The sequence below is a fragment of the Jejubacter calystegiae genome, assembly GCF_005671395.1.
Lineage (GTDB): Bacteria > Pseudomonadota > Gammaproteobacteria > Enterobacterales > Enterobacteriaceae > Jejubacter > Jejubacter calystegiae.
Genome location: NZ_CP040428.1, coordinates 4,586,201 through 4,643,871 on the forward strand (window position 1 = coordinate 4,586,201; position 57,671 = coordinate 4,643,871).

A 57,671-nucleotide genomic window follows, 5' to 3' on the forward strand; every position below is an offset into this window, starting at 1 on the left:
CCAGCCGCGCGACCTTGCCGCCCTTCTCTTTGCCCGCCATACCCAGACCCAGCATGGCGTCCACTTCATAATCCTGAATATGCAGCACCGTACGGGCACCGGTAAGTGCAGCCAGCAGCCGCATCCCCGGGGTGCAGAACAGGGTCGGCACCACGCCGATGATCCGGTCCGGCTTCCAGCGCCGCTGGGCCAGCAGCGGAAACAGGGAGCTCAGGGCAAAACTGCCCAGGTGAACCAGCCGCTTCAGGGTCGAAGGCTGCTTCGGCACATACATCGGGCAGCGCCAGACAGTGGCCGTCCCCTGCTCTTTTCGATATTTCCAGCCCGAGTAGTCAGTACGCACCTGCCACTCCGGGTAATAAGGCGGTGCGGTAATCACCCGCACCTCGTGGCCCTGGTCAGCCATCCACGCCACCATCTCACCGGTGTATTTGCCAGTACCGGTCAGCTCCGGGGAGTAGTTAATGCCGTAGACCAGAATCTTCATAGACCGGGAACCTCGCGCTTGCGCTCTTCCAGGAAGTAAGCGCGACTGTTGTCATGGACCTTATCGTTCTCAACCAGCGCGTCCGGTAACAGCCAGCGATAGTCGTTATGCTGTTCGGTGGGCAGTTGCAGCTCGCCCTCCTTCACCGTCAGCCGGAAACCCAGCACGATGTAGTGGGTCGAAAAGTCACTTCCCGAAAAGTTGTCGTCGTAGAAGTGCTGCCAGACCCCATAAAAGCGTCCCTCATCCAGGGTAAAGGCTTTGCCCAGCTCATTCAGGGTCAGACGCCCGAAGGCGGAACTCAGCGTTTCGTCCTTCTGTACGCGGCCGCCCGGTACAAACCAGTAACCCTGTGCCGGGCGGTTGTTACGCCGCCCAACCAGGAACTCCCCGCGTTCATTCTCCACGATCAAATCGATGGAGATTAACGGCGTGCTACGCACCACTGTGGCGAAATCCGCCTCGCTCAGGAACATCCTTACCCCCGGAACCGCTGCTGGTTTTCGAGGAACCACTGATAGGTGCTGGCCAGTCCCGGCTCCAGACCAATTTCATGGAACCAGCCCAGGCTGTGCAGGCGGCTGACGTCCGACAGCTTGCGCGGCGTGCCGTCCGGCTTCGAGGCATCGAACACGATGCGGCCGCGATAGCCCACCACTTTGGCCACGGTCTGGGCCAGCTCGCGAATGGTGCAGTCCACCCCGGTGCCGACGTTGATATGCGACAGCATCGGCTCGGTGTTCTCCTGCCACACTTCGCGATCCAGCTCCATCACGTGGATGCTGGCTGCCGCCATATCGTCCACGTGCAGGAATTCGCGCATCGGCGTACCGCTGCCCCACACCACCACGTCCGGCGCATTCTCCCGGGTCGCCTCGTGAAAGCGACGCAGCAGCGCCGGGATCACGTGGGAGTTGCTCGGGTGGAAGTTGTCGTTCGGTCCGTACAGGTTGGTCGGCATTACCGAGCGATAGTCCCGGTCATACTGACGGTTGTAGGATTCGCACAGCTTAATACCCGCGATCTTGGCGATAGCGTAGGGCTCGTTGGTCGGCTCAAGCGTGCCCTGCAGCAGTTCGCTCTCCTTGATCGGCTGATTGGCCATCTTCGGATAGATACAGGACGATCCCAGGAACAGCAGCTTATTCACGTTGTGGCTGTGGGCCGCGTGAATGATGTTGCTCTCGATCATCATGTTCTGGTAGATGAAGTCCGCCGGAAAGCTATTGTTGGCGACAATTCCCCCCACTTTGGCCGCCGCCAGGTAAACCTGGTCGATGGCCTCGCGGGCAAAGAAAGCGTCCACGGCGGCGCCGTCCAGCAGATTCAGCTCGTCGCGACCGCGCAGCACCAGCTCAACGTCCCCGCGCTGCTCCAGCTGGCGGACGATGGCCGACCCCACCATTCCACGGTGGCCGGCCACAAAGATCCGTTGTTTCGTCATGCTCAGGACTCCAGCGCGATGGCCACCTCATAGCCGTGAGACTTCAGCAGCGAGTGCTTCTTCGCGGCTTCGAGATCTTTAGCGACCATTTCGGAGACCATCTCCTGCAGGGTGGTTTCCGGTTTCCAGCCCAGTTTTTCGTGCGCAAGGGTCGGATCGCCCAGCAGGGTTTCCACTTCCGCCGGACGGAAGTAACGCGGATCGACAGAGACAATCACATCGCCCGGCGCCACGCCCGGTGCGTCATGACCGGTGACCGATTCAACGATGCCTTTTTCATCCACGCCTTCACCTTCAAAGCGCAGTTTGATGCCCAGCTTCGCCGCCGCCATTTCCACGAACTGACGTACCGAATACTGAACGCCCGTTGCGATAACGAAGTCTTCCGGCTGCTCCTGCTGCAGCATCATCCACTGCATTTTCACGTAATCTTTGGCATGGCCCCAGTCACGCAGGGAGTCCATGTTGCCAAGGTACAGGCACTTCTCCAGACCCTGAGCGATGTTGGCGATAGCGCGGGTGATCTTACGGGTCACGAAGGTTTCGCCACGGCGCGGAGATTCATGGTTGAACAGAATGCCGTTACAGGCGTACATGCCGTAGGATTCACGGTAGTTGACGGTGATCCAGTAGGCGTACAGTTTGGCGACCGCATACGGAGAACGCGGGTAGAACGGCGTGGTCTCTTTCTGGGGGATTTCCTGCACCAGACCATAGAGTTCAGAAGTGGAAGCCTGATAGAAACGGGTTTTCTTCTCCAGACCCAGGAAGCGGATGGCTTCCAGCAGGCGCAGGGTGCCGATGGCATCCACGTCCGCGGTGTATTCCGGCGATTCGAAAGAAACCGCGACGTGACTCATAGCGCCAAGGTTATAGACCTCGTCCGGCTGCACCTCTTTCAGAATGCGGGTCAGGTTAGAGGAGTCGGTCAGATCGCCATAGTGCAGGTGGAACTTCGGGTTGCTGGCATGGGGATCCTGATAAATGTGGTCGACGCGCTCGGTATTAAAGGAGGACGCGCGGCGTTTGATACCGTGCACTTCATACCCCTTCTCAAGCAGTAATTCAGCCAGATAAGAGCCATCCTGCCCGGTTACGCCGGTAATGAGAGCCACTTTACTCATAAAATTTTATCCTCTGTATTATGTCGGGCTATGTCTTAGCGCCAGGCTCGACATTGAGCCGTGAGTGTGCAAAAACCCTGGTTTTTTCTACGCCGTTTATTTATTCCGGCGTTCGATTGCGTACTACCTGCGCCGGGTTGCCCCGACAAATGGCGTTGGCCGGCAGCGACTTAAATACGCTGCTACGGGCCCCCACCACGGTGCCGGCGCCAATTTCAACGCCGGGCGCGACGAAGACATCCGTCGCCAGCCAACATTTCTCGCCAATCACAATTGGGGTGGCGTTAATATCGAAATGCTCGCTCATATAATCGTGACTGCCGGTGCACAGATAACATTTCTGTGAAACCACGGCGTTAGCGCCGATGGAAATATCGCCCAGGTTGTATAACACCGCGTCGTCGCCTACCCAGACATAATCGCCAAGGGTTAATTTCCACGGGTAGGTAATTTTCACCGATGGGCGAATAACCACATTTTTTCCAATTCGTGCGCCGAACAGCCGTAATAAAAAAGCGCGCCACCGATAGAGTATTTGTGGGGACCATGCAAATAGCGTTGCCTGTACCGCCCACCACAGTTGAACCTTAATAGGGTGCCCTCCCCGGAAGCCTTTCGGCACCGAGAATCCGCTTAACTCCTGCATATTATTTCCTTATGCTGTGCGGTTATGCCTTGTTATACAGCGCCTTAGCTTTACCGGTGGTCCGTAACCGAAATTGATATGAAATTTCAGCCAGAAAACCAGGTACCCGCAATATCCGACGCTGTACTTTTTTAGCATCGCGGCATAATTCAAGATTATTCGAGGTCGAGACGCCGCCCATAGAAAATTCAGATACCAGCCCTTTGAGGCGTTTAAAGGGGTAGCCCTCTTTATACATTCTGGCGGCCAGCGCGTAATCGGAAGAGACTTTATATTGCAGATCGTAGGGATATTGCTTAAGCCCATTCACCGGGAAAAAAATCGCCTGATGGCTGGCGGGCAGGCTGTGGTATATGTACCAGCCGCTTTTAGCGCTACGACGCACTTTATTACCATCGCCGAAATCCAACAGCGCATCGCCAAGATACATGGCGCGATCCTGTTTTTGCTGCGCCAGCTGCTGCGCCACTTCGCCGACGTTCTGGTGGAAGACATCGCCGGAGTTCAGGAAGATGGCGTAACGCCCACGAGACATCGCAATGCCCTTGTTCATGGCGTCATAGATGCCGTTATCTTTCTCGCTGAGGTAGCGTAACTGGTACTGTCCGTTCAGGTTTTCCAGAAATTCGCGGGTACCGTCCTGCGAGTCGCCATCTACCACGATCCACTCGAACTCGATCCCCGGGGTATCTGCCAGATGAGCCAGCGACTGCCAGGTTTTCACCACCCCTTCATAATTTTTCCAGGCGACAGTAATCACGCTTAACAGAATCATATCTGACCTCATAAGGAGTCTGTGTTGTTTAACGCTTTACGCAGAATAAACGGACAGACGATTAAGAACGCATATTCCGGACTAAATATTGAGCCGGTAAAAAACAACGACAATGGCATAAACAGCCAAAGCTGTACGCGGAAGTTCTGGTTATTGCCAAAGGCTCCGCGGAACATTTTTACAATCCGTGCCATATACCAGGCAGTAAGAATAATCGCAAACCATGAAAAATAGATGATTAGCAGATACAGCCCATTGTCTATGGTTTTACCGACGTCCGCACCGTTAAAAATTCCGAATGATGCGACATATTCGTAAAGAGAACCAAATCGCACTACACCATCAATATTGGTCAGGGAGTATCCGACCATCACCAGCGGCCCGACAATACGATAGTAAGATGACGATCCTTCGGTCCCTAAATCACCAATACGGTCAGCAATATACGGGAAACCAAATACCAGCCCGACCATAAAGGCCCCTAGCGAAATAATCGCCAGCGGTAACTTCTTCCTTATTGCGTTGGCATTCAGGTACTTAAAGCCCCACTCCAGCAGATAGAACATAATAAAGGTCATCACCCCGGAGAAAGACCCTGAAAGAACTATGCCTAACAAAATCATAGCATCAGTCTTGGGGGTTTTGATACCGAACTGCTTTACGCAAAGCCAAATTGAGATTAATGCCAATGCAAAGAATGCGGGTTCAAAATAGAGCGCCGTAGTACGTTTCCCGCCGAATTTAATAAAATTCAGAACATAGCTATTACTGTATATCAAATAACCAGAGATTGTTTTAAGCAGGCTACTTCCACCAGTAAGGATAATCTCAATCATCTCTACCGCAGCGATACTCACCACAATGCCGATAACGATATAGAACATTCTCAACAATTTGCGATGGTTACGCTGTGAAACCGTCTTAAAGCGAATGCTCCAGGTCATCCCGATAATGATGACGATATAGACGAACAGCATTGTCGAGGTGACATACTTACTGGCATCCAGCGACTGGCCGAAGATGTAGTTGAACAACGTCAGCCCGGCGCCGATACCCAGTGCTATCATCAGCTTTTTCAGGCTGATGCGTTCCATAAACAGCAGCAAAATAACCGGCAGAAAGGTCACGATGGTGACAGGGAAGCTTTCACCCAGGTTAACCAGCTTAACGTTAACCAGCAGATAGATAATGGGTAACAGCAGGTAGCTACAGACTCTGATAGAACGAGACATACTCCTCCAGCATCTGTTTTCCGCTATAGGCCTTGCGCGATTCGGCCATAAACGCCGCAAGGTCGCAGTCAAAGACTGCCTGGGCCAGCTGCGCCTTCGGCAACTGGGCCAGCGCCGCCACCTCTTGCGCGCTAAAGGTGCGCCCGCCGGTTCTGGCCAGCACTTCACGGGCGGCGTCGCTGTGGGTGGCGATAACAGGTACCCCAATCGACAGCGCTTCACACAGAATCAGCGGATAGTTGTCCACCCGCGAGCTGAACACCAGAGAATCCATCTGGTTCAGCTCGCTCATCAGAGCGCGCTTATCGGTCATAAAACCGTGGTTGATCACGTTCGGTCCTTCAAAGGGCGAGAACTTGCCAAAGGTGTGCAGCTCGATTTTATCGCCCAGCGCCATCAGCTCGCGCACCAGCTTCTGATCGGTTTTCCCGTCGTAGCGCAAATCGTGCGCCACCACGGCGACTTTCGGCGCCCCCTGCCCCGGAGCCACGGCGGGTAGATCCGCCAGAATCGCCTCGGTGGCCACGTCGATACCGTTGTTAATCACCTTACAGCGCCCGGCGCCATACAGGCTGTTAAAGGCCTCCGCCACGTGGTTACTTGGCGAAATAAAGCGGCAGCCCAGACCCAGCATGCTGCGAAACAGGTCGCGCTTTTCGCCCACCAGACTGGCGGCGCGATCCACCTTTACCGGCGGATAGTTGGTCAGGGTTGGACAGGCGCTACAGCCGCTTTTCCAGCCTTCGCAGCCATCGGTAAAAGCGCAGCGACCGGTAACGCTCCAGTGATCGTGCAGCGTCCAGACCAGGGTCACGTCAGGCTTATGGCTCTTCACCTTCTGGCAGAACGCCACCACCTCTTTCAGGTTGAGCCAGTAGCTGTGCAGCACGTGGAAATGCAGCACCACCGGCCCTTCGCTGCGCGTCACCGTGCGATAAAGGTTATTCAGATTGCCGAACGGGTCGCGGTTAAGGAAACGAAACAGCACAATATTGGCGACAGAGACCAGACGCGGCGTGTGTTTGACTACGTCCGGGTAGTTGTCATGGCTGACGCTGTTTTTGCCGCCTTTGCCGTAGCCGTATATAAAGCGTGAAGAAAGACCCGCTGCCCGTGCCCGCTGATGAAGGTCAAGCGCCACACCGGCCGCGCCGCCTTCTGCAAGGCGCACATTAAATTGTAAGATATTCACTTCACTACCTTTACTCTGGCCTTATCGCCCATCACCACCGCATTGTCCGGCACGCTGTCCAGCACCAGGCTGCCCGCGCCGATAACCACGTTATCGCCGATAGTAATAGGACCGATAAGCATCACGTTGGCGCCCACTTCGACATGGTTACCGATCACCGGTCGCGACTGACTTTTATCACGACCGCCAATACCGCCGCGCCCGCCAATGGTCACGCCATGGCGAATGGCGAAGTCATCGCCAATAACGGCAAACTTACTGATGACCACGCCGTAGCCGTGATGAATGGTAAAGCGACGACCGATAACTGCCGCGGCCTGAATTTCGTAACCAAACAGGCATTCGGTCAGTAAGCGGTACATAATCAGCACCGGCGCGGCCCACAGGTTGTTCAGGACGTTTTTCTTACGCCAGACCGAGCAAAAATGGGCGATACGGTAAGAAACCACCATGAAGCACGGGCGCGGATTCCAGGAGTTAGCGCGTAAATCTTCCAGTAAATGCATCATTATTTCCCTATAAAGCCCTGAGCCATGCGCTTGGTGTTACGCAGCGACAGCAGCGCCATGCAGGTACGCAGGGACATCCGCTTGTTGCGAATCGTATACAGCGTATACAGCTGATACTTACGACTGCCGCGGTCGAATTTGTCTTTATGCTTGCGATAGAAATTAAAGTAGCCGGCAAATTTCTTGCGCGAGGTGCCGATCTTTAAACCACCGTGGTTAACGTGCAGTACCTGGGTGGCTTCTTCCACTTTCCAGGGGGCGCCATTGTCCACCACCAGGCGCAGGAAGGCGTCGTAATCCTGGGCTGCAGGCAGCGTGACATCGAACAGACTGGCCTGAAAGCGTTTGGTATAGGTAAAGATCTGGTTGCCGATAATATTGCGCTTAAAGAACTGCTTTAGGGTAAACGGCGTTTTGGGGTATAGCGGCAGGCTGGCCGGCTGAGAATAGACCTCGCCTCTGCACACATAGTCGTTGGCATACAAAAAGGCGTGGGTCACCAGCTGATGCCGGTGTTCCAGGAACACCGAGAGCCGGTTCGGCGTCCATTCGTCGTCGTCGTCAATTCCGGTAATAAATTCGCCTTTCGCCTGCAGAATCGCCTGGTTGCGCACCGCACAGGCGCCGGAGTTAATCTCGTTGTGAACGTAGGTCACCCGGGAGTCGTTCAGCTCGCTCACAAACTGCTGCAACTGCTCATAAGAGGAGGAGCAGTCATCGACAATGATCATCTCCCAGTTATCGTAATCCTGGCGCAGCACCGATTTAATGGCGCGAATGGCCAGTTGCTGACGATTCCAGGTAGGCATATAGATTGAAACCAGAGGACGCGTTTGATTGACCATTTTTTATCTTTTCCTCAAATCATATTTGCCGTCAGGGCCGCCCCAAAGCGCGGCCCCACTGATGCCCTGGCGTTCGGGCAGAAACTCAGCGGCTCTCTGACTTGTACTCATACTCGTAATAGCCATAGTCCTGGTAGCCGGAAGCCCGACGGAAGACGGAGTTCAGAATCACGCCGCGAACCTTGATGCCGTTCTGTTCGAAGCGACCGACGCTGGTTTCCACCTCTTTCAGGGTGTTCATGGCATAACGCGCTACCACAAGCGTCGTGCCCGCCAGACGACCCACTACGGCGGCATCGGTCACCGCCAGGATCGGCGGGGTATCGATAACCACCATGTCGTAGTGCTGACTGGCCCACTTCACCAGCGCTTCAAAACGCTCGCTCATCAGCAGCTCGGAAGGGTTCGGCGGCACCTGGCCGCGCGGTACCAGGTCAAAGCCCGGAATGGAAGTTTTCTGAACCGCGCTGGCAATGTCCCCCTGCCCGACCAGCAGGTCAGACAGGCCATGGGCATTGGTGGTGCCCAGCAGTTCATGGGTATAGCCTTTACGCATATCACAGTCGATCAGCAACACCCGCTTATTGGTCTGGCTGATCACCGCCGCCAGGTTGGCCGCCACAAAGGTTTTACCGATGGAGGGGCTGACCCCGGAAAGCATCAGCACATTATTGCTGGACTGCATCATGGCGAAGTGTAGGCTGGTACGCAGGCTGCGGATCGCCTCGATGGCGAGGTCGGTCGGATTGCCCACCGCCAGAAGCTGGCTCTGCTTGTAGCGCTTCTCGCCCTTGATGGTCTTAACGGTATCGCGCTCTTTCTGCCAGTCGGAAAGCGGGATGCTGGCATAAACGTTGAGGCCCGCATCTTCCAGCGCCTGCGGACTTTCGATACCGCGGTTCAGGATGGCGCGCAGCAGTACGCCGATAATCGACAGCATCAGGCCCAGAATAATGCTGCCCAGAATCACCAGCGCCGACTTCGGCTTCACCGCGCCCGGCTGGGTAATAGCCGGATCGACGATACGCACGTTACCCACGGTGCTGGCTTCGGTGATCTTCAGCTCCTGCTGTTTATTCAGCAGTTGCATATAGACCTGCTGACCGGACTCCACGTCGCGGGTCAGACGCACGATCTCCTGCTGGGTCTGCGGCATATCGCTGATACGCGAATTCAGCTTCGCTTTCTCATCTTCCAGCACCCGACGTTTTTCCAGCAGAGTGCGGTAGGCCGGGTGGCGTTTGGTATACAGCTTGGAGATTTCGGCTTCTTTAAAGGTCAGTTCGTTAAGCTGGGCATCGATATTCACCACCGAATCAAGTACCGATTTGGCCTCCAGCGGCAGATCCACGGAATCTTTGTTCTGACGGTAGGCGTTAAGCTTGTTTTCCGCCTCGTCCAGATGGCCGCGCACCTCCGGCAGCTGTTTATCGAGAAATTTCAGGCTGTGTGAGGCTTCAGCCGATTTACGCTCGATGTTCTGCGCCTGGTAGTTACGGGTGATGGCATTCAGAATGTCACGAATCTGATCGCGATCCTCACCGGTGAAGGTCAGGGTCATCACGCCGGTATCCTTACCGCTTTCAGTCACGCTCAGGTTACCCTGCAGCGATTTAATCATGCCCAGCGTGGAGTATTTGGTCACGGTGAAATCGCTGCCTGGCGAGGCGTGAATGGCGTCTATCTTCATGGTCACGCCATCTTTGTTCAGCGGTTTGCCGACTTCGCCGCGGGCGCTGAAGCCGTCGTCGTTGCTCAGCAGATAGTGGGTGTCATCCACCACTTCCACGGTCCAGGTCTGCTTTGCTCCGCCTGCAGGCAGATTAAAAGTGGTGACCTTTACAGTGTCATCCTGACGGCCCATCAGACGGTCCCAACCGGCGCCGAACAGCGGAAAGTGGTTCTTCTCAACCGCGATATCCAGGTCGAGATCGTCTACGGTCTTGCCCAGCACCAGACGCGACTGAATCAGCTGCATTTCCGCCTCGGAGGCGGGGGGCTTGCTGTTCAGGGCGCTGTTGATATCCTGGACCAGCGAGCTGGTGGAGTTTTGCTCTATCTGTACCATCGCATCCGCGCTGTAGATAGGCGTAGCGAACATGACGTAAACGATAGCGATGGTCGCGAAGACCGCGGTGGTCCCCAGCACCCACCAGCGGGCCTCAATGACCGTACCAATCAGGCGGCCGATATCGATTTCATCATTGCCCTCAGTCGAGGCGGCAGAATGTTTTACTTGTTCTGTCATTGTTATCCCTGCTGAGCTGTCAGTGCTTGCGCCCACTTACGGGCAGAAAGGTCGAGAAGGTCGTATACCGCTTCAAAGGCCTCGCGGCTTTTGCGGAAGGGGTCAGGGATCTCACGCTCGTTATCCCAGTGCCCAAACAGCATCACCTTGCCGCGCATTTCCGGGGCAAGTTCGCACAGCGAGTGGATATGACGCTTTTCCATGGCGAGGATCAGATCGTAGCCACGGCACATTTTGCCGGTGACCTGGCGGGCGCAGTGGCCCTCCAGCGACAGGTCGTGCGCGCGGGCGATCTCCAGAGCGCTGGCATCCGCCTCCCGGCCAACCAGCGCGCCAAGTCCCGCCGACTCCACCGTGAGTCCGGGCTGATAGTTCTTGAGCAGACGCTCTGCCGTGGGGGAACGGCAGACGTTCCCCACACAAACCACAAGTATTTTGTTAAACATAAGGCGTTACCAGTTATGAATATCGCTAGCCGTATCGGTCATATAGCGGACACCGCTGATGGTCGGCAGCAGCTGACTGACCAGACGGTTCCAGCGAGCCACCGGTGCAGTGGTGACATAAACCACGTCATAAGGCTGCAGACGGAAGTTGGTCGCCATAATCAACGACGTGGCGTCGGACATATCCAGCTGGTAGACGCTGGCGATCTTGCCGTTGCGGTCGTTGTTCAACGGACGGATAACGAAGATGCCGGTGGCGTCGGAGGTGGTCATATCGATACCTTCCGCCGAGCCCAGCGCTTCGGTCAGGGTCATACCGCTGAAGTCCATCTTCAGGGTGCTCTGTTTCTTCACTTCGCCCATAACGAAGACTTTCAGATCGTCATTACGCGGTACGTAGAGAATATCGCCCGGATACAGCAAGTGGTTCTGGCTGAGGTCGCCATTCTGCATCAGCGCCTGCAGAGAGATGCGCTGCTCTTTACCGTTGTGGGTTAGTACCACATTGCGCCAGTCGGCGTTTTCGGTCAGGCCGCCCGCGGCGTTAATGGCGTCCAGTATCGTCAGCGGCACGTTGGTGATCGCCTGCTGGCCAGACTTCTGAACCTGGCCGGAAATATAGGCTTTCTGGGAACGGAAGGCCGCGACGTTCACGTCAACCTGGGGATCGGCGATATAGGAGGCAAGGCGACCAGTAATCTGATCGCGAATCTCCGCCAGGGTTTTGCCTGCGACGTGGACCTTACCGATATAGGGATAGAACACCGAACCATCGGCCTGGACCCAGTTACCGGTATCGCTTGAACTACGATACTGACCCGCCGGGGTGGTCAGTTCCGGGTGGTCCCAGACGGTGACGTTCAGCACGTCCCCAGGACCGACACGATATTGATAACCCGCGATTTCCTGTTCCAGTCCCGCATTCGGCTGCGCGACATTAGGACGCGGACGCAGCTGCTCCACCAGCCTTGGCGTTAACGGATAAACATTTACCATCCGGTCAACATCAAAATCTGAATCCTGCTGTTTGACAACATCTTTGCCGAACGTCGACATATTGCTCCCGGGCAATATGGTACAGCCGCTCATCAGGGTCACAGACACCAATAATGGCATCAATTTTAGTTTGGATTTCATCATTGAATATTTATCACTATGGCAGAGTCATTATCCTGAAAATAATAATCGTCGCTACGCTAAAGTTCCGATAAAGAATGCGGATTTTGGCACTGGAATATAAATGGAATCATTCCTAAAATTGGCCTTATCAAGCGTAAGTTATTGACAGAATAAGTGGGCTAATTGACCGGTTAAGGGACATGCTACCGCCCCTGGCTTTACAGCTACCAATCAACTGAGAGTCAGTAAGTTGTTGTTTATACCGCGTTAGCTGCCAGTCTCCAGGACAAGTCCCAGGTTGGCAAAATAATGAACATAATTTACTCAATAGAGAAATAACCGAGCAAACTTAATCCATGCCATAACGTTAATCGCCAAACGCTGAAATCGATTGTTGCAGCTAACTTATTACCAGGCAAGTTAACAGGTCGCGGTTATCACGTTTTTAAGAATAATATTAACTGCGCAATTTTTTGGTTTTAGGATTTTCTTTATATTGACATTAAGCAGCGCCATATACATCAACCATAATTAACAGATATTTCCCAGTAAATTCTCACTGGTATTAAGACAGTTACCTATAGCAGCCCCCTTGTTCACTTAATAATTCCTCATGGTAATTATCTGGTTATCGGGTGATTATGAAATGACCGCCCTTCTCCGTTTAAGATTAATCGCAGTATATAATTGCATTTGGCATCATCGCTCACCAGGATTACGATGTGACATTCGTCATACGTTATGAAGGTAGCCAACGCCCTATGGAATGGATCGCCGATCCCTCAATCTGGGCAGGGTTAGTCACCCTGATCGTTATCGAACTGGTGCTCGGTATCGATAACCTGGTGTTTATCGCCATCCTTGCTGAAAAGCTTCCTCCCCGCCAGCGCGACCGGGCCAGAATTACCGGCCTGATGCTGGCCATGCTGATGCGCCTGGTGCTGCTGGCCTCTATCTCCTGGCTGGTCACCCTGACCCAACCGCTGTTCCATATCAGGACGCTGAGCTTCAGCGCCCGGGACCTGATTATGCTGTTCGGCGGGCTGTTCCTGCTGTTCAAGGCCACCATGGAGCTGAATGAACGGCTGGAGGGCAAAGACCAGGAAGCGCCCAGCCAGCGACGCGGCGCTAAATTCTGGAGCGTGGTCGCCCAGATTGTGGTGCTGGATGCCATCTTTTCGCTGGATTCGGTCATTACCGCCGTCGGAATGGTGGACCACCTTGGGGTGATGATGGCGGCGGTGATCATCGCCATCAGCCTGATGATGCTGGCAAGCAAGGCCCTGACCAGCTTCGTTAACAACCATCCGACCATCGTGATCCTGTGCCTGAGCTTCCTGCTGATGATTGGCTTTAGCCTGGTGGCGGAAGGTTTTGGCTTCCATATTCCCAAAGGCTACCTCTATGCCGCCATCGGCTTCTCGGTGGTGATTGAGGCGCTTAATCAGCTGGCGAATTTTAACCGCCGCCGCTTTCTGTCGGCCAACTATTCGCTACGCCAGCGCACCGCCGAAGCGGTCATGCGCATGTTGAGCGGTAATAAGGAAGAGAGAGAACTCGACGGCGACGCGCTGGTGGCCGCCCAGGAAAACACAGAAGAGATTTTCGATCCTCAGGAGCGCATGATGATAGGCCGGGTGCTGAATCTGAATCAGCGCACCGTCAGCAGCATTATGACCTCGCGCCACGATATCGAATATATCGATCTGGGCGACCCGATGGATAAAATCCGTGCCCTGCTGGAAAAAAACCAGCACACCCGGGTGGTGGTCACCGGCGGTGAGGATAATCTGCTGGGCGTGGTCCACGTTATCGACCTGCTGGGGCAGGCGCTGCGTGGGGAGGCGCTGGACCTGCGGGCGCTGGTGCGCCAGCCGCTGGTGTTCCCGGAAACCCTGACGCTGCTTCCGGCGCTGGAGCAGTTCCGTAACGCTCACACCCATTTCGCCTTCGTGGTGGATGAGTTTGGTTCGGTAGAGGGGCTGGTGACCCTAAGCGATATTACCGAGACCATTGCCGGTAATCTACCTAATGAGGCCGAAGAGATCGACGCCCGTCACGATATTACCGCTAACCCGGACGGCAGTTGGACGGTGAACGGTCATATGCCGCTGGACGATCTGGTGCTTTATGTACCTCTGCCGCTCAGCGATAAGCGCGACTATAACACCGTGGCGGGTCTGCTGATGGAGCTGCTACAGCACGTTCCCTCGTCTGGTGAAGAGGTTCAGGTTGGTGACTATCTGTTACGCACCCTGGAAGTGGAAAGTCATCGGGTGCAGAAGGTGTTGATTGTGCCCCCTCACCCCGGCCCTCTCCCGGAGGGAGAGGGAGAAAACCCGCAATAACCCGGATCCTCTCCCTTTTGTGTGCGAGAGGGGCTCCAGCCAGTCCCCTCTCCCTTTTGTGTGCGAGAGGGTCTCCAGCCAGTCCCCTCTCCCCTTTGTGTGCGAGAGGGTCTCCAGCCAGTCCCCTCTCCCCTTTGTGTGCGAGAGGGTCTCCAGCCAGTCCCCTCTCCCTTTTGTGTGCGAGGGAGTCTCCAGCCTGTCCCCTCTCCCCTTTGTGTGCGAGGGAGTCTCCAGCCAGTCCCCTCTCCCCTTTGGGGAGAGGGTTAGGGTGAGGGGTGAGGGGTGAGCTACATATCCTTCAACAGCTTCTGCAGATCCTGCCCTTTACGGCTCTCTTTATTACGCTCCGCCCACTCTTTCAGACGCTGCTTCGCTTCATCGCGCAAGTGGTTGCGCAGCCCTCTGTCTACCTGCAGGTTGTAGTTCAACTGGCTCCATGGACCATAGATACGCAGCGGGATCGGCGTCTGTTTCAGGGTTTCCACCAGCGCGCTGTCGCCGCCCCAGCCGTCAATCACCCGTACGTTAAACAGCGCGTCGCACAGCTCTTTGGCGAGATCCAGGGTGCCGCTACCTTCCAGCGCCAGCACCTGTGAGCTGCCCGCCATTTTCTCAAGCGTCAGAATGCCCTTATCCAGCGAGGCGCTGGAGTGAAACTGGTTCATAACCGTCGCGGTTTCATACTCCTGCTGCGCCGAAACATCGTTATTCTCACGGGTCACCGCCTGCTGAACCAGCTGCTGGAAGTTCATGCCCTGCAGCCGGGCATTACGCATATCAATGCTGGCCTTCCCCTGCCAGTTATGGCGGAAGGCTTCGGCATCCAGTTGGCTGCCGGAAAACTCGCCGGACATCGAAAGCTGGCCCGACACCGCCAGCGGATAATCGAAGGCCGTCAGCAGCGGCGCCATCTCGATATTTTCTACCTGAGGCCGAAAGTTGACCAGTGCCTCGTCGCTGCGAACATCCACGCTGCCCGGCAGCGAGATCTTCCCGTTACCCAGCCGTCCTTCCAGCTTATCGATATTCAGCACGCCGCCGTTATTGACCATATGGCTGGCGACATCGCTAAAGTTCAGACCGCGCCAGCGCAGACCGGCAAGCTTCAGATCAATCTCGCCGCTGAAAGCGTGCAGCAAACTGTACTGGGGCTCGTCACCGCTACTGGCAATCACCGGTCGCGGACGCACCCGGCTCTGCCCCTGCTGGTTGGTGACGGGCGTTCCATCTGCGCTGGCGCGGACCATCAGTGCATCCAGATTCAGATTATCCGATGCCAGATCCAGCTTCCAGACCGGCTGCTCGCTCAATACGACGCTCAGCGCGCCGCGCAGCGTGCTATCGTTGGCGGTCATGGAAAAGTCGTTCAGGCTCAGGCGCTTTTCCGGCTCTCGCCACAGCGCCTTAAAGCTCCCCTGCCCGCTGATGCCCTGCTGCGGCAGATCGGCCCCCTGGAGCTGGTACTCCAGGCGGGTGAAATTCGCGCTCAGATTTTCGGGATAGTCGCTGGCATCCAGACTTGCATCCATCGACAGCGTCAGATCGCGCTGATCGCGGTTGATGCGCCCGCTAAAGGAGAGCTGACCGCGGTGATGCTCATCCTGCTCCATCTGCAGATTGATGCCGCGCACCGCCACCTGTTCATCATCGCCGTGCTGGAACACCAGCAGGCTGTCGGCCACCTCAAGGCGACCGATATCAAAAGACCAACCCCGGGTTTCATCCCCCGGCGCCCGGGTGGAGCCTGGAGCCACCGGCGCATCCGCCGGGCGTCGCTCCTCGCTCTGGGGCGTAAGTTGAATCACCGCCCCTTTCAGCATCACCTGACTGACCTGCAGACGATGAGAAATCAGCGGCAGAAGATCGACATCGAGACGCATATTATCCGCGCTGACCAGCGGCTGACTGGCACCCGGCGCGGTTAACGACATCCGCCCCGAGAGAATGCTGAGCTGCGGCCAGACGTGCCAGCGTAACGGGCCGTTAAGCTTCAGCTGATATCCGCTGCGCTGTTCAACCTGCTTTACCATGTAGCTGCGGAAGTCATTAGGATCCACCATCACCACCAGCGCGGTAAGACCGGAAACCAGTACGACCAGCAGTATCATCAGCGTGGTAAGAAATCGTCTCATTACGTCCTCAAATGTGCGTGCGTTCCAACTAATCCTTGTCGATACGGCTGGCAACGGCGCCCTGCTGGTCGCGATATTTCGCGTCCTGGCGTCGGTTATAAGGCCTTGCCGCAGGCCCGGACAGCGGTTCGAAGCTCAGGGCGCCGATAATCATACCGGGGCGCAACGCCAGCGGCAGTTTTCCAGAGTTGTAAAACTCCAGCACGATATGGCCCTGCCAGCCTGGATCGATACGGTGAGCGGTCACGTGCACCATCAGCCCCAGACGCGCCAGCGACGAGCGGCCATCCAGCCAGCCGACCAGGTTGTCCGGCAGGCGCACCGACTCCAGCGTTATCGCCAATGCCAGCTCTCCGGGGTGCAGGTAGAAGGCATCTCCTTCCGGCAGCACAATCTCATCGCTCATGACCCGATCCAGAGCCGCGCTAACTTCGGCCTTCGGACCGCTCAGATCGATAAACGCCGCCGTGTGACCGCTGAAGGTGCGGAATTTATTGCCCAGGCGTACGTCAACGGTCGCGCCGTTAATCCGTTCCACCGGCGGGCGCGGCGTGATGGCTAAACGGCCTTCATCGAGCCAGGCTTCGATATCACGATCGCACAGACGCATCTTTTATTCTCCTTAAGTCGGACGGAAGGGGCGCACAATATGCCGCCCCCTCGGGCGATTTTACTCAAAAAACTGACTGATTTTGGCCTTCAGAATATCGATGGCAATGCGGTTTTTACCCCCGCGTGGCACAATAATATCCGCATACTGCTTGGAAGGATCGATAAACTGCAGGAACATCGGACGCACCGTCTTTTGATATTGTGCCATTACCGAGTCCATAGAGCGACCACGCTCATTCACGTCGCGACGAATACGACGCATCAGACAAATATCCAGCGGTGTGTCGACGAAAATCGAGAAGTTCATTTCCTGGCGCAGGCGCGCATCGGTCAGCAGCAGAATCCCCTCCAGAATAATCACTTTTTTCGGTTCGAAATGGACGGTTTCCTGAGTACGGGTATGCTCCACATAGCTGTAAACCGGCAATTCGATACTTTTCCCCTGCTTGAGCATTTGCAAATGCTGAAACAGCAGATTGTGATCCATGGCATTGGGGTGGTCGTAATTGGTCTTAATCCGCTCCTCCATGGAGAGGTGACCCTGATCTTTGTAATAACAATCTTCTGGAATAACACCAATGTGTTCATCGCCAACCTGATCGCGCAGCTCACGGTAGAGCGTACTGGCGATAAGACTTTTCCCTGATGCCGATGCGCCGGCGATCCCAACGATGACGCATTGATGAGACTTGTCAGTCATAAATTAAACGACCTGATTCACTGAATAATATGTCCTTCCTGGCTCAGGTTAGCTCTGTGAACCCGCTACAGCGCAAACCCTGAACAGTCAGGATAAGTTAAGAAAGGTAGCGCGCTTATGCCCGCCGCCGCAATTATAGGGATTTCACGCATTTGATACCAGACAAAACCATCAGGCGGCTAACCAGCCATCGCTGTTCCAGATATGCAACAGCGCATAGCTGCGCCACGGCTGCCAACGTTCGGCATAGCGGCGAATCTGCCCTGGCGTCATTCCTGCAAAGCGCTGCTTCACCAGATAATCATCCGCCAGGAACACGTCCGGCGCCTGCCAACCGCGCAGAGCGAAATAGCTGGCGGTCCAGCGCCCGATGCCTGGCAGCTGTATCAGCTGGCGAATCCCCTGCTCCACCGATGCCGGTCGTTCAAGCGGGAATTCCCCGGCAGCGCACAGCGCGGCGATATGAATTATCGCCCGGGCGCGCTGGAGCGGCATGCCCAGCGGCCGCAGCTGTTCCGCCGCCAGAGAAGCCAGACGCCGGGGTTCAGGAAACAGATGCCAGCCCGGATTCCCCGGCAGCGGCTCGCCGAAGGTTTGCGCCACTCTGGCGGTCAGCTTCGCGGCCATCGCCACGCTCACCAGTTGCCCCAGCACGGCGCGCACCGCCTGTTCGAAAGGATCGATACACCCCGGCAGGCGCAGACCGGGGCGGCTGGCCGCCAACGGGCCCAGTCCGGCCAGGGTCGGCGCCGGATCGTGCGCCAGATCCAGCAACCCTCCTATACGTTCACTCACCTGACGCGCGACCGGCGCCAGCCCTGGCGTTAGCCCCACCCGCAACCGATGGCGCGCCGTATCGGGCTCCAGGGTCAACAGCCCGCTATGCCCCATAAGCGACAGACTGCGGCAATAACGCTCTGGCGTGACTAACTCCAGCCCTGCGCAGGCACGCGCGCCCAGGAAGGCCAGCATCCAGTTCCAGTCGTAGGGGGGCGTATAATTTAGCTCCAGCGTCAGCATAACGGCTCCTCAATCTCCATGTTCTTTGATTCAGCATAACGGGCCGCGTAGCCTGACGCTTTGCTTTTTTATTCCGCGGCAAGCCCGCCAGAAATATTGCCGGATGTCGGACATTTCGCTAAAGTCGCCCCCCTTCTTCGAGACCCGACCAGGAATTAACGATGCTTACCGGTTTTGACTATGGCACCGCCAACTGCGCAATGGCCGTGATGCGCGACGGCATCCCTGAAATGCTGCCGCTGACGCCCCAGGGGAATCTGCTGGCGTCAATGATCTGCGCCCCCACCCGCGAAGGCATCAGCGAATGGCTGTGGCGTCATCACCAAATCTCTCCGGGTAGCAACGAAGGCCAGGCGCTGCTTAAGCGCGCGATGAGCTATAACCGCGAAGAAGACATCGCTATTACCCCCGCCAGCGTGCTGTTTGGCCAGTCGGCGCTGGACCTTTATATGGACGACCCGGAAGAGGTCTGGTTCGTTAAATCACCGAAATCCTTCCTGGGTGCCAGCGGCCTGAAGCCACAGCAGGTAGCCCTGTTTGAAGATCTGGTCTGCGCCATGATGCTGCATATTCGCCAGCAGGCAGAGGCCCACCTGGACCAGGAAATCACCGCCACCGTCATTGGCCGCCCTGTCAACTTCCAGGGGCTGGGCGGCGATGACGCGAATGCTCAGGCTCAGGGCATTCTGGATCGTGCCGCAAAGCGTGCGGGTTTTGGCGAGGTGGCATTCCAGTATGAACCGGTCGCCGCCGGGCTGGATTTTGAAGCGACGTTGAGCCATGAGCAACGGGTGCTGGTGGTGGATATCGGTGGCGGTACCACCGACTGTTCACTACTGTTGATGGGACCCCAGTGGCTGAATTCCCGGGATCGCGACGCCTCGCTGCTCGGCCACAGCGGCTGCCGGGTGGGCGGTAACGATCTGGATATCGCGCTGGCCTTTAAGCAGCTGATGCCGCTGCTGGGCATGGGCGGCGAAACGGAAAAAGGCATCGCCCTGCCGACCCTACCCTGGTGGAACGCGGTGGCTATCAACGATCTACCCGCCCAGAGCGACTTCTACAGTCCGGCCTGCGGGCGGTTACTGAGAGACCTGGTGCGCGACGCCCGTCAGCCCCAACAGGTTGAACGGCTATTGACGGTCTGGCGCCAGCGCCTGAGCTATCGTCTGGTGCGCTGCGCCGAAGAGAGCAAGATTGCGCTGTCGGATACCGCACGGATTGCGACGCGCCTTGACTTTATCAGCGATGCGCTTATCGCCGATATCGATAGCCAGGGGATGGAGGCAGCGCTGAATCAGCCGCTGCAGCGCATTCTGGAGCAGGTCACTCTGACGCTGGAGTCCGGCAGCGAGATGCCGGATGTCATCTATCTGACCGGCGGCAGCGCCCGTTCGCCGCTGGTTCGCCAGGCGCTGGGCGCCCTGCTGCCCCATATTCCCATCGAGGGCGGGGACGATTTTGGTTCCGTTACCGCCGGACTGGCCCGTTGGGCGCAGGTGATTTTTCGCTAATGTATAAAAAGGGGGCCATCGCGCTTTAGCGTGAAGCTGAAGTTATCGGTGACTGCCCCATCTTCCGGGTGAATATGTAGCGCAGGAGAAGGTTCCGTTCACCTTAAGATGATTTTGCTTATGTCGATAGCTGAGCCGGTGAACGGGTCAGGGGGCCTTACGCGTCCGGCCCCCTGACAACCCCCGGCGCCCGGCGAAAAAAATGCCCTTCGGGTCCCCTCCGTGCTCCCGGCTCTCTTAACGGGACCGGGCGCGATGTAACGTCCCTGTAAGGCGCTCCCTCGCCCCGCATCCCTGCGGAGCGTCCCTGAGAGCCGGAATCCCGTCGGCATTTTTGAGCCGGGGGAGTGTTGCTGCCTTTCATCTCCTGCCCAAATTAATCAGGAAAAGCATTGTCGGCGTTATTAAAGAAAACAGCGTGAAGCGATGAGGGTGTTATTCCCGGCTTAAAAAACGCCGGAGCGTTCACGGAGGGCCGGAGGAGCGACAGGGACGTCGCTCCAGGGCGAGGTCGCCAGGGAAGGCGACTCTCGCCCGGTCCGAAAAGCCCAGAGTGATAGGCGGAGGGGGCCGCGCCAGCGGCGTTTTTTACCGCCGGAGAGCCCGGGTCGCCAGGGGGGTGGCGACTGAGCCCCCCTGGCCCGTTCACCGGCTGTAAATCCACAGAGAAGCAGTTACGTAAAGTGAACGGAACAGCCCACCACATCATCATATTCTGCCGGTTTTTAGCTTCCGCTTTCAAACATTCCACGCTAATTCGCAATTAACCAAAATAAGGGCCCGCCATCACGCCAGGCCCTCACCCTTTATATCATCCACTTAAATCTTAAACTGTCCCACCACCTGAGCCAGCTCGGTCGCCTGTTTCTGCAACGCCCCGGAAGAGGCCGAAGAGGCTTCAACCAGCACCGCATTCTTCTGCACCATGCTGTCGAGTTGCGCCACCGCCTGATTAATTTCGTTAATGCCCGTCGTCTGTTCCTGCGCCGAACGGCTGATCTCACTCATCATTACGGTAACCGATGAGACGCTGTCTACCACTTCCTGGATGGTATTGCTGGCCTGTTGTACCTGCCGGACCCCGGCACTCACACAGTGCACGGTGTTCTCCACCAGCTCGCGGATCTCTTTGGCCGCCTCGGCGCTGCGACCGGCCAGAGGTACGGATAGAATTAAGCATGATTTCTCCGGAAGTCAGTAATCCGTTACTCCAGAGCAATCTATCGCGAGCATTGATAAAAAACTTTATAAGCCCCACCGTACTTAGAGGGTAGATGTCTCTGATTTTCACCGGGGTTTAGCGCCACTCTGTAGCACTCAGGTTGATGACAAAGAGGGAAAAAGCGTGGTTTTTCCCTCTTTATGGTTGAGCTGACGAAAATCAATAAATTGATTTTCCTTGTTTATTTTTCTGGTGATTCTGGCCGAACGAGTTCGGCCAGGGGTTTGTCATCAGTCTCAGTGCTACTCTGTAGCACTCTGATAACCTGCGTTGTAAAGCCTGATAACAACTACCTCAGGAACCAGACTATTCCTGAAGGCCATTCCATATTTCCTCCATTTTTCCCTGCCTGACGCCGTCTAAACTAGTACCATTACGCCAAATCGTTTCAGGGTAGAAGACGTTAATGATGAAAGGCTCTAAGAAGAACCGCTGGATGTGGCTGGCGGGCATTGTGATTATCGTGCTGGCAGCGCTCTATTTGTGGCGTTCGCACACCTCCAGCGACGGTAATTCACCTCCTCAGGCCGCCGGGCAGCAGAAACCCGGCGCAGGCGCACGCGGTGGGCGCGGTATGCGCGCCCCGGCGCCGCCGGTACAGGCGGCCACAGCGACAAGCGAGTCGGTTCCGCGCTATCTCACGGGCCTTGGCACCGTCACCGCCGCTAATACCGTTACGGTACGCAGCCGGGTTAACGGTCAGCTGATGGCTATCCACTTTCAGGAAGGCCAGCAGGTAAAAGCGGGCGACCTGCTGGCGGAAATCGATCCCAGCGAATTCAAGGTGGCCCTCGCCCAGGCCCAGGGCCAGCTGGCGAAGGATCGCGCAACGCTCGCCAACGCCCGCCGCGATCTGGCTCGCTATCAGCAACTGGCCAAAACCAATCTGGTTTCTCGCCAGGAGCTGGATACCCAGCAGGCGCTGGTCAGCGAGACCCAGGGAACCATTAAAGCCGATGAGGCTTCGGTCGCCAGCGCCCAGTTGCAGCTCGACTGGAGCCGCATCACCGCCCCTATCGATGGCCGGATCGGCCTGAAGCAGGTGGATATCGGTAACCAGATCTCCTCCAGCGACACCACCGGCATCGTGGTTCTGACCCAGACCCACCCCATCGACGTCGTTTTCACCCTGCCGGAAGGGGATATCGCTTCTATTCTGGCAGCCCAGAAGGCGGGGCAGACCCTGAGCGTCGAAGCCTGGGATCGCACCAACAAGCAGAAGCTGAGCGCAGGCAGCCTGTTAAGCCTTGATAACCAGATCGATGCCACCACCGGCACCATCAAACTCAAGGCGCGCTTTGCCAATCAGGATGACAGGCTGTTCCCCAACCAGTTCGTCAATGCCCGCATGCTGGTGGATACCCAGCATGACGCGGTCGTTATCCCTTCCGCGGCGCTGCAAATGGGTAACGAAGGCCACTTCGTCTGGGTGCTGGGTGACGGCAACAAGGTCAGCAAACATCTGGTGACCACCGGCATTCAGGACAGCGAAAAAGTCGTCATTACCGGCGGGCTTTCCGCAGGAGACAGGGTTGTGACCGACGGTATCGATCGTCTGACCGAAGGTGCCACGGTGGAAGTGGTGGATGCCCACGATGCCGAAACCAGCTCCGGTAAACGCGCCTCGCCGAAAGAGAAAGGCGGCGCTCAGGGGGCGGGTTCCTGATGCAGGTATTGCCTCCCAGCGCCACCGGCGGCCCGTCCCGCCTGTTTATTCTGCGCCCGGTCGCCACCACTCTGATGATGGTGGCTATCATGCTGGCCGGTATTATCGGCTATCGCTTCCTGCCGGTGTCGGCGTTGCCCGAAGTGGACTACCCCACCATTCAGGTAGTGACCCTCTACCCCGGCGCCAGCCCGGACGTAACTACCTCCGCCATTACCGCGCCGCTGGAGCGCCAGTTCGGCCAGATGTCGGGGCTTAAACAGATGTCCTCCCAGAGCGCCGGCGGCGCATCGGTGGTCACCCTGCAGTTCCAGCTCACTCTGCCGCTCGATGTGGCGGAGCAGGAAGTGCAGGCCGCCATTAACGCCGCCACCAATCTGCTACCGGGCGATCTGCCTAACCCGCCGGTCTACAGCAAGGTGAACCCGGCGGATCCGCCGATTATGACCCTGGCCGTTACCTCCTCCGCCCTGCCGATGACCCAGGTTGAGGATATGGTGGAAACCCGACTGGCCCAGAAAATCTCCCAGGTTTCCGGCGTGGGTCTGGTCAGCATTTCCGGCGGTCAGCGCCCGGCAGTGAGGGTAAATCTTAACGCCCAGGCGCTGGCGGCCCTTGGCCTGACCAGCGAAACGGTGCGTACCGCCATCAGCAACGCTAACGTTAACTCCGCCAAAGGGAGCGTGGACGGCCCGGCCCGTGCCATTACCCTTTCCGCTAACGACCAGATGAAGTCAGTGGAAGAGTACCGCCAGTTGATTGTGGCTTACCAGAACGGTTCGCCGGTGCGACTGGGGGATGTGGCAACCGTAGAACAGGGTGCGGAAAATAGCTGGCTGGGCGCCTGGGCGAACAAAGATCAGGCGATTATCATGAACGTCCAGCGTCAGCCGGGCGCCAATATCATCGATACCGCCGACAATATCCGTAAGCTGCTGCCAACTCTGAAAGAGAGTCTGCCCAAATCGGTAAAAGTGGAGCTGCTGACCGACCGCACCACCAATATTCGCGCCTCGGTGACCGATACCCAGTTCGAACTGATGCTGGCTATCGCGCTGGTGGTGATGATCATCTATCTGTTCCTGCGCAACGTGCCCGCCACCATTATTCCCGGCGTAGCGGTACCGCTGTCGCTGGTAGGCACCTTTGCGGTGATGGTCTTTTTCGACTTTTCGATCAACAACCTGACGCTAATGGCGCTGACCATCGCCACCGGCTTTGTGGTGGATGACGCAATCGTTGTGATCGAGAATATCTCGCGCTACATAGAAAAGGGCGAGAAACCGCTGGCCGCCGCGCTGAAAGGGGCGGGAGAGATCGGCTTTACCATTATCTCCCTCACCTTCTCGCTGATTGCGGTGCTGATCCCGCTGCTGTTTATGGGGGATATCGTCGGTCGTCTGTTCCGCGAATTCGCCATTACGCTATCGGTGGCAATTCTGATTTCGGCGGTGGTATCCCTGACGCTGACGCCCATGATGTGCGCCCGCATGCTGAGCCACGAATCGCTGCGTAAACAGAACCGCTTTTCCCGGGCCAGCGAGCGGATGTTCGATCGCATCATCGCCGCCTACGGTCGGGTGCTGAAGCGGGTGCTAAACCACCCGTGGCTGACCCTGGGCGTGGCGCTGGGCACCATGGCGCTGACAGTGCTGCTGTGGGTGATGATCCCCAAAGGCTTCTTCCCGGTGCAGGATAACGGCATTATCCAGGGCACCCTCCAGGCGCCGCAGTCGGTCTCTTTCGAATCCATGGCAGGCCGAAGCCGTCAGGCGGCAGATGTGATCCTGAAAGATCCGGCGGTAGAGAGCGTAGCGTCCTTTATCGGGGTAGACGGCACCAATCCGGCGCTCAACAGCGGCCGTCTGCAAATCAACCTGAAACCGCTGGATGAACGCGACGATCGGGTCAGTACCGTCATCGCGCGTTTGCAGCAACAGGTGGCAAATCTGCCGGGGATCTCACTCTATTTACAGCCGGTTCAGGATCTGACCATCGATACCCAGGTGAGCCGCACTCAGTATCAGTTTACGCTACAGGCTACCTCCCTCGACGAGCTCAGCACCTGGGTTCCGAAGCTGATGGATAAGCTGAACACCCTGCCACAGCTTGCCGATGTCAGCAGCGACTGGCAGGACCAGGGGATGGTGGCATACGTTAACGTCGACCGTGACTCAGCCAGCCGTCTGGGCATTACCATGTCAGACGTGGATAACGCGCTGTATAACGCCTTCGGCCAACGGCTGATCTCCACCATCTACACCCAGGCCAACCAGTACCGGGTGGTGCTGGGGCATGACACCAGCACCACGCCGGGACTGGCGGCGCTTGACCATATTCGCCTGACCAGCAGCGACGGCGGCATCGTCCCGCTAAACGCTATCGCAAAGGTCGAGCAGCGCTTTGGGCCGCTGACTATCAACCATCTGGATCAGTTCCCGTCGACCACCATCTCGTTCAACGTACCGGACGACTATTCGCTGGGCGACGCGGTACAGGCGATTAACGAAGCTGAACAGTCCCTGAACTTCCCGAGTGATATCACCACCTCGTTCCAGGGCAGCACCCTCGCCTTCCAGGCAGCGCTGGGCAGCACGGTATGGCTGATTGTGGCCTCAGTGGTAGCGATGTATATCGTGCTGGGGGTGCTGTACGAAAGCTTTATTCACCCCATCACCATTCTTTCCACCCTGCCTACCGCCGGAGTCGGCGCCCTGCTGGCGCTGATGCTGGCGGGTAACGAACTGGATGTGATCGCCATTATCGGCATCATCCTGCTGATCGGCATCGTGAAGAAGAACGCCATCATGATGATCGACTTTGCGCTGGCGGCGGAGCGCGAACAGGGCATGGCCCCTTATGAGGCCATCTATCAGGCCTGCCTGCTGCGTTTTCGCCCGATCCTGATGACCACCCTGGCGGCACTGCTCGGCGCGCTGCCGCTGATGCTGAGTACCGGCGTCGGCGCCGAACTGCGCCGCCCGCTGGGGATTGGCATGGTGGGCGGTCTGCTGGTCAGCCAGGTACTGACTCTGTTCACCACGCCGGTCATCTACCTGCTGTTCGACCGCCTGTCACACTGGACCCGCAGCCGTTTTCCTAAGCGTGAAGAGGAGGCGTAAGTGAAATTCTTCGCCCTCTTTATTCACCGTCCGGTGGCTACCATCCTGCTCAGCGTCGCCATTACGCTGTGCGGAGTGCTGGGCTTCCGGCTGCTGCCGGTAGCGCCGCTGCCGCAGGTGGACTTTCCGGTGATTATGGTCAGCGCTTCGCTGCCTGGCGCTTCGCCGGAAACCATGGCCTCTTCGGTGGCGACGCCGCTTGAACGCTCGCTGGGCCGCATCGCCGGAATCAACGAGATGACCTCCAGCAGCTCGCTGGGCAGTACCCGCATTATTTTGCAGTTCGACTTCAGCCGCGATATTAACGGCGCGGCCCGTGACGTGCAGGCGGCGATTAACGCCGCCCAGAGCCTCCTGCCGAGCGGCATGCCCAGCCGCCCGACCTACCGCAAGGCTAACCCGTCGGACATGCCTGTCATGATCCTGACGCTCACCTCGGAGACTTATTCCCAGGGCGAGCTGTACGACTATGCCTCGACCCAACTGGCTCAGACCATCGCCCAGATCGACGGCGTGGGCGACGTCAGCGTCGGCGGTAGTTCCCTGCCCGCCGTCCGGGTGGCGCTGAATCCCCAGGCGCTGTTTAACCAGGGGGTCTCGCTGGATGCGGTGCGCAACGCCATCAGCAACGCCAACGTGCGTCGCCCCCAGGGAGCGGTGGAAGACGATACCCGACGCTGGCTATTGCAGACCAACGACGAGCTGAAAACCGCCGCCGAATATCAGCCGCTGGTGGTGCACTACAACAACGGCTCCGCGGTACGCCTGAGCGATGTCGCCACCGTGACCGATTCGGTACAGGACGTGCGCAACGCCGGGATGACCAACGCCAAACCGGCCATTCTGCTGATGGTGCGCAAAACGCCGGAAGCCAACATTATCGAAACCGTGGACAGGATTCGCGGCAGGCTGCCGGTACTGCGTGAAACTATCCCTGCCGCCATCGACCTGCAGGTAGCGATGGATCGCTCCCCCACCATTCGCGCTTCGCTCTCTGAAGTGGAGCAAACCCTGGCGATCTCGGTGGGGCTGGTGATTCTGGTGGTATTCCTGTTCCTGCGCTCCGGCCGCGCCACCTTCATTCCGGCGGTGGCCGTGCCGGTATCGCTCATCGGCACCTTTGCGGCCATGTACCTGTGCGGCTTTAGCCTGAATAACCTGTCGCTGATGGCCCTGACCATCGCCACCGGCTTTGTGGTGGATGACGCTATTGTGGTGCTGGAGAATATCGCCCGCCACATTGAGGCGGGGATGAAGCCCCTGCAGGCGGCGCTCCAGGGGGTGCGTGAAGTGGGCTTTACCGTGCTCTCCATGAGCGTATCGCTGGTGGCGGTGTTCCTGCCGCTGCTGCTGATGAGCGGCCTGCCAGGCAGGCTGTTCCGCGAATTCGCCGTGACGCTCTCGGTCTCTATCGGTATTTCGCTGGCAGTCTCGCTGACCCTGACACCCATGATGTGCGGCTGGCTGCTGCGCAACAGCGACAAGCCCCAGCATAATCGCGGTATCGGTCGGCTTCTGAATGCCATGCAGCAGGGCTACGCACGCTCCCTTAAGTGGGCGCTTAACCACGCCCGGCTGGTGGGCTGCGTGCTGCTCGCCACCATCGCCCTTAACGTCTGGCTTTATATCACCATTCCCAAAACCTTCTTCCCGGAGCAGGACACCGGTGCCCTGATGGGCGGCATTCAGGGGGATCAAAGCATCTCGTTCCAGGCGATGCGCGGTAAACTGCAGGACTTTATGACCATCATCCATGCAGACCCGGCGGTAGATAACGTCACCGGCTTTACCGGCGGTTCCCGGGTCAATAGCGGCATGATGTTTATCACCCTTAAGCCGCTGTCGGAGCGCCTTGAGAGCGCCCAGCAGGTGATCGACCGGCTGCGTAAAAAGTTGATGAAAGAGCCCGGTGCCAGCCTGTTCCTGATGGCGGTGCAGGATATTCGGGTGGGCGGACGTCAGTCCAACGCCAGTTATCAGTACAGCCTGCTGTCTGACGACCTTAGCGCTCTGCGCGAATGGGAGCCGAAGATCCGTAAAGCGCTGGCGGCGCTGCCTGAGCTGGCGGACGTCAATTCGGATCAACAGGACAACGGCGCGGAGATGGATCTGGTCTACGATCGCGACAGCATGTCGCGGCTGGGCATTGACGTTTCCGATGCGAACAACCTGCTGAACAACGCCTTCGGCCAGCGTCAGATCTCCACCATCTACCAGCCCCTGAACCAGTACAAAGTGGTGATGGAGGTGGACTCGCGCTATACCCAGGACGTCAGTTCCCTCGATCAGATGTTCGTTATCAATAACGACGGTAAGCCTGTCCCGCTGTCGTACTTCGCCAAATGGCAGCCTGCCAACGCCCCGCTGTCGGTGAATCATCAGGGGCTGTCGGCCTCGTCGACTATCTCCTTTAACCTGCCGACCGGGGTCTCGCTTTCCGAAGCCAGCGCGGCTATCGACAGGGCCATGACTCAGCTTGGAGTGCCTTCATCGGTGCGCGGCTCTTACGCCGGGACCGCCCAGCTATTCCAGGAGACCATGAGCTCTCAGGTGATCCTGATTCTGGCGGCCATCGCCACGGTTTATATCGTGTTGGGGATCCTGTATGAAAGCTATGTTCATCCGCTGACCATTCTTTCCACCCTGCCTTCGGCCGGGGTCGGCGCCCTGCTGGCGCTGATGCTTTTCGGCGCCCCTTTCAGCCTGATTGCGCTGATTGGGATTATGCTATTGATTGGCATTGTGAAAAAGAACGCCATCATGATGGTGGACTTCGCCATCGAGGCCCAGCGCCACGGAGATCTGTCGCCCCAGGAGGCCATCTTCCAGGCCTGTCAGCTGCGCTTTCGGCCGATTATGATGACTACCCTGGCGGCGCTGTTCGGCGCCCTGCCGCTGGTTATCTCCAGCGGCGACGGCGCAGAGCTGCGCCAGCCGCTGGGCATTACCATCGTCGGCGGTCTGGTAATGAGCCAGTTGCTGACGCTCTACACCACGCCGGTGGTCTATCTGTTCTTTGACCGTCTGCGGCTGCGCTTTACGCGCCGGAGCAAGCGCGAGAAAGCACTGATGGGTGAATAAACGATGACCGAGCTCCCGAATACGGTTCGCTGGCAGTTGTGGATTGTCGCCTTCGGCTTCTTTATGCAGTCGCTGGACACCACCATTGTCAATACCGCGCTTCCCGCCATGGCTCAGAGCCTGGGGGAAAGCCCGCTGCGTATGCATATGGTGATTGTCTCCTATGTGCTGACGGTGGCGGTGATGCTGCCCGCCAGCGGCTGGCTGGCGGACCGGGTCGGGGTGCGTAATATCTTCTTTAGCGCCATCGTGATCTTTACCCTGGGCTCCCTGCTATGCGCTCTGGCCCCCACCCTTAACGCCCTGATTATGGCCCGGGTGGTTCAGGGTATCGGCGGTGCCATGATGGTGCCGGTAGGGCGCCTGACGGTGATGAAGATAGTCCCTCGCGAGCAGTATATGGCCGCCATGACCTTCGTGACCCTGCCGGGTCAGGTCGGCCCGCTGCTCGGTCCGGCCCTGGGCGGCCTGCTGGTAGAGTACGCAAGCTGGCACTGGATCTTTCTGATCAATCTGCCTGTCGGGATCGCCGGTGCTATCGCGACTCTGTGGCTGATGCCCAACTACCGGATGCAGACCCGGCGCTTCGACTTTAGCGGCTTCTTTCTACTGGCCTTCGGTATGGCGGCCATTACCATCGCTCTGGATGGCAGTAAGGGCCTGGGTATCAATCCTCTGTGGCTGGCGCTGCTGGTCAGTTCAGGTGCGGTGGCGCTGATGTTCTATCTGCGTCACGCCCGTAGCAATCCCCGGGCGCTGTTCAGCCTGAACCTGTTCCACACCCGCTCTTACGCCATCGGACTCACCGCCAGCCTGTTCGCCCGCATTGGTAGCGGAATGCTGCCCTTTATGATTCCCATCTTCCTTCAGGTAGGGCTGGGCTTTTCGCCATTCCATGCCGGTCTGATGATGATCCCTATGGTGCTGGGCAATATGGGGATGAAGCGTATTGTGGTTCAGGTGGTCAACCGTTTTGGCTATCGTCACGTGCTGGTGTTCGCCACCCTGGCGCTGGCGTTTATCGCCGTGCTGTTTATGACGGCCGGACTGCTGGGCTGGACCGCCTCATTGCCGCTGGTGCTGTTTATGCTGGGCATGGTCAACGCCATGCGTTTTTCGTCAATGAATACCCTGACCCTGAAAGATTTGCCGGACAGCCTCGCCAGCAGCGGCAACAGCCTGCTGTCGATGGTGATGCAGCTTTCTATGAGCCTGGGCGTGACCCTGGCCGGTCTGCTGCTGGGCCTGTACGGTAGCCAGCATCTGTCCGTCGACAGTGGCGCCGCCCACCACGTCTTTCTCTACACCTGGCTGACCATGGCGGTGATTATCGCCCTGCCCGCGCTACTGTTCGCCCGGGTGCCAAAGGACAGCAGTAAAAATGTCGCCATCGCACGGCGCAAAAGGAGCCCTGAATGAAACGCTGGCGACCCGGCATTACCGCCAAACTGTTCTTTGCCATTTTCGGCACCTGCCTGCTGGTGCTGATACTGATGCACCAGGCGGTGCGTATCAGCTTCGAACGCGGTTTTATCGACTACATCAAACACGGTAACGAGCAGCGATTATCTCAGTTGAGCGACGCGCTGGCCGAACAGTACAGCGTTCACGGCGACTGGAGTTTTCTACGTCATAACGACCGTTTTCTGTTTCGGCTGCTGCGCTCGTTTGAACACGACCCCAATTCCGAAATGCCTCCCCACGGCTGGCGCACCCAGTTTTGGGTGACGGATGGCAACTTCCGCCGTTTAGTGGGGCCGCCGGGGCACATTCCGCCGGATGGCGCCAGCCAGCCGGTGCTGGTGGGCGGGAAAACCGTGGGCTGGGTGGTTTCATCGCCGGTGGAACGCCTGACCCGTAGCACCGACATCAACTTCGACCGACAGCAGAAGCGCACCAGTTGGCTGATCGTCGGTCTGTCGATCCTGCTGGCCGCCGGTGCCACCCTGCCGCTGGCGCGCGGCCTGCTAAAACCGGTGAAAAAGCTGGTAGACGGCACCCATAAGCTGGCGGCGGGGGACTTCACCACCCGCATTCCGGTAGGCCAGGACGAACTGGGGCGGCTGGCTAACGACTTTAACCAGTTAGCCAGCACCCTGGAAAAAAACCAACAGATGCGGCGCGCCTTTATGGCGGATATCTCCCACGAATTGCGCACGCCGCTGGCGGTGCTACGCGGTGAGCTGGAGGCGATTCAGGACGGCGTGCGCAACTTTACGCCGGAGACCGTCTCATCGCTGCAGGTGGAGGTCGCCACTCTCACCAAACTGGTGGACGATCTGCATCAGCTTTCCCTTTCCGACAAAGGGGCGCTGGCCTATCAGATGAAACCGCTGGATATCGTGGCGCTGCTGGAAGTGGCCGCCGGGGTGTTTAAACAGCGGTTCCGCAGTCGCGAACTCAGCCTGCGCCTGGCGCTTCCGGAACAGGTTACCCTGCCCGGCGACGCCGATCGCCTGCTCCAGCTATTCACTAATCTGCTGGAAAACAGCCTGCGTTACACCGACGCTGGCGGCGAACTTAAGGTCAGCGGCACGCTACACGGCAGAAACTTTGTGCTTAACTTCGCCGACAGCGCGCCCGGGGTCACGGATGAGCAGTTAGACAAACTGTTCGAGCGCTTTTATCGCACCGAAGGCTCCCGCAACCGCGCCAGCGGCGGCTCTGGTCTGGGTCTGGCTATCTGCCAGAACATTGTCCATGCGCATGGCGGCACCATTGAGGCTACCCATTCACCTTCCGGCGGGGTATGCATTAGGGTAGAGTTACCGCTGGATCCCGATTTACAGAGAAGTCAAAGCGTATGACTGAATTACCGATTGATGACAATGCGCCACGCGTACTGGTGGTGGAAGACGAACCCAAACTGGGCCAGTTATTGATCGACTACCTGCGCGCCGCCAGTTACGCGCCCAGCCTGCTGGCCCACGGCGATGAGGTGTTGCCTTATGTTCACCAGACGCCGCCGGACCTGATTCTGCTCGACCTGATGCTGCCGGGCACCGACGGCCTGACCCTGTGCCGGGAAATTCGCCGTTTTTCCGATGTGCCCATCATTATGGTCACCGCCAAAATCGAAGAAATTGACCGCCTGCTGGGGCTGGAGATTGGCGCCGATGATTACATCTGCAAGCCCTTTAGCCCACGGGAAGTGGTGGCGCGGGTTAAAACCATTCTGCGTCGCGTACAGCCTAAGCGCGATGCGCTAAATGCCAGCGACAACCAGCCGCTGATTATCGACGAAGGCCGCTTCCAGGCAAGCTGGCGCGGCCAGGTGCTGGACCTGACCCCCGCCGAATTCCGGTTGCTGAAAACCCTGGCGACCGAACCCGGCAAGGTGTTTTCCCGGGAGCAGTTGCTTAACCATCTCTACGACGATTACCGGGTAGTGACCGATCGCACCATCGACAGCCATATCAAAAACCTGCGCCGCAAGCTGGAAGCCCAGGATGCCGAACAGGCCTTTATCCGCGCGGTTTATGGTGTGGGCTATCGCTGGGAAGCCGAGGCAGGCCAGGTGGTGTAATTGTCTCTTCCTGACCAGTGTTGTATTCACAGGACTGGTCATTATCGAATGACCTCTCATTCCTGCTTATTATTGTTTGCATTCTCCCCACGCAACGATTAAATAAAACATCACTCTCATGTTGTCAGTCCCGCTAAATTCGTATCGTTTTCGGAGCGCGAATCAATAAAGAGATTTATTATTTAATAGAAAACGCGATTAACCACCATTTAAAAATAGATTATTCCGAAAACCACATCGAAAGGAAGTACTGTCTTAGTTCGCTGGCCGCGCTATGTATCGCAGGGCCCGCCGGGACAGGGATAGCGCCATGGAAATCCGGGTATTTTACTCAAAGGGAACAACAACGAATATCTACGCAAAAGATCATCTTTCATCTGCTGATAAAGAAAAACTAACGGCACAGTTTTTTAAAAAACACCCTCTGGAAATTCGGGCCCCGGACGTATATCAGGCGCTGGAAAAACTCAGACATGGAATAAAAGAGAACCATTCGGCACTGAGAGAATTTCCCGGAAACTGGCTAATCGATGCCGTTATTATAATTATCATTTATATGCTTAACGTCTTTTAATCCGCCGTTGGATAACCCCCGGGCCCGGTGTGTCAGCCACATGCGCCACGCCCGGAGGTTTACTCCCCCGCCTGCTGGCGCTACAATTCCCGCCCTTAAATAAAGGCTATATCCAAAGCCCTCGCTATACCGCCGTCTCATCAGGTGAGGCGGGTCTGACCTGTCATCAGAACGAGAAAATCATGCTTAAACCGGAACTGCTCTCTCCGGCGGGAACGCTGAAAAATATGCGTTACGCCTTCGCCTACGGTGCCGATGCCGTCTACGCTGGCCAGCCACGCTACAGCCTGCGGGTGCGCAATAACGAATTCAATCACGAAAATCTGGCGCTCGGCATTAACGAAGCCCATGCCCTTGGCAAAAAGTTCTACGTGGTGGTGAATATCGCTCCCCATAACGCCAAACTGAAAACCTTTATCCGCGACCTGAAACCGGTGGTGGATATGGGGCCAGACGCGCTGATTATGTCCGATCCCGGGCTGATTATGATGGTCCGCGAAGCTTTCCCTGAGATGGCGATTCACCTTTCGGTACAGGCCAACGCCGTAAACTGGGCGACGGTGAAGTTCTGGCATCAAATGGGGCTGACCCGTGTCATCCTTTCCCGCGAGCTGTCGCTGGAAGAGATTGCCGAAATCCGCCAGCAGGTGCCGGAAATGGAGCTGGAAGTCTTCGTGCATGGCGCGCTGTGCATGGCCTATTCCGGCCGCTGCCTGCTTTCCGGTTATATCAACAAGCGCGACCCCAACCAGGGGACCTGCACCAACGCCTGTCGTTGGGAATATAAGGTGCAGGAAGGCAAACAGGATGAGGTGGGCAATATCGTCCATCAATACGAGCCGATCCCGGTTCAAAACGTAGAACCCACTCTGGGCAGCGGCGCGCCGACCGATAAGGTCTTTATGATTGAAGAGAGCCAGCGCCCGGGCGAATATATGACCGCCTTCGAGGACGAACACGGCACCTACATCATGAACTCGAAGGATTTACGCGCCATTGAACACGTTGGCCGTCTGACCCAGCTTGGCGTGCACTCGCTGAAGATCGAAGGCCGCACCAAATCCTTCTATTACTGCGCCCGTACCGCCCAGGTGTACCGCCAGGCCATTGATGACGCGGCGGCCGGTAAGCCATTTGACCCTTCACTGCTGCAGACCCTGGAAGGGCTGGCGCACCGCGGTTATACCGAAGGTTTTCTGCGTCGTCATACCCATGACAGCTACCAGAACTACGAGTACGGCTACTCGGTTTCCGACAGACAGCAGTTTGTCGGCGAATTCACCGGCGAACGCCGCGGCTCCTTTGCTGCGGTAGCGGTAAAGAACAAGTTTTCGCTGGGCGATCTCCTTGAGATGATGACCCCCCAGGGCAATGTCACCTTCACCCTGGAGAGCATGGAAAACGGCAAAGGTGCCGCAGTGGAAGTCGCCCCGGGCAACGGCCACACCGTCTGGCTGCCGGTCCCCGAGGCAATGCCGCTGGAGTATGCCCTGTTGATGCGCAATCTGAACGGTCAGACCACCCGTAATCCGCACGGAAATGAGCAGGTTAGCGTAAGTTAAGCGGGGATCTTTTTTTTTCGAAAACGATCACACACCAGCGCGACTGACGACGGTATGATGATCGCTCGAACGAAAATGAATCATCGGCTTTAACAGCAATCACCTCCTTAAACCTGCGTAAACTCATCTTACGCAGGTTTATTTTTGTCTTTCGTCCTGTTCTCAGGCGCCCCGCCTCGCTGTACGATAAACTTAATCTCCCCCTTGTTTGGTCCGAAGAGTCAGATATGGAAAATTCCTGCTTATCACTGATGATTGTTAATGGTAAAAGTGCGGGCGATGAGGCCCTGCGAACGGCCGTTGCCGATATGCGCGAAGCAGGCCACCGGCTGGAAGTGCGCGTCACCTGGGAGCACGGCGATGCCGCCCGCTACCTCGACGAAGCCGTGGCTCTTGGCGCGCAAACCGTGATTGCCGCAGGCGGCGATGGCACGATTAACGAAGTCGCCACCGCTCTGGCGGGCCTGAGCGGCCAGCAGCCTGCGCTGGGCATTGTGCCGCTCGGCACCGCCAATGACTTTGCCACCAGCGCCGGTATCCCTCTTGAGGCAGACAAGGCGCTACAGCTGGCGCTGGTCGGGCGCCCTTCCGCCATCGATCTGGTCGGCGTTAACGATAAGGCCTGGTTTATCAATATGGCAACGGGCGGCTTCGGTACCCGAATCACGACCGAAACTCCGGAAAAACTGAAAGCGGCGCTGGGCGGTGTCTCCTACTTTATTCACGGTCTGCTGCGGATGGATACCCTGAAGCCGGACCGCTGCGAGATTCGCGGCGAGAATTTCCACTGGCAGGGGGATGCTCTGGCGATCGGCATCGGTAACGGCCGTCAGGCGGGCGGCGGTCAGCAGCTCTGCCCCGAAGCGCTGATCAACGACGGTCTGCTGCAACTGCGCATCTTCACCGGCGAAGAGCTGCTGCCCGCCCTGCTCTCCACTCTGGGCAAGCCGGAGGAGAACCCCAATATTATCGACGGCGCCTCATCCTGGTTCGAGATTGAAGCGCCGCACGACATTACCTTTAATCTGGACGGCGAACCGCTGACTGGCCGCAGCTTCCGCATTGACGTTAAGCCGGGGGCTCTGAGTTGCCGCCTGCCGCCGGATTGTGTGCTGCTGAAGTGACATTTCCCCTCCCTCTCCCCGTATACGTTGTATGTTCAGAGGGAGGCAGTTTCAGCGCAGAAGAAAAATGGCAGAATATAATGATGCGGAGGACTGTTCCGTTCACTTTACGTGACTGCTTTTCTGTTGATTCACAGCCGGTGAACGGAACCTTCGCCAGCACGGCATATTCCTCATGAACACAGCGCCACCGTAATAATATTCCCCGTCAAGGATGACTTTATCCCCGCGCTACCCCGCAATCCCCCCTTAATACGCCGCCACCTCCCGCGCCAGCTCGCGGCTATAGCGCTGGCTGGCGTCAATCAACATCCGGGTATAAGGCTGACGGGCCTTTCCTGCCACCAGCGCATCGACCCCCAGAGTCTCCAGTATTTTACCGTGCTGCATCACCGAAACCCGCTGGCACAGGTGAGCCATCACACCGGGATCGTGGGTCACCATCAGATAAGTCAGCCCGCCCTCGCGGTGCAGCGCCACCAGCAGGTTAAGAATTTCTGCCTGTACCGACACGTCCAGCGCAGAGGTAGGCTCGTCAAGCAGCAGTACCCTGGGCTCCAGGATTAGCGCCCGGGCGATGGCCACCCGCTGACGCTGGCCGCCGGAAAGCTGATGCGGATAACGGTCGCGAAACGCACGGTTCAACCCCACCCGATCCAGCCAGCGGTTGATGCGCCCGTCGCGCCCGCCAGTGCCGTGAATCAGCAGCGGCTCTTCCAGAATATCGCCGATGGTATGGCGTGGATGCAGCGAACCCCAGGGATCCTGAAACACCATCTGAACCTGGCGGCAGCGTTCACGCTTCAGGCGGTGGGTCAGCGGTTCGCCCTCGATGGCAAGCTGGCCCTGCCAGTGGGTAAACAGCCCCGCCAGGCACTTAAGCACCGTGGTTTTACCGGAGCCGGACTCCCCTATCAGCCCGTAAATCTCGCCGGGGCGTACGCTGAGCTCGACATCGAACAACACCTGGCGACGATCGGCCCCTTCGCCAAAGTGCAAATTCAGCCCCTGAGTGCGAATCATGGTTTCCATAACGTCTCCTGATTATTCGGTCAGCCAGCGACTCTGGCGTTGCAGCACCGGCAGCGTCTCGCGGCGGCTATGCAGTTCGGGCAGCGCGGCGATCAGCCCCCGGGTGTAGGGGTGCTGCGCGCGATCCAGATCCCGTGCGGCAATGGACTCCACCACCCTGCCGGCATACATCACCAGCACCCGATCGCAGAAGCTGCGCACCAGGTTGATATCGTGGCTGATAAAGATAAGCCCCAGTCCGCGCGACTGCACCAGATCGTCAAGCAGCCCCAGAACCTGTAAACGTACCGAGACATCCAGCGCCGAAGTCGGTTCATCGGCAATCACCAGTTCGGGATCGGTAATCAGCATCATGGCAATCATGATCCGCTGCCCCTGGCCGCCAGAGATCTCATGGGGATAGAGCCGGTAGACCCGACCCGGATCGCGGATCCGTACCACTTCCAGCATCGCCAGCGCTTTTTCCCGCGCCATTTTGCGACTGCCGGTATGGTGGGTCCGCCAGGCCTCGGCTATCTGATCGCCCACGCAAATCACCGGATTCAGGGAATATTTCGGATCCTGCATAATCATGGAGATCCGCCCGCCGCGCAGGGCGCGCATCTGAGCGGCAGAGGCGCTACGCAGATCCAGGTCGCCAAACTGTAATCTGTCGGCATGAATTCGGGTGCGGGCGGCATGCAGCCGCAGCAGCGCCCGTCCAACGGTGGATTTACCGGAGCCGGATTCACCGACAATCGCCAGCTTTTCACGGCCCAGCGCGAAAGAGACGCCGCGCACCGCGTGGGTAGTCTGGCGACCGTTAACAAATTCAACGTGCAGATTACGCACGTCGAGCAGCGGCGCGTTATTCGCTGCGGGGATCGAGGATGTCACGTAGGCCGTCTCCTAAAAAGTTAAACGCCAGGCTGTTAATCAGAATCGCCAGCCCCGGAATGGTCACCACCCACCAGCACTCCATCATGTAAGTGCGACCGCTGGAGATCATCGCCCCCCACTCTGGCTGCGGCGGCTGGGCGCCAAGCCCCAGAAAGCCCAGCCCGGCAGCGGTCAGAATAATCCCGGCCATATTCATGGTGATGCGGATAATCACCGACGGCAGGCACAGCGGGACGATATGGCGCCACAGTACCCGCAGCGGCGACGCCCCCTGCAGCCGCACCGCCGAAATAAAGTCCGCCTGGCGCAGGGAGAGGGTTTCCGCCCGCGCCAGACGGGCGATGGGCGGCCAGGCGGTGAGCGCAATGGCGATCACCACATGCTCCAGCCCCGGCCCCAGGGCGGCCACAAAGGCCAGCGCCAGTACCAGACTCGGAAACGAGATAAAAATATCGGTAATGCGCATCAGCGCTTTGTCCACCGCGCCGCCGAAATAGCCTGCGGTCACGCCCAGCGCCAGCCCCAGCGGTCCCACGGTCAGCGACACCAGCAGCACAATGTAGAGCGTAATCCGCGCCCCATATACCAGACGACTGAAGATATCGCGCCCGAACTCGTCGGTGCCGAACCAGTGGCGGGCATCCGGCGGGCTAAGGGCATTATTAAGGTCCTGAATCAGCGGGTTGTACGGCGCTATCCAGGGGGCAAACAGCGCCGTCACCATCAGCAGCAGGATAATCGCGCCGCCGACGGCGGTCAGCGGATTGCGCGCCATCTGCCCGATAAACGCGGCACTTCGCCTGGCGGCGCGCTTGAGCCGCACCCGGCGTTCACCGGCAACGACACCGGATTCAAGGGAAAGCGTCATGATCGGGTCCTCGGGTCGAAGAGTTGATAAAGCATGTCGGACAGCAGATTCAGGGTGACGAAGATAATCCCCACCACCAGCACGCCGCCCATCACCGCATTCATATCGCCAAGCAACAGACTGCCGGTCAGCCACGACCCGAAGCCGGGCCACGAAAAGACGGTTTCGATCAATACCGCCCCTTCCAGCAGCGATCCATAGGCCAGCGCCACCACCGTCAGCAGCTGCACCAGAATATTGCGGAACGCGTGATTCCAGATGACCTGTCGTTCGGTCAACCCCTTAACCCGGGCGGTGATAATGAACTCCTGAGACAACTGGGCCAGCATAAAGCTGCGGGTCATCCGGCTGATGTAAGCCAGCGAATGGAAGCCCAGTAGCGCCGCGGGCAGGATCAGGTGATTCAGCGCGCTGCGCAGCACCTCCATATTGCCCGCCAGTAGCGTATCCAGCACAATCAGACCGCTGCGAGTCGGCACCGCACCGTCCAGGCTCATATCCAGCCGCCCGGCGCCGCCCACCCAACCCAGCCAGGCGTAGAACACCAGCAGCCCCATCATCCCCACCCAGAAAATGGGGGTGGAATATCCCGCCAGGCTGATGATGCGCACCACGTAGTCAAGAGCACCATTGCGCCGCGCCGCCGCCATCACCCCAAGCGGAATGCCCAGCCCGGCGCCAATAACAATCGCCAGGGTCGCCAGCTCCAGGGTGGCCGGAAAGACCCGCAGGATATCCTGAGCCACCGGCCTTCCGGTCAGCAGGGCATTGCCCAAATCGCCCTGGGCCAGCCCGCCCAGCCAGATAATAAACTGGTGCCACAGGGGTTTATCAAAGCCCAACTGCCGATAAACCTGCTGGTAAGTGCTCTGGTCCGCATCCGGCCCGACGATGGAGAGTACCGGGTCCACCGGCATCACCCGGCCGATAAAAAAGGTTAGTAACAGCAGGCCAAACAGCGTGACCGCCACCTGCCACAGACGCGCCGACAGACGTCGGGCCATGATGCCGCCAGAAGATGATATCGCCGTCATCCTCGTACCTCCCCGCCCGCCGGGCGTTTACTGACGTCACGCAGAAAAGTGGTGGCCGATGGGTGCGGAATGTAGTTCAGCACCTCGTTACGCACCACCACCGAATCCACCATCTGGGACAGCGGAATCAGCGCCGGGATTAACTGTTCATAGCGTTGCTGAATAGCCTGATAATCCGCCTGCTGTTTTTGCGGATCGCGCTCCACCAGCGCCTGGTCGATCATCCGGTTGATCTGCGGGTCATACATGCCGGTACGCCAGCCCTGAAAGTTGGTCAGGCGCGCGCTGTCGCGGTTATCCGGGTTGTAGACCAGCGAGCGCAGGCTGGAATGGGGATGCGGCTCCATACCGCTACCGCCGCGCCCCACCAGCATGTCGAAGCGCCGCTCGCGCATGGCGCCGTAGATCTGGTTGCCGGTGCCGGTCATGATTTTGGCGTTAATACCGGCCTGCATCAGGGTGGACTGCACCGCGATGGCGATATTGATAAATGGCTGATCCGCCAGGACCCGCAGGGTGGTCTCAAAGCCGTCCGGGTAGCCAGCCTCGGCCAGCAGCGCCTTCGCCCGCGCCACGTCCAGCCGGTAGCCGGGGTCCGGCAACGTTGCCGCCATACCCGACTGAATTGGCCGCTGATGCAACACGCCGTAGCCGGGCATCAGCGCCTTGTTGATGCCCTGATAGTCAATCAGCCAGCGCACCGCTTCGCGCACCTTTGGGTTCGCGAAATGAGGCTCGTTCATGCTCATCGCCACATAGTAGAGGGTGCCGCGCCGCACGCCGTCTACGGTGACCGCCGGATCGTCGCGCAGCGCCCGCACGTCAGCCACCGCCATATTGCTGGCGATATCAATATCCCCTTTAGCAATCATCAGACGCAGGGTCTGGGATTCCTGAAAATGGCGGAAAATCACCCGGGCGAGCTTCGGCTCACCGCGCCAGTAGTGGGGATTGCGTACCATCGTCAGCCGATCTTTGGCCTGCCAGACCTCCAGCGAGAAAGGCCCGGATCCGGCGGCGTGGGTGGTCAGCCAGCGATTGCCCCAGTCGCCGTTTTGGGCATGGGCCTGCACCGTTTTACTGTCGAGCACCACCACATTGCCTAACGCCGCCAGCGAGTAGATCACCAGTTGCGGATCGCCGGGCTGCGGCAGGGTAATTTCCACGGTCCAGGGATCCGGCGCCCGCACGTGGCTGTCAACGTTATCCCGGGTAAAGCCGTAGGATTTCCACACCGAAGCCTGAGCCAGATTCAGGTGCAGTACGCGGCGCATTGACCAGACCGCGTCTTCCGCCGTCAGCAGATTGCCGGAATGAAAGGTCACACCGCGCCGCAGGTGAAAGCGAATGCTGTCGCCCTGGGGGCTAATCTGCCACGACTCCGCCAGCGCCGGGCGCACGTTGCTCAGCCGTTTGGGATCCAGTTCCACCAGCGGATCGTAGAGGTTAACCATCATGCCCACCGCCTCGTTACCGGTCATCGCGGCCGGATCCAGGGTGAGCAGATTATTCATATTCATGCCGATAATAAGCTGGTCCGACGGCGTTTTCGCAAGCGTCGGAGCGGCCCCCAGCATGAGCAGGAACGTGAGCAGCCACGCCCCCCATCGCGAGCCTGTTGTCATCATAGAGATACCGAAGGTCAGAGGTATTTTTTACCGCGCAGCGCGGCGTTTTAGTATTGGCTTACGGTATGCGCTTCTACCCAGGCGAAGTTGATATCTTCCCCCAGGCCGGGTCGTTCGGGCAGGTGAACCATGCCGTCGCTGTCCATGGGATCGACCAGACTATTGAGGTAAGCCGCAGGCTGGTCATAGTCGAGGAACGGATGCAGCAGGCCGCGCTCGTACCAGCGACAGTTACGGATGGCCCCCACCACCGCAAGGCTGGCAGCGCCGTTGCCGTGCACCTCGCAGTCCATACCGAAAGCCTCGGCCAGACTCGCCACCTTCATACAGGGCCCGATGCCCCCTACCCCGTTGGCGCCAGCACGCAGAATGTCGCAGGCTCCGGCCTGCACCCAGTCGGCGCGGCTGTGGTGCTTACCGCCCAGGCTTTCAGGGCCGATAACGTCGATATTCAGGTTACTGGCAAGCCAGGCGTAGGAGGCCATGCTCGCCTCTTCCATCGGCTCTTCAAACCATGCGAAGCCGAGCTTTTCCAGCTCCCGACCAATCCACAGCGCTTCGCTGCGGCTGTACCAGTGGTAGCCATCCAGCATCAGCGCAATATCCGGGCCGACCGCTTCACGCACCGCGGCACAGGCTTTAACGTCCATCTGAGGATTGGGCGCAAACGACACCGGCGGCATCCAGGTATGGAGCTTAATGGCCTTATAGCCGCGGGCCACCAGGGTTTCGGCAAACCGGCCGTACTCCTCAGGCGTAGAGAGCCCGCCCGGCAAATCGTCGCCGCACATGGTGCTGCCATAGGCCGGCACCCGGTCTCGGTAACCGCCCAGCAGCTTCCAGACCGGCATATTGAGCTTACGGCCCGCCAGATCCCACAGCGCCTGTTCCACAAACGAGAGCGCCCGCTCGGTAAGCTGATGGGCGCTACCGCGCTGCCAGTGGGACAGCGCCTGCCACAGTTGTTCACGCCGGAAGGGATCCTGCCCCACCAGCACCGGACAGAAAAAAGTTTCCACCACATAGGGACGCACCACCTCCGGCGGCGCCAGGGTATAACCGCAGGTTCCGTCATCGGCAGTGATGGTAAGCAGCGCCATTTTCGCCTGGCTCTCTTCCCCGGGATGGGAATGACCGGCGCTGTCGGAACAGCGACGAGTGGGATACGTAAAGACAGAGACATTAATAGATTCAATTTTCACAGGGGTATGGGTCCTTAATCGGGATCGTTCAGGGCGTCTGCGCGCCATTCGCTACCGCAACTGCTAACCACTACGGAGGGAGTTGTTAATCTAAAACAGTGTTTCGATATTCAAGTTAGGTGGATTTTTCACCGCCTGCCTCGGACAAAAGCGCGTAAATACGCACCGTTTTTTGGACGTCTGCCCAGGGTAGCGTGATGCTTTTCACAGAGTGTTAATAAAATGTGACAGCCGTCGATACCCGAATGGCCGCATAATCAGAAGGGAGAAAAGGGGAAATGGCGCACCGCCAGGAACCGCAGCGCGCCAGAACATCAGGCGATGTTGATCTTAGTATCCAGGTAAACATCCTGTACGGCGTTGATCAGCTTCACGCCGTCGGCCATCGATTTCTTAAAGGCCTTACGTCCCAGAATAAGCCCCATACCACCCGCACGCTTGTTAATCACTGCCGTGCGTACCGCATCGGACAGATCGTTTTCGCCACCCGCGGCGCCACCGGAGTTAATCAGCCCGGCACGGCCCATATAGCAGTTCGCCAACTGGTAACGCACCAGATCGATGGGGTTATCGGTAGTCAGTTTGCTGTAGACCCGTTCGTCGGTGTAACCGAAGTTAACTGCCTGATAGCCGCCGTTATTTTCCGCCATCTTCTGCTTCACAATATCGGCGCCGATGGTGGCCGCCAGGTGGTTGGCCTGGCCGGTCAGGTCGGCGCTAACGTGATAATCCACCCCATCTTTTTTGAAGGCAGGGTTACGCAGATAGGCCCAGAGTACGGTCACCATACCCAGCTCGTGGGCGCGTTCAAAGGCTGCGGAGATCTCTTCAATCTGGCGGCGCGACTCCTCAGAGCCGAAGTAAATGGTCGCCCCCACGGCAACCGCCCCCATATTGAACGCCTGCTCGACGCTGGCATACAGGGTCTGGTCATACTGGGTGGGATAGCTCAGGGTTTCGTTGTGATTCAGCTTCACCAGGAAAGGAATGCGGTGAGCATAGCAACGCGCCACCGAAGCCAGCACGCCGTAAGTAGAAGCCACACAGTTGCAGCCCGCTTCAATCGCCAGTTCAACAATGTTTTTCGGATCGAAATAGAGGGGGTTTGCGGCGAACGAAGCCCCTGCCGAATGTTCCACGCCCTGGTCCACCGGCAGGATGGACAGATAGCCGGTACCCGCCAGGCGGCCGGTATTGTACAGGGTTTGCATATTACGAAGGACCGCCGGTGGACGGTTGTTATCCACCATGACCCGATCGACATAATCGTCGCCCGGCAGGTAGAGATTATCCGCCGGAATGGTCATACAACGGTGCTGGAGCAGTGTGTCAGCATCTTTGCCAAGTAACTGCGCAATATCAGTCATAATTCACTCCCGTAACGGCAGCGGGTGCTTCCCGCCGCACCAGTTAAATCCTGACCCGCCTGAAAAGCGGGCGCATTAAGTCTGGTTGGTTACGGTACGTTTTGCCAGAAGTCGCCGTATTTTCAGTTAATTCCGCTGTCACGCTTCACTGCCAGTGGTGGTAATGGCTGATGCGTTTCATTAGTCGGGGGAAATTAAGGTGTAGCGCGGATTCGGGTAAGCATTCACAAACGAATGGAATATGTAAATGTCGGAGAAGGTTCCGTTCACTTTATGTGACTGCTTCTCTGTTGATTCACAGCCGGTGAACGGGGAAGGTAGAAGGTTACAGACAGCGACAGTCTCCGACCTAAAAATCGCCGCAGCGTTCACGGCCGCCAGGGTCACCCCGACAGGGATGTCGGGGTGAGGGCGTGCGGCACACGGACGTGCCGTCACGCCCGACCCGTCCGGCGGACGGGAAAAGCGGAGGGGACCCGAAGGGCGATTTTTACGTCGGAAAGCCAGGGGTGGTCAGGGGGAGTGGCGTTTGAAGTCCCCCTGACCCGTTCACCGGTGCCGGTATTCACATAAGCAAACTCACCTTAAAGTGAACGGAACCTTCGCCAGCGTGACATATTCCACCTGAACACAGCACCACCGTAATAATATTTCCCGTCAATGAAACAACACTGAAACCCCATTAAATATTGCGAACCAGATTCATAGAACAGAAATACAACACGCCACTGTGATTTATTACAGGGTAAAATAACAGCAGCCAGTATTTTGTTAAGGAAGGTGCATAACAACAAGAAAGGTGATTAATACAGTCGCGACCCGCCAGTGTTGAAGCACTGACAGGCCGCTAACCACAACCAACTGAAAATGAGTGGATAGCACACCATTCAATAATCCTGTGATTATATAATCACAAAATCACCACCACGCATGAAAGTGATGCACCGGCCCATGCCCGTGCCCCACCTCCAGGCTATCGGCAGCCGCCAGCGCCTGAGTCAGCCAGGCCTTGGCTTCCACCACGGTCTGGCCCCAGTCATCGTAACGCGGCCGCAGCGCCGCCAGCGCCGACGAAAGCGTACAGCCGGTACCGTGAGTGTTTTTCGTCTGCACCCTGGGCGCAGTAAAACGCCGGGCGCCATCGCGGGTAAACAGCCAGTCCGGGCTTTCGGCATCGTCCAGATGGCCGCCCTTCATCAGTACCGCCTCGCAGCCCAGCGCCATCAGCGCTTCCCCCTGCTGATGCATCTCACGCTCGCTGGTAGCCATCGGCGCTTCCAGCAGCGCTGCCGCCTCTGGCAGATTAGGGGTGATTAACGATACTCGCGGCAGCAGATGTTCGCGCATCACTGAGACCGCCGATGGCGACAGCAGCGGATCGCCGCTTTTAGCCAGCATCACGGTATCCAGCACCACGGTGTGCGGCTGCCAGTACGCCAGGCGTTCCGCTACCGCTTCAACGATATCGGTTTCCGCCAGCATGCCGATCTTCACCGTATCGATGCGCAGATCGCTGAACACCGAATCGAGCTGCGCCGCCACAAAATCCGGCTCGATACGATAGACCGACTGCACGCCGCAGGTATTCTGGGCCACCAGCGCGGTTATCACACTGGCGCCATAGGCGCCCAACGCAGAAAAAGCTTTCAGGTCCGCCTGGATACCTGCACCCCCGCTGGGGTCGGTACCGGCAATGGTCAGAGCATTAATCCGTTTCATACCAGCGCCTCCGCATCCAGTTGCCATAGCGCATCCAGAAACTGCGGGACAAAACTCCCCGGTCCCTGACTGCGGGTAACCGCCATTTCCCCGGCGCGGGCCATTATCCGGCAACCGGCGGCGACATTTTCCAGCCTCTCCCCCGGCAGAGCGCAGCAGGCCGCTACCACCGCGGAAAGCGCACAGCCGGTTCCAACCACCCGGGTCAGCATAATATCGCCGCCGGGCACCTCCAGAGTGCGTTCGCCGTCGGTGATGTAATCTATCTCGCCGGTCACCGCCACTACCGCGCCTCTCTCACGGGCCAGATGGCGGGCCGCAGGCAACGCGACCCGGGCACTGTCGGTGCTGTCGACGCCGCGTCCCCCGCCCTGACCCCCGGCCAGCGCCAGAATTTCCGATCCGTTGCCGCGAATTGCGGCAGGCTGAAGCGCCAGTACCTCCCGGGCGAAGTCGCTACGCAGCGTCAGCCCCCCCACAGCCACCGGGTCGAGCACCCACGGGCGCTGCGCCTCACGGGCGCTGTCGATGGCGGCGCGCATGGCACGAGCACGTTCGCGAGTCAGGGTTCCGACGTTGACCAGGAGTGCGCTGGCGATAGCGCTAAACTGTGCCGCCTCTTGCTCATCTACCACCATGGCAGGCGAGGCGCCAAGGGCCAGCAAAACGTTAGCGGTAAAGGTCTGTACCACATCGTTGGTCATACAGTGAACCAACGGCGAAGTGGTACGAAGGTGATGCAGCGTCTGCAAGACAGCGTCGCTGCACAGTGGATCAGATTGCATGGTGAACTCCCGCCCGGCGCGAAGAAGAGGGATACCGGTACGGGCATCTGACTTCCCTACGCCGGCACTATCCGGATCAGGTCAACGGGTCTTTCTCAGCCCCGCATCCAGTCGGCGGAGCACCCCGAGTCATTTGATTTTAAAGGAATTAGTTTTCTTTAATTCCTTTAATCAGCCGCCATGATAAAAGGTAACAATGGCGCTGTAAACGCATTTGTGGCCACAGAAATCACCAATTATTCAGACCGATTCTCCGGTTTAGCCTGAGAATAAGCGCTGGCTCTTCAGGCAGCCGTTCCTGTTCAAAAAAATGGGGACGGAGTCAATATCCAAATCATTGTTCAAATAAGCAGCAATTTGCGCATCGTTATTGTATGCCAGCCAGGCGAAAAGTGATCATTGTCAAAATTTACCCCCCTTCCCATCCTAGAATCGGCAGAAAAGCACTGGTTATAACGCTTATTTCATGTCTGTTTCTCAATAAGGAAAAATGTTATGGGATCGGTTAGCTCAGGCTCAGCTCATAAAATGGGAGTGGTCGCCCTTACGCTGGTTACCGCCTCAAATATGATGGGCTCCGGCGTATTTATGTTGCCCACCAACCTTGCCGGCGTTGGTTATATCTCGCTGTGGGGTTGGGTGCTCACTATTGTCGGTGTTATCGCTCTGGCGCTGGTATTCGCCAAAACCAGTTTAATTACGCCGCGCACCGGCGGGATTGTCGCTTATGCCAGCGATGCATTTGGTCCATTTATTGGTTTTCAAACCACCGTCTGCTACTGGATTAGCGCCTGGGTGGGCAATGTGGCCCTGCTGGTCGCCGGGGTGGGATATTTAAGTTATTTCTTTCCAGAATTAAAAAATCCGATGTACAGCAGTATTGCCGCCATCGTTATTTTGTGGGCCTTTGTCGTACTGGCAAGCTTCGGCGCCAGAACTGCCAGCCGCGCCCAGTCATTTACCGCAAGCTGTATGCTGCTGGTGGTGCTGGGCGTCGGCGCCGTAGGCTGGTTCTGGTTTGATCCGCATATGTTTACCGAAGTGTATAACGGCACAGGCCGCAGCGACAGCTCGGCGATTATCTCTGCCGCATCCATTGCGCTGTGGGGGTTCCTGGGCGTTGAATCGGCTGTGGTTTCTACCGGCCAGGTGGACAATCCGGAAAAGACCGTGCCCAAAGCGACGGTGTACGGACTGTTGATTGCCTCGGTCTGCTATGTGGGCAGTTGCTCGGTGATTATGGGCCTGGTGCCGCACAGCGAGCTGGTTAACTCCGCCGCGCCCTTTGCCGACGCCGCGCGCTATATGTTCGGCAAGACCGCCGGCAACATCGCTTCAGCGCTCAGTATTATCGCCTGCTTCGGCTCGATCTCCGGCTGGCTGATCCTGCAGTCTGAAGGCCCCCGCGCCGGTGCCCAGCAGGGCCTGTTCCCGCAGTTCTTCGCCGACACCAATAAGCGTGACGTGCCAATGAAGAGCCTGATTTTCACCGGTGTACTGATGAGCCTGGTGTTAATGATGACCGCCTCCCCTAACCTGGCGAAACAGTTTGAAGTGGTGATTCTGATGTCGGTCTTCGCTTCGCTGCTGCCCTATATGTACGCCCTGATTTCCCTGCCGATCATTATGGTCTCGAAGAAATTAAATCGCGGTCGCAGCTTTATGTTTTATTGCGTGATGGTGGTTATCGGCATGATTTACAGCATCTTTGCCCTGTTGGGCTCCGGCACAGACTCCATGTTCTGGGGCGTGGTGATGATGATGGTAACCATTCCCCTGTTCTGCTTCGTGGCCGCTGGCCGCAGTAAGAAAGGCGAAAGAGTGCTTTATCTGGATAAGAAAGTCTGAACGTCAGTTCGTCATTAAACGTTATGCTTGAAAAGGAGAAATAAAATGACACTATCCATCGCAGATCAGAATAAACTCGATGCGTTTTGGTCATATTGTGTTAAGAACCAGTATTTCAATATTGGTTACCCGGAATCCGCCGATTTCGATTACACCATTCTGGAAAGATTTATGCGTTTTTCCATTAATAACTGTGGCGACTGGGCGGAATATTGTAACTACCTGCTGAACTCTTTCGAATTTGAAAAAGAAGTGATGGAATATTTTGCCCAGCTGTTCAAAATTCCGTTTGAGGAAAGCTGGGGCTACGTGACCAACGGCGGCACCGAAGGCAATATGTTCGGCTGTTATCTGGGTCGCGAACTGTTCCCGGATGGCACCCTGTACTATTCCAAAGATACCCACTATTCGGTCGCCAAGATCGTTAAGCTGCTGCGCATTAAGTCGCGGGTGGTGGAATCCCAGCCTAACGGCGAGATGGACTACGACGATCTGATGCATAAAATCGCCGCCGACGGCGAGCGGCATCCGATTATTTTCGCCAATATTGGCACTACGGTGCGTGGCGCAGTCGATAATATCGCTATCATCCAGCAGCGCCTGAAGGAAGCGGGCATCGCCCGGGAAGACTACTATCTGCACGCTGATGCAGCGCTGAGCGGCATGATTCTGCCCTTCGTTGACGAACCCCAGCCCTTTACTTTTGCCGACGGCATCGACTCTATCGGCGTTTCCGGCCATAAGATGATCGGCTGCCCCATTCCCTGCGGGATCGTCGTGGCGCGGCGTAAAAACGTCGATTTAATCAGCGTTGAAATCGACTATATATCAGCCCACGACAAAACCATCACCGGCTCCCGTAACGGCCATACCCCGCTGATGATGTGGGAGGCGGTCCGCAGCCACACCCTCGCCGACTGGCAGCGCCGTATTCGCCACTGCCTTGACATCGCGCAGTACGCGGTCGATCGCTTCCAGGCCGCAGGCGTTAACGCCTGGCGTAATAAGAACTCCATTACCGTGGTCTTCCCCTGCCCGTCAGAAGCGGTATGGAAAAAACACTGCCTGGCGACATCGGGCGACGTCGCTCACCTGATCGCTTCCGGACACCACCTGGATACCAGCAAGGTAGACGCTCTGATCGACGATGTTATCGCCGATCTCAACGCCCGTGCGGCGTAAAAAAGGGTGGTGATTCCTCACCACCCTTCACGCAAACGCGCCACTGGCACCAGAGCCAACCGTTACCAGTGGCGCATCCGGCTCGCTACGAGCCCCGTTCACGCTAAACGCTTTACCCGGGTAAAGCAACATCTGCGAGAGCGGCGTTCGCAACCTGCCAGTCCTTTCACCTCACTGCGTCGGGACAAAAAATGATATGGATGAAAACCGCTCAACTTCGCACCGCATGGGGCTGCTGGCGCTGACTGTCATGACGGCGTCCAATATGATGGGTAGCGGCGTCTTTATGCTGCCCACCACCCTTGGGCAAATCGGTTCGGTCTCAGTATGGGGATGGGCGCTGACCTTCCTGGTCATCCTCTGCCTGGCGCTCATCTTTAACAAGATGAACGCCCTCTTCCCACATAATGGCGGCATTATCGCCAGCATTCATTACTGTTTTGGCCCTTTTATCGGCCTGCAAATGACGCTGTTTTACTGGCTGGCTACCTGGGTCGGCAACTGCGCTCTGCTGCTGGCAGGCGTGGGTTATCTCTCTTTCTTTTTCCCCGTTTTGCTCCACCCGCTTTACGGCGCGCTGGCCTGTATCGCCCTGCTGTGGCTGGCGGTACTGCTGGGGCTGCGCGGCGCAAAGCTGGTAGGCAAAGCGCAACTTATTACCGGCGGCTGCATGGTCGCGGCGATTCTCAGCATCGGTTTACTGGGCTGGCGCCACTTCGATCTCCACATCTATCGGGCCGCCTGGAATCTGAGCGGCCAGTCGGACGGCCATGCCATCATTAATGCGGCGGTGATTTCTCTGTGGGGCTTTCTGGGGGTGGAATCTGCTTCAGTTTCCCGCAGCCAGGTGGAAAAACCGGATCGCACGGTGCCGCTGGCGACCCTGTGCGGGCTGGCCATTACCGGTCTGTGCTATGCCAGCTCCACTAACGTGATTATGGGAATTCTGCCCCACGCAACGCTTACGGCATCGGCTTCGCCCTTCGCCGATACCGCGCGGGCCATCTGGGGCACCGGCGCCGGGCAGCTTATCTCCGCAGCGGCCATTATCGCCTGCCTGGGCGCCATGCCCGGCTGGCAGATTCTGCAAACCGAAGTTCCCCGCGCCGCGGCAGAGTCAGGCATTTTTCCCCCGATCTTCGCCCGCACGAATCGTTACGGCGTGCCCTGGGTCGCGCTGATCTTTACCGCTATCCTGATGACCCTGGTGCTACTGCTGACGCTGTCGGCGAGCCTGCAAAGTCAGTTCAGAAACGTCATTGTTCTGGCCGTCGCGGCCAGCCTTTTTCCTTATGCCTTCGCCGCCCTGGCGCTACCTGGAATGATGGTGATGAAAGACCGTTACCGCGGCGGCGGATTTTACGGTTACTGCCTGTTGAGCCTGACCGCCTTTGCATTTATTGCGGGCGCGATACTGTCCGGACAGTCACGCGCCCTGTTGTGCGGCGTTTTGCTACAAATCGCCACAATCCCTCTTTACCTGTTGTATATCGTACGCCGGCAGCGACGGGAGAGAACCGCCTCTCCCCTGCTACTGCCGGCGCCTGGTTCTCATCAATAAAAAGGAATCTGTATGATCAAGTTACGCGCAATACGTGGAATGCGTGATGTCCTGCCGGATGAAACACCCATGTGGCAATGGCTGGAGGGTAAATTTCGCCATATGGCCTTCCGCTACGGCTATCAGGAAATGCGCCTGCCGCTGCTGGAACCGGTCGCGCTGTTTGAACGCGCCGTCGGCGAAGCGACCGACATCGTCTCTAAAGAGATGTACAACTTTCTGGATAAGAGCGGCGAACATATCACTCTGCGTCCGGAAGGCACCAGCGGCTGCATGCGCGCCGTACTGGAACAAAATATGTGCTACAACAAAACCCAGCGCCTGTGGTATCAGGGGCCGATGTTCCGCTATGAACGCCCCCAGAAAGGCCGCCTGCGCCAGTTCACCCAGTTCGGCGTGGAGGCTTTCGGTATGCCGGGAGCCGATATCGACGCCGAACTGATCTTCATGGTTCGCGATCTATTCCAGGAGCTGGGGATTCTGCAACACGTACGGCTGGAGATAAATTCTCTGGGGACAGCCCGGGAGCGCAGCCAGTACCGACAGGAGCTGGTCGCCTGGTTCGAACAACACCGCGAATTGCTGGATGAAGAGAGTCTGGTCCGCCTGGAGGTTAACCCTCTGCGCATCCTCGACAGTAAAAATCCGCAAATGCAGGAGATGATTGAACAGGCGCCGCGACTGCTCGACTTCCTTGAAGATGAATCACGCCAGCACTTCACCACTCTGTGCCAGTTGCTCGATAGCGCCGATATTCCCTGGCGCCTGAATACCCGCCTGGTTCGGGGCCTGGACTACTACACCCGCACTGTCTTTGAGTGGGTGACCGACAAGCTCGGCGCCCAGGGCACGGTCTGCGGCGGCGGCCGCTATGACGGACTGGCCGATCTGTTCGGCGATAAATCGCTGCCCGCCTGCGGCTTCGCCATTGGCATTGAGCGCCTGCTGCTGCTGATCCAGGCCGTTAGCGACAAGGATAATCCCCAGTGGCACTACCGTCCCGACGTCACTATCACCAGCGAACTGGAGGATGGTAATATCCGCGCCCTGCTGCTGGCTGAATTCCTGCGTCAGCGCTGCCCTCAACGCTATATCGCCGTAGATTGCAGCGGCGCCCGGCTAAAACGCCAGCATCAGAACGCTCTCAAGTCCCACGGCCAGTATATTGTGACCCTGAACCACGATGGCACCATCCGACTGTGGGATCTGGTCAACAATCAGCAGTCTGAAGTCAGCGACGCTCAGCTAGCGGAAGCGCTACAACAGGCGTCGGTGCGCTAAGGTTTTTACTCTTTGCAGGATCGCGTCGGCCCCTGAAGGCACCACCGCGCCGACGCGTTTAATAACAATAATGGCGGACTTTCAGCCACCCGGTGAGAATTGATGATGTCCAGAAAAAAAAGACTCTTTGTGCCAGGGCTCCCTCACCTGATTAAACTTCGCGGGCATAACTATGAACCGCTCTTTAAATCGCCAGAAGACTACAATCGCTTTCTTGAATGTCTCGATCGCGCCTGCGCGCTGTATACAGTGCGCCTTTATGCCTGGTCGCTAACGCCCCAACGCATTCTGCTGCTGCTCGACGCGCCGGATAAAGAGGCAATGGGACACTTTATGCAATATACCGGACGTAGCTACGTGCCCTGGTATAACGGCCGTTATCATCGGCGCGGCGCGCTTTGGGAAAGCCGCTACTGGAGCAGCCCGATCGAAGCTGACGCCTGGTTTCTGCTGGTAAAGAAGTACGTTGAGCATCAGCACCGGGAACCGACGGGGCGCCACAGCTTCGCCGATACGCCGCCCGAGCGGCTCAGCCTGCATCCCTGCTGGCTGCGACTGGGCGCCACGCCCGAACAGCGGGTTCATCAATATCGCCAGTTGTGTCAGCGCCCCTTCAGCCCGACCATTTTTAGCCGTATCGAAACCGCGCTGGAGCAGAACTGCCTGCTGGCGACCCCGCAGTTCAGCCGTTCGCTGGAAGGTACTCTTGCGCGATCGCTGCAACCCCGCAGCGTCGGGCGACCGCGTAAATATTACAACAACCCGGTTTCCGCCTGGAGCTGGCTGGAAAGACAGGCAGGACAGCTTCTGCAACGCTACTGCTACCGGGAAATTCGTATGCCGTTACTGGAACGCTGGGAACAGGAGCTGTCGGCCTCCCCTTTTTCCGCAGGAACCGACGAGCTGCCGCTTAATCACCAGGCATTGCTGCGTGGCGACGGAACCATGGGCTGTCTGCGTATTGTGGCGAGCCATCAGGATCTCCAGAAAACCAGCAAATTATGGTATCTGGGCACGATGTTCCGCCGCAGCCATCAGCAGAAAGAGGCGATCCGATCATGCCATCAGTTGGGCGTGGAGGCATTCGGCTATCCGGGACACTGTATCGAGCTGGAGCAGATTGCGCTGCAGGCCGGATTTTTTCGCGACCTCCATCTCGAAAACCAGGTGGAGCTGCGCCTGAATACGCCGGGCGCCGCTTCGGAGTTCGCCTGTTTCCGCGAAGCGCTGCGCGCTTACTATCACCCCATGGCGCAGCTACTTTCCCCGGATCAGCAGCGTATTTTACAGCAGACGCCGGAACGACTGTTGAACGATCCGGATGTCCTGCTGCAGCGCATGGCAGGTAGCGCGCCGCGGCTGGCGACCTTTATTTCCGATGACTCCCACCTGCGCTTTCGCCAGCTGTGCAATGCCCTGGATAAAATGGCGATCCCCTATACCCACGACGAAGCGCTGTTTCCGGTTAACGATTACTGCCACCTGGTGTTCGAATGGCATAGCGATAAAATTCCGGCGCCCGGGCTGCTGTGCCGCGGCGGACGTTACGATCACAGCGCCAGTCAACTGACCGGGCGCGATATTCACGCCTGTGGTTTTGCGTTTATGATCGAGCCGATTATGCAGTTACTGCAGAGTGTGCAGCGCGATGCGCCTCACAGCCGTCAGGTGGATCTGGTGATTATTCCCGAACGTAGCCGCGCCCACGGTAACGCGCTGCTGCTGGGCCGTACGCTACGCCAGAGCTTTCCGCGCCTGAGTATCGTCAATGACTGTTCGCAGCTAAGAACCGCGACCCGGCAGAAGAACGCCCGTAGTCAGGGCGCCCGGTTTGTACTGATGGTCGAAGGAGATGAGCAGGAGGTGAAGCTTATCGATCTGCAAAACTGGCGCTCGGTGCGTATTCCCGCCCTCAGGGTGGTGCAGGAGCTGAGCGCCATGCTAATGCTTTAGGCATGCACCCGCACTTTTGCAGCCACCAGCAGCGCCGTCAGCAGCATCATCACACCGCACATGGCCGGCGGCGCCAGTAGACCCAAGTGATCGAGCCCCAACCCGCCAAGCGCCGCGCCGCAGGTGTTCGCCAACTGGATCACCGCCACCTGCACCGATCCCGCTTTTTCGGCCTGATCGGAAAGCGTCCGGGTTACCCAGGTGGACCAGCCCACCGGAATCAGCGAGAAGGTAAAACCGCTGATAATCGCCACGGCGGTAGCGACCCACTTATCACTGCCCCAGAGCATCAGCGCCAGTACGCTGAGCGCCAGCACCAGCGGCGCACAGGCCAGCGCTCCCTTAAGACTCACTTTCAGGAAAGCGGAAGAGAGCGAGGTCCCCACAAAGCTGGCGATACCGAAGCTCAACAGCACCAGCGTCAGGCCATCCACATCAAACCCGGCCAGATTCATATACAGCGGACGGATATAGGTAAAGAAAGCGAACTGGCCGCCGAACGCCATAAATATCGCAATCATCCCCGCCAGCACGCCGGGACGACGCAGTACCGAGATAATATTCTGCTGCCGGGACGGCGCTTCACCCGGCAGTCGGGGTAACGCCCGCCATACCCAGAAGATACAAAGAAATCCCATCAGCGCCGCGCCGTTAAAGACGTTACGCCAGCCGATAAGCCCGCCCAGGAAACTGCCCAGCGGCGCGGCAATCACCAGCGCGATAGAGACGGCGCCGAAGATCACCGACAGCGCTTTAGGAATGGTATGGCGCGGCACCAGACGCATGGTTAATGAAGCAGACATCGCCCAGAAGCCGCCCAGCGCCATGCCCAGGAAGGCGCGCCCCAGCAGCAATAAGGCAAAGCTGTGAGAGAACGACACCAGCAGGCAAGAGATGGTAAGCAGTACGGCAAAAGCCAACACCACCCGCCGACGATCGGTCTGACCGATAATGGTGGTGATAAACAGGCTGGAGAACATCGCCACAAAGGCAGTCACGGTCACCGACTGCCCCGCCAGTCCTTCACTGATACGCAGTTCCTGAGCCATCGGCGTCAGCAGACTGGCCGGCAGGAATTCAACGGTGATCAGACAGGCAACGCAAAAGGCAACGGCAAAAACGGCGGACCAGTTGGCTCGGGTCACCTCGGGGGTTCCCGGGGTCTGCGCGGTATCAGACATTCAACGACCTTCACTAATAACGGATGTAAAGCCGCGCAGTGTAACATTAAATTGTGACAAACCTAACAGTTTACTAACAGTCTGACTGGGCGTTTAATGCAGCCAGCTCACGCTGTCCTGGTCACTGAATAACGCGTTATAGCGGGCCTGAAATAGCTGCAGTTCCTGCATATCCGGCTCCAGTTCGCGTAAAAAACCCATTGCCTGGCGAAGCTGGGCGTCACTCAGCGGTCCCGCCAGACGCGCCTTCTGCAACCGCCGATGCCAGGTCGCCATATTGTCGTCGCTGCCGTCCACAATACACACCTGCCAGACCAGCAGCGTCGCAGCCGCGCCTTGCAAATGCGCTTCGTCTGGACGGGACAGCCAGGCGATAAACTCCGCGCCTGGCGCCCTGCCCATCTGATCGACCATCGACTCAATGGACACTGGGGTGATACCCAGACGCTCGCTCAGCCGCTTTACCGCACGCCGTGAATCAGAAGTCAGCACTCTGAAACCGATAACAAAAACCACGACCAGGGTGGCCAGCATCAACCAAATCATTCAGTGACCCGTTTTCCGTCAGGGGGCAATATCATAGGGGAAAGCGCAGCGCTGCAACAGATCTCCGGCAGGGAAAAGCATGCCGCATCGCGATCCCCTTCACTAAAGCGTCACACTTTTTCGGCACAGTGAAACATTTACTGCCAGAATGACAATACTGAACACACAATCAGGCTTGCCGCCTCTGTGCCTACAGAGGATGATCGCAAAATATTGGGGTTCGTGGCCGCTGCTTCCCATTTTCGCATCCTGGAAGTTCAGCCGGTCGGCGCGCAAAACAAGGACGAGCCCCGTGATTGCCCATTTTTATCCGGAGTGATTATGGCCAGATCTAAAACGATGATGTTATCGATGCTGCTTACGCTGGGTAGCGTCCTGCCGATAACCACGCTGTACGCCCAGCAGCCCACTGACGGGGCGAAACCGGCGACCGAAACGTCGGAGTCCCATGAAATTAAGCAGTTCACCGCCGACTTCCAGCGCTTCGAAATTGGCGATATGGCACCGGAAACCTATCGCGGTAAAACCTATGAGATCGCCCAGTGGAAGCAGCGTAATCTTCCGGCGCCCCAGGCAGACAGCCACTGGACTTATATGGGCGGCAACTATGTGCTGATTTCCAATACTACAGGCAAGATCTTAAAGGCGGAATCCGGCGATATTTTCTACAGCCGCTAAGCTACTACTGACCATCGGTAGGGCTTCAACCTTCGGCAGGCTTTGCTCTTCATGCCAGTGAGGAATATGGACAGGCACTGGCTGAGCAGCCTGCTGAGGTTTTGACTCCGATTCAACGCGATCAACAATCATAGTCAGGTATTTGTACATCAGCGCATCATTCCAGTTATCCATGCCAAAGCGCCGGGCAACCTTTTTCTTGTGAGCGCTGACCGTTTTGCCGGAGATCTCCAGACGTTGCGCGATCTCTTTGGTTTCAACCCCACTCAGCAACATTCCCAGCACTTCCATTTCCCGATCTGAAATCATGCCCTGCGGTAGATCCTGGATTTTACTCAGACGAGACAGGATGTCATAAAATCCATGTCGGCTATGCTTTTTCGATGCAAAAAAAAGACCGTTACAGACAAAATAGCTATATTCCAGAGGCTGCTCTACCAGAAATACTGCTTTTAGCCCCTGCTGCCGGGTATAATTAATAGCATGTTCGACCAGGGATAAATCATCAAAGACAAACGCAAACATCGCATTATGGCAGCCTTCACGTTTACAACTTTCGATACTCGTGTTAAATTCCGCCGGGTTATTTACATGATAAGGCGAAATATTAATGGCACGAAATCCTGCTGTTTCCTCAATGCCAAGAAGATAATAGGT

General features: G+C 57.7%; 47 protein-coding genes and 1 riboswitch (2 of these 48 running past the window's edge). Of the genes, 17 read left to right on the top strand and 30 right to left on the bottom strand.

The genetic code is table 11. The features are described from left to right. The 13 genes from wcaI to FEM41_RS21610 form a co-directional block, all read right to left on the bottom strand. Positions 1-487 carry the beginning of a colanic acid biosynthesis fucosyltransferase WcaI gene (wcaI, locus tag FEM41_RS21550; protein ID WP_138098295.1) on the bottom strand. It extends 737 nt beyond the left edge of the window, so only the first 487 of its 1,224 coding nucleotides appear in the window; it begins with the start codon at positions 485-487; the stop codon falls past the left edge of the window. Next, entirely contained in the window at positions 484-963 is a 480-nt protein-coding gene (locus FEM41_RS21555; protein WP_138098297.1) for a GDP-mannose mannosyl hydrolase, read from the bottom strand. The genes wcaI and FEM41_RS21555 overlap by 4 nt, the downstream gene beginning before the upstream one ends. Positions 964-965: 2 nt before the next feature. Beyond that, a complete protein-coding gene (fcl, locus tag FEM41_RS21560; RefSeq protein ID WP_138098299.1) occupies positions 966-1,931 on the bottom strand; it encodes a GDP-L-fucose synthase in 966 nt (321 codons plus the stop codon). A gap of 2 nt (positions 1,932-1,933) precedes the next feature. Further along, entirely contained in the window at positions 1,934-3,055 is a 1,122-nt protein-coding gene (gmd, locus tag FEM41_RS21565) for a GDP-mannose 4,6-dehydratase (protein ID WP_138098301.1), read from the bottom strand. Between the two features lie 100 nt (positions 3,056-3,155). After that, positions 3,156-3,701: a colanic acid biosynthesis acetyltransferase WcaF gene (gene wcaF / locus FEM41_RS21570; RefSeq protein WP_138098303.1), complete on the bottom strand. Its 546-nt coding sequence runs from the start codon at positions 3,699-3,701 to the stop codon at positions 3,156-3,158. A gap of 22 nt (positions 3,702-3,723) precedes the next feature. Beyond that, positions 3,724-4,473 (bottom strand): colanic acid biosynthesis glycosyltransferase WcaE, encoded by a 750-nt coding sequence (wcaE, locus tag FEM41_RS21575; protein WP_138099290.1) that lies wholly within the window; start codon positions 4,471-4,473, stop codon positions 3,724-3,726. A gap of 11 nt (positions 4,474-4,484) precedes the next feature. After that, positions 4,485-5,708: a colanic acid polymerase WcaD gene (wcaD, locus tag FEM41_RS21580; RefSeq protein WP_138098305.1), complete on the bottom strand. Its 1,224-nt coding sequence runs from the start codon at positions 5,706-5,708 to the stop codon at positions 4,485-4,487. Further along, on the bottom strand, positions 5,683-6,900 hold the full coding sequence (wcaC, locus tag FEM41_RS21585) for a colanic acid biosynthesis glycosyltransferase WcaC (protein ID WP_138098307.1): 1,218 nt from the start codon (positions 6,898-6,900) through the stop codon (positions 5,683-5,685). Before wcaC ends, wcaD begins: the two co-directional genes overlap by 26 nt. Continuing rightward, positions 6,897-7,406, bottom strand: a complete 510-nt coding sequence (gene wcaB / locus FEM41_RS21590) for a colanic acid biosynthesis acetyltransferase WcaB (RefSeq protein ID WP_138099291.1) — start codon at positions 7,404-7,406, stop codon at positions 6,897-6,899. The genes wcaC and wcaB overlap by 4 nt, the downstream gene beginning before the upstream one ends. 2 nt (positions 7,407-7,408) lie before the next feature. Continuing rightward, positions 7,409-8,254, bottom strand: coding sequence for a colanic acid biosynthesis glycosyltransferase WcaA (gene wcaA / locus FEM41_RS21595; RefSeq protein ID WP_138098310.1), 846 nt, complete (start codon positions 8,252-8,254; stop codon positions 7,409-7,411). 85 nt (positions 8,255-8,339) lie between these two features. Then, positions 8,340-10,502 (bottom strand): tyrosine-protein kinase Wzc, encoded by a 2,163-nt coding sequence (wzc, locus tag FEM41_RS21600; RefSeq protein ID WP_138098311.1) that lies wholly within the window; start codon positions 10,500-10,502, stop codon positions 8,340-8,342. A gap of 2 nt (positions 10,503-10,504) precedes the next feature. Next, positions 10,505-10,948: a low molecular weight protein-tyrosine-phosphatase Wzb gene (wzb, locus tag FEM41_RS21605; protein WP_138098314.1), complete on the bottom strand. Its 444-nt coding sequence runs from the start codon at positions 10,946-10,948 to the stop codon at positions 10,505-10,507. 6 nt (positions 10,949-10,954) lie between these two features. Then, positions 10,955-12,088 carry a polysaccharide export protein gene (locus FEM41_RS21610; protein ID WP_138098316.1) on the bottom strand — a complete coding sequence of 378 codons (1,134 nt, stop codon included), beginning with the start codon at positions 12,086-12,088 and terminating at the stop codon, positions 10,955-10,957. A gap of 740 nt (positions 12,089-12,828) precedes the next feature. Here FEM41_RS21610 and FEM41_RS21615 point away from each other — a divergent pair. Next, on the top strand, positions 12,829-14,415 hold the full coding sequence (locus tag FEM41_RS21615; protein ID WP_138099292.1) for a TerC family protein: 1,587 nt from the start codon (positions 12,829-12,831) through the stop codon (positions 14,413-14,415). 287 nt (positions 14,416-14,702) lie between these two features. Here FEM41_RS21615 and asmA read toward each other — a convergent pair whose 3' ends face one another. The 4 genes from asmA to alkA form a co-directional block, all read right to left on the bottom strand. Further along, positions 14,703-16,547, bottom strand: coding sequence for an outer membrane assembly protein AsmA (gene asmA / locus FEM41_RS21620; protein ID WP_138098318.1), 1,845 nt, complete (start codon positions 16,545-16,547; stop codon positions 14,703-14,705). Positions 16,548-16,575: 28 nt separating this feature from the next. Then, a complete protein-coding gene (dcd, locus tag FEM41_RS21625) occupies positions 16,576-17,157 on the bottom strand; it encodes a dCTP deaminase (protein ID WP_138098320.1) in 582 nt (193 codons plus the stop codon). Between the two features lie 60 nt (positions 17,158-17,217). After that, complete coding sequence (gene udk / locus FEM41_RS21630) at positions 17,218-17,859, bottom strand: uridine kinase (RefSeq protein WP_138098322.1); 642 nt, start codon at positions 17,857-17,859, stop codon at positions 17,218-17,220. A 171-nt stretch (positions 17,860-18,030) separates the two neighbouring features. Beyond that, the gene (alkA, locus tag FEM41_RS21635) at positions 18,031-18,876 is read right to left on the bottom strand and encodes a DNA-3-methyladenine glycosylase 2 (protein WP_138099293.1); all 846 of its coding nucleotides are present in this window, start codon (positions 18,874-18,876) and stop codon (positions 18,031-18,033) included. A gap of 164 nt (positions 18,877-19,040) precedes the next feature. On the opposite strand from alkA, the gene yegD reads away from it, so the two are divergent. Beyond that, the gene (gene yegD, locus FEM41_RS21640) at positions 19,041-20,393 is read left to right on the top strand and encodes a molecular chaperone (protein ID WP_138098324.1); all 1,353 of its coding nucleotides are present in this window, start codon (positions 19,041-19,043) and stop codon (positions 20,391-20,393) included. 819 nt (positions 20,394-21,212) lie between these two features. Here yegD and FEM41_RS21645 read toward each other — a convergent pair. After that, positions 21,213-21,566 (bottom strand): methyl-accepting chemotaxis protein, encoded by a 354-nt coding sequence (locus tag FEM41_RS21645; protein WP_138098326.1) that lies wholly within the window; start codon positions 21,564-21,566, stop codon positions 21,213-21,215. A gap of 458 nt (positions 21,567-22,024) precedes the next feature. On the opposite strand from FEM41_RS21645, the gene FEM41_RS21650 reads away from it, so the two are divergent. From FEM41_RS21650 to yegS, 9 genes are all read left to right on the top strand, one after another. Further along, the gene (locus FEM41_RS21650; protein WP_138099294.1) at positions 22,025-23,281 is read left to right on the top strand and encodes an MdtA/MuxA family multidrug efflux RND transporter periplasmic adaptor subunit; all 1,257 of its coding nucleotides are present in this window, start codon (positions 22,025-22,027) and stop codon (positions 23,279-23,281) included. Continuing rightward, positions 23,281-26,403, top strand: coding sequence for an MdtB/MuxB family multidrug efflux RND transporter permease subunit (locus tag FEM41_RS21655; RefSeq protein WP_138098328.1), 3,123 nt, complete (start codon positions 23,281-23,283; stop codon positions 26,401-26,403). Before FEM41_RS21650 ends, FEM41_RS21655 begins: the two co-directional genes overlap by 1 nt. Further along, positions 26,404-29,484, top strand: coding sequence for a multidrug efflux RND transporter permease subunit MdtC (gene mdtC / locus FEM41_RS21660; RefSeq protein WP_138098330.1), 3,081 nt, complete (start codon positions 26,404-26,406; stop codon positions 29,482-29,484). Positions 29,485-29,487: 3 nt separating this feature from the next. Further along, a complete protein-coding gene (gene mdtD, locus FEM41_RS21665) occupies positions 29,488-30,903 on the top strand; it encodes a multidrug transporter subunit MdtD (RefSeq protein WP_138098332.1) in 1,416 nt (471 codons plus the stop codon). Further along, a complete protein-coding gene (gene baeS, locus FEM41_RS21670) occupies positions 30,900-32,291 on the top strand; it encodes an envelope stress sensor histidine kinase BaeS (RefSeq protein ID WP_138098334.1) in 1,392 nt (463 codons plus the stop codon). Before mdtD ends, baeS begins: the two co-directional genes overlap by 4 nt. Next, positions 32,288-33,010, top strand: coding sequence for an envelope stress response regulator BaeR (gene baeR, locus FEM41_RS21675; protein ID WP_138098336.1), 723 nt, complete (start codon positions 32,288-32,290; stop codon positions 33,008-33,010). Before baeS ends, baeR begins: the two co-directional genes overlap by 4 nt. A gap of 310 nt (positions 33,011-33,320) precedes the next feature. Further along, positions 33,321-33,584 (top strand): hypothetical protein, encoded by a 264-nt coding sequence (locus FEM41_RS21680; protein ID WP_138098338.1) that lies wholly within the window; start codon positions 33,321-33,323, stop codon positions 33,582-33,584. A 182-nt stretch (positions 33,585-33,766) separates the two neighbouring features. Continuing rightward, the gene (trhP, locus tag FEM41_RS21685; protein ID WP_138098340.1) at positions 33,767-35,146 is read left to right on the top strand and encodes a prephenate-dependent tRNA uridine(34) hydroxylase TrhP; all 1,380 of its coding nucleotides are present in this window, start codon (positions 33,767-33,769) and stop codon (positions 35,144-35,146) included. A gap of 227 nt (positions 35,147-35,373) precedes the next feature. After that, positions 35,374-36,270 (top strand): lipid kinase YegS, encoded by an 897-nt coding sequence (yegS, locus tag FEM41_RS21690; protein WP_138098342.1) that lies wholly within the window; start codon positions 35,374-35,376, stop codon positions 36,268-36,270. Positions 36,271-36,519: 249 nt separating this feature from the next. Here yegS and FEM41_RS21695 read toward each other — a convergent pair whose 3' ends face one another. From FEM41_RS21695 to thiM, 9 genes are all read right to left on the bottom strand, one after another. Further along, positions 36,520-37,293, bottom strand: a complete 774-nt coding sequence (locus FEM41_RS21695; protein ID WP_138099295.1) for an ABC transporter ATP-binding protein — start codon at positions 37,291-37,293, stop codon at positions 36,520-36,522. 21 nt (positions 37,294-37,314) lie between these two features. Beyond that, complete coding sequence (locus FEM41_RS21700; RefSeq protein ID WP_138098344.1) at positions 37,315-38,178, bottom strand: ABC transporter ATP-binding protein; 864 nt, start codon at positions 38,176-38,178, stop codon at positions 37,315-37,317. Further along, positions 38,150-39,049 carry an ABC transporter permease gene (locus tag FEM41_RS21705; protein ID WP_138098346.1) on the bottom strand — a complete coding sequence of 300 codons (900 nt, stop codon included), beginning with the start codon at positions 39,047-39,049 and terminating at the stop codon, positions 38,150-38,152. The genes FEM41_RS21700 and FEM41_RS21705 overlap by 29 nt, the downstream gene beginning before the upstream one ends. Further along, positions 39,046-40,083 (bottom strand): ABC transporter permease, encoded by a 1,038-nt coding sequence (locus FEM41_RS21710; protein WP_138098347.1) that lies wholly within the window; start codon positions 40,081-40,083, stop codon positions 39,046-39,048. Before FEM41_RS21710 ends, FEM41_RS21705 begins: the two co-directional genes overlap by 4 nt. Continuing rightward, a complete protein-coding gene (locus FEM41_RS21715) occupies positions 40,080-41,660 on the bottom strand; it encodes an ABC transporter substrate-binding protein (RefSeq protein WP_241666661.1) in 1,581 nt (526 codons plus the stop codon). Before FEM41_RS21715 ends, FEM41_RS21710 begins: the two co-directional genes overlap by 4 nt. 98 nt (positions 41,661-41,758) lie before the next feature. After that, complete coding sequence (locus tag FEM41_RS21720) at positions 41,759-42,913, bottom strand: mandelate racemase family protein (RefSeq protein WP_138098349.1); 1,155 nt, start codon at positions 42,911-42,913, stop codon at positions 41,759-41,761. A 314-nt stretch (positions 42,914-43,227) separates the two neighbouring features. Next, positions 43,228-44,280 (bottom strand): class I fructose-bisphosphate aldolase, encoded by a 1,053-nt coding sequence (gene fbaB, locus FEM41_RS21725; protein WP_138098351.1) that lies wholly within the window; start codon positions 44,278-44,280, stop codon positions 43,228-43,230. Positions 44,281-45,198: 918 nt separating this feature from the next. Continuing rightward, positions 45,199-45,999 carry a bifunctional hydroxymethylpyrimidine kinase/phosphomethylpyrimidine kinase gene (gene thiD, locus FEM41_RS21730; protein ID WP_138098353.1) on the bottom strand — a complete coding sequence of 267 codons (801 nt, stop codon included), beginning with the start codon at positions 45,997-45,999 and terminating at the stop codon, positions 45,199-45,201. Next, positions 45,996-46,784, bottom strand: a complete 789-nt coding sequence (gene thiM / locus FEM41_RS21735; protein WP_138098356.1) for a hydroxyethylthiazole kinase — start codon at positions 46,782-46,784, stop codon at positions 45,996-45,998. Before thiM ends, thiD begins: the two co-directional genes overlap by 4 nt. Before the next feature lie 36 nt (positions 46,785-46,820). Then, positions 46,821-46,921: riboswitch (TPP riboswitch) on the bottom strand. Positions 46,922-47,279: 358 nt separating this feature from the next. On the opposite strand from thiM, the gene hdcC reads away from it, so the two are divergent. The 5 genes from hdcC (at position 47,280) to FEM41_RS21760 (ending at position 54,609) form a co-directional block, all read left to right on the top strand. Beyond that, the gene (gene hdcC, locus FEM41_RS21740; protein WP_138098358.1) at positions 47,280-48,632 is read left to right on the top strand and encodes a histidine-histamine antiporter; all 1,353 of its coding nucleotides are present in this window, start codon (positions 47,280-47,282) and stop codon (positions 48,630-48,632) included. A gap of 45 nt (positions 48,633-48,677) precedes the next feature. Beyond that, the gene (locus FEM41_RS21745) at positions 48,678-49,814 is read left to right on the top strand and encodes a histidine decarboxylase (RefSeq protein WP_138098360.1); all 1,137 of its coding nucleotides are present in this window, start codon (positions 48,678-48,680) and stop codon (positions 49,812-49,814) included. A gap of 196 nt (positions 49,815-50,010) precedes the next feature. Then, positions 50,011-51,375, top strand: coding sequence for an amino acid permease (locus FEM41_RS21750; protein ID WP_241666543.1), 1,365 nt, complete (start codon positions 50,011-50,013; stop codon positions 51,373-51,375). Positions 51,376-51,387: 12 nt separating this feature from the next. Next, positions 51,388-52,656 (top strand): histidine--tRNA ligase, encoded by a 1,269-nt coding sequence (gene hisS, locus FEM41_RS21755; protein ID WP_138098362.1) that lies wholly within the window; start codon positions 51,388-51,390, stop codon positions 52,654-52,656. A 102-nt stretch (positions 52,657-52,758) separates the two neighbouring features. Continuing rightward, on the top strand, positions 52,759-54,609 hold the full coding sequence (locus FEM41_RS21760) for an ATP phosphoribosyltransferase regulatory subunit (RefSeq protein WP_138098364.1): 1,851 nt from the start codon (positions 52,759-52,761) through the stop codon (positions 54,607-54,609). Here FEM41_RS21760 and nepI read toward each other — a convergent pair. Together nepI and FEM41_RS21770 are read right to left on the bottom strand one after the other, a co-directional pair. Continuing rightward, positions 54,606-55,790, bottom strand: coding sequence for a purine ribonucleoside efflux pump NepI (gene nepI / locus FEM41_RS21765; protein ID WP_138098366.1), 1,185 nt, complete (start codon positions 55,788-55,790; stop codon positions 54,606-54,608). The two genes, FEM41_RS21760 and nepI, sit on opposite strands and share 4 nt — an antisense overlap. 93 nt (positions 55,791-55,883) lie before the next feature. Next, positions 55,884-56,336, bottom strand: coding sequence for a DUF1198 family protein (locus FEM41_RS21770; RefSeq protein ID WP_138098368.1), 453 nt, complete (start codon positions 56,334-56,336; stop codon positions 55,884-55,886). Between the two features lie 321 nt (positions 56,337-56,657). Here FEM41_RS21770 and FEM41_RS21775 point away from each other — a divergent pair, with 321 nt between their 5' ends. Beyond that, on the top strand, positions 56,658-57,014 hold the full coding sequence (locus FEM41_RS21775) for an RcnB family protein (RefSeq protein WP_138098370.1): 357 nt from the start codon (positions 56,658-56,660) through the stop codon (positions 57,012-57,014). On the opposite strand, the gene FEM41_RS21780 is transcribed toward FEM41_RS21775, so the two are convergent. Next, positions 56,976-57,671: the 3' portion of a helix-turn-helix domain-containing protein gene (locus FEM41_RS21780; RefSeq protein WP_138098372.1), read on the bottom strand. Its footprint extends 30 nt past the window's final position; the window shows 696 of its 726 coding nt (coding positions 31-726); its start codon lies off the right edge, out of view — the gene reads right to left on this strand; its stop codon occupies positions 56,976-56,978. The genes FEM41_RS21775 and FEM41_RS21780 overlap by 39 nt on opposite strands.

What these genes read in the sequence shown, in the direction of transcription:
- udk (WP_138098322.1), bottom strand. Translation starts at nt 17,859, where the DNA reads ATGACTGACAAGTCTCATCAATGCGTCATCGTTGGGATCGCCGGCGCA.
- FEM41_RS21750 (WP_241666543.1), top strand. Translation starts at nt 50,011, where the DNA reads ATGGATGAAAACCGCTCAACTTCGCACCGCATGGGGCTGCTGGCGCTG.
- gmd (WP_138098301.1), bottom strand. Translation starts at nt 3,055, where the DNA reads ATGAGTAAAGTGGCTCTCATTACCGGCGTAACCGGGCAGGATGGCTCT.
- fbaB (WP_138098351.1), bottom strand. Translation starts at nt 44,280, where the DNA reads ATGACTGATATTGCGCAGTTACTTGGCAAAGATGCTGACACACTGCTC.
- FEM41_RS21745 (WP_138098360.1), top strand. Translation starts at nt 48,678, where the DNA reads ATGACACTATCCATCGCAGATCAGAATAAACTCGATGCGTTTTGGTCA.
- FEM41_RS21680 (WP_138098338.1), top strand. Translation starts at nt 33,321, where the DNA reads ATGGAAATCCGGGTATTTTACTCAAAGGGAACAACAACGAATATCTAC.
- yegD (WP_138098324.1), top strand. Translation starts at nt 19,041, where the DNA reads ATGCTTACCGGTTTTGACTATGGCACCGCCAACTGCGCAATGGCCGTG.
- FEM41_RS21775 (WP_138098370.1), top strand. Translation starts at nt 56,658, where the DNA reads ATGGCCAGATCTAAAACGATGATGTTATCGATGCTGCTTACGCTGGGT.
- FEM41_RS21760 (WP_138098364.1), top strand. Translation starts at nt 52,759, where the DNA reads ATGATGTCCAGAAAAAAAAGACTCTTTGTGCCAGGGCTCCCTCACCTG.
- FEM41_RS21770 (WP_138098368.1), bottom strand. Translation starts at nt 56,336, where the DNA reads ATGATTTGGTTGATGCTGGCCACCCTGGTCGTGGTTTTTGTTATCGGT.
- asmA (WP_138098318.1), bottom strand. Translation starts at nt 16,547, where the DNA reads ATGAGACGATTTCTTACCACGCTGATGATACTGCTGGTCGTACTGGTT.
- FEM41_RS21615 (WP_138099292.1), top strand. Translation starts at nt 12,829, where the DNA reads ATGGAATGGATCGCCGATCCCTCAATCTGGGCAGGGTTAGTCACCCTG.
- wzc (WP_138098311.1), bottom strand. Translation starts at nt 10,502, where the DNA reads ATGACAGAACAAGTAAAACATTCTGCCGCCTCGACTGAGGGCAATGAT.
- baeS (WP_138098334.1), top strand. Translation starts at nt 30,900, where the DNA reads ATGAAACGCTGGCGACCCGGCATTACCGCCAAACTGTTCTTTGCCATT.
- FEM41_RS21705 (WP_138098346.1), bottom strand. Translation starts at nt 39,049, where the DNA reads ATGACGCTTTCCCTTGAATCCGGTGTCGTTGCCGGTGAACGCCGGGTG.
- wzb (WP_138098314.1), bottom strand. Translation starts at nt 10,948, where the DNA reads ATGTTTAACAAAATACTTGTGGTTTGTGTGGGGAACGTCTGCCGTTCC.
- wcaD (WP_138098305.1), bottom strand. Translation starts at nt 5,708, where the DNA reads ATGTCTCGTTCTATCAGAGTCTGTAGCTACCTGCTGTTACCCATTATC.
- wcaA (WP_138098310.1), bottom strand. Translation starts at nt 8,254, where the DNA reads ATGGTCAATCAAACGCGTCCTCTGGTTTCAATCTATATGCCTACCTGG.
- FEM41_RS21650 (WP_138099294.1), top strand. Translation starts at nt 22,025, where the DNA reads ATGAAAGGCTCTAAGAAGAACCGCTGGATGTGGCTGGCGGGCATTGTG.
- nepI (WP_138098366.1), bottom strand. Translation starts at nt 55,790, where the DNA reads ATGTCTGATACCGCGCAGACCCCGGGAACCCCCGAGGTGACCCGAGCC.
- fcl (WP_138098299.1), bottom strand. Translation starts at nt 1,931, where the DNA reads ATGACGAAACAACGGATCTTTGTGGCCGGCCACCGTGGAATGGTGGGG.
- thiM (WP_138098356.1), bottom strand. Translation starts at nt 46,784, where the DNA reads ATGCAATCTGATCCACTGTGCAGCGACGCTGTCTTGCAGACGCTGCAT.
- hdcC (WP_138098358.1), top strand. Translation starts at nt 47,280, where the DNA reads ATGGGATCGGTTAGCTCAGGCTCAGCTCATAAAATGGGAGTGGTCGCC.
- trhP (WP_138098340.1), top strand. Translation starts at nt 33,767, where the DNA reads ATGCTTAAACCGGAACTGCTCTCTCCGGCGGGAACGCTGAAAAATATG.
- yegS (WP_138098342.1), top strand. Translation starts at nt 35,374, where the DNA reads ATGGAAAATTCCTGCTTATCACTGATGATTGTTAATGGTAAAAGTGCG.
- mdtD (WP_138098332.1), top strand. Translation starts at nt 29,488, where the DNA reads ATGACCGAGCTCCCGAATACGGTTCGCTGGCAGTTGTGGATTGTCGCC.
- FEM41_RS21710 (WP_138098347.1), bottom strand. Translation starts at nt 40,083, where the DNA reads ATGACGGCGATATCATCTTCTGGCGGCATCATGGCCCGACGTCTGTCG.
- hisS (WP_138098362.1), top strand. Translation starts at nt 51,388, where the DNA reads ATGATCAAGTTACGCGCAATACGTGGAATGCGTGATGTCCTGCCGGAT.
- FEM41_RS21610 (WP_138098316.1), bottom strand. Translation starts at nt 12,088, where the DNA reads ATGATGAAATCCAAACTAAAATTGATGCCATTATTGGTGTCTGTGACC.
- baeR (WP_138098336.1), top strand. Translation starts at nt 32,288, where the DNA reads ATGACTGAATTACCGATTGATGACAATGCGCCACGCGTACTGGTGGTG.
- dcd (WP_138098320.1), bottom strand. Translation starts at nt 17,157, where the DNA reads ATGCGTCTGTGCGATCGTGATATCGAAGCCTGGCTCGATGAAGGCCGT.
- FEM41_RS21715 (WP_241666661.1), bottom strand. Translation starts at nt 41,660, where the DNA reads ATGCTGGGGGCCGCTCCGACGCTTGCGAAAACGCCGTCGGACCAGCTT.
- wcaF (WP_138098303.1), bottom strand. Translation starts at nt 3,701, where the DNA reads ATGCAGGAGTTAAGCGGATTCTCGGTGCCGAAAGGCTTCCGGGGAGGG.
- FEM41_RS21695 (WP_138099295.1), bottom strand. Translation starts at nt 37,293, where the DNA reads ATGATTCGCACTCAGGGGCTGAATTTGCACTTTGGCGAAGGGGCCGAT.
- FEM41_RS21555 (WP_138098297.1), bottom strand. Translation starts at nt 963, where the DNA reads ATGTTCCTGAGCGAGGCGGATTTCGCCACAGTGGTGCGTAGCACGCCG.
- FEM41_RS21655 (WP_138098328.1), top strand. Translation starts at nt 23,281, where the DNA reads ATGCAGGTATTGCCTCCCAGCGCCACCGGCGGCCCGTCCCGCCTGTTT.
- thiD (WP_138098353.1), bottom strand. Translation starts at nt 45,999, where the DNA reads ATGAAACGGATTAATGCTCTGACCATTGCCGGTACCGACCCCAGCGGG.
- wcaB (WP_138099291.1), bottom strand. Translation starts at nt 7,406, where the DNA reads ATGCATTTACTGGAAGATTTACGCGCTAACTCCTGGAATCCGCGCCCG.